Genomic DNA, 41204 nt, shown 5'->3' on the forward strand with positions numbered 1-41204 from the left:
TTCGCCGGGACGACGGTTAGTTTGCCGCCCTAACCCGCCGCTATCTCCGCCACGATCCTGCCCATGGTCACCTGCTCGCCCTCGGCGACGTCGATCGCCGCGACGACGCCGTCGATGCCGGCCTTGTGGACGTGCTCCATCTTCATCGCTTCCAGCGTCATCACCGGTTGACCGGCAGTGACGCGGTCGCCCGGCTTGACCAGGACGGCAACGACGCGGCCGTTCAGGGCAGCGCGGACTTTGCCGTCACCGCCATTGCTTGCGGCAGCCTTTGGCGCGGCTAGCGTGAGATCATTCACCGCGAGCGGGATGCCGCGATGCTGGAGGTAGAGCTGGTCGCCATCGCGCAGGAATTTGGCGCTGTCCATCACGCTGTCATGGCGAAAGCGGATCGCATCGGCATCGAGTTGCTCGATCTCAAATCGGTCCTGACGGCCGTCAGCAGCGACGGTGTAGCTGCCATCGCGAGCGCGGGTGACTTCGAGTTCGTGTATTTGGCCGGCGATCTCGATTTTCGTCGGCAGCGGGAAAGTTGCCGCAAGGCTCCGTCCACTTCGCCATGATGGCGCGCGCGGGTTCGTGACGTAGAGCAGCAAGCCCGCGAGTGCGACGCTGAATGCGCTGTCCGCGCGCGGCGCCAACAACTCGTCACGATGCGCCCCGATGAACGCCGTCGTCGCCTCGCCCTTGGCAAAGCCGGAATGACGCAGGCACGAGATCAGGAACGCCTGGTTCGTGGTCACGCCAAAGGCCGTGAGCTGCTCCAGGCCGACGATCAACCGCGCCCTCGCCTCCTCGCGCGTGGCGCCATGGCTGATCACCTTGGCGATCATGGAATCGTAGAACGGCGGGATCTCCGTGCCTGACTGCAGCGCATGCTCGATGCGGATACCGTCCGGCACCTGCCAGCGCGCCATGCGGCCGGACTGCGGCATGAAATCGTGTGCGGCATCTTCCGAGCAGAGTCGCACCTCGATGGCGTGGCCCGAGAACCGGATGTCCTGCTGCTTCACCGGTAGCGGCTCGCCGCGCGCAACGCGTAGCTGCAGCTCGACGAGATCGAGCCCGGTGATCGCCTCGGTCACGGGATGCTCGACCTGGAGCCGCGTGTTCATCTCCATGAAGTAGAAGTCGCCGCTCGCATCGAGCAGGAATTCCAGCGTGCCGGCGCCCTCATAGCGCAGCGCCTTCACGGCGGCGACGGCGACCTCGCCCATTTTCGCGCGCAGCTCCGGCGTGACCGCGGGCGACGGCGCCTCCTCGATCAGCTTCTGGTGCCGCCGCTGCACCGAGCAATCGCGCTCGCCGAGATGGATCGCGTTGCCGTGGCTGTCGCCGAACACCTGGATCTCGATATGACGCGGATTCTGGATGGCCCGTTCGAGGATGACCGTGGGATCGCCGAACGCGGCCTTCGCCTCCGACCTCGCGCTGCGCAGGGCATCGGGGAAAGATGCGGCGTCGGTGACAAGCCGCATGCCACGTCCACCGCCGCCGGCCACCGCTTTGATCATCACGGGGAAGCCGATCTTTTTGGCTTCCGCGAGCATGACCTCGTTGCCCTGCTCAGTGCCTTGATAGCCGGGCGCGACGGGCACGCCGGCCTTCTTCATGATGTCCTTGGCGGCCGCCTTGTTGCCCATCGCCTCGATCGCCTGCGGCGATGGGCCGATGAAGACGAGGCCGGCATCCTTGCAGCCTCTCGCAAACTCCTCGTTCTCGGCGAGAAAGCCGTAGCCGGGGTGAACCGCATCGGCGCCGCTTGCCCTGGCTGCGGCGATGATCGCGGGGATGTTGAGATAGGAGTGCGCCGGCAGCGCTTCGCCGATGCGCACGGCCTGATCCGCCCGCCGCACGTGGAGCGCATCACGATCAGCATCCGAATAGACCGCGACGACACCGAGGCCGAGCCGCCGCGCGCTGTGCATCACACGCAGTGCGATCTCGCCGCGGTTGGCAATCAGGACCTTGAAGAACGTCCGGTGCTGCAATGATCCGTTCCTCATGGGCGGGCCACCGAGAACTGCATGCGCTGGGGCGTCCGTGCGTCGCCCTCGCGGCAGATCGCGAGCACTTCGGACAGCACCGCGCGGGTGTCGCGCGGATCGATCACGCCGTCGTCGAGCACGCGCGCGCTGGTCGAGAACACGTCCATCTGGCCGTCGAACACGCCGATGATCTGCGCCTTCATGGCATCGAGCTTGTCCTTCTCGACCGGTTTGCCGCGGCGCGCCGCGGCGGCCTCCGTCACGATCGCCATGGTTTCCGCCGCCTGCTCGCCGCCCATCACGGCGGTCTTGGCGTTGGGCCAGGAGAAGCAGAAGCGCGGATGGAAGCCGCGGCCGCACATGCCGTAATTGCCGGCGCCGAACGAGGCACCGCAATAGATGGTGATCTGCGGGACCGTCGCCGAGGTCACCGCCTGGATCATCTTCGAGCCGTGCTTGATCATGCCGGCTTCCTCATAGGCCTTGCCGACCATGTAGCCGGTGGTGTTGTTCAGATAGAGCAACGGCGTGCGGGTCTGGCAGCAGGCCTGGATGAAATGCGTCGCCTTGTTGGCACCGGCGGGATCGAGCGGACCGTTATTGGTGATGATGCCGATCGCCTGGCCCTCGATGCGGGCATGGCCGCAGACGGTGGCGGGGCCGTAGTTCGGCGCCATCTCGGTGAAGTCGGAATCGTCGACGATGCGCGCAATCACCTGTTTCATGTCCACCGGGCGCTTGTGGTCCATCGGCATAATGCCGAGCAGTTCGTCCTGGTCGTAGCGCGGCGGCTTGAACTGCGCAGCTACCCTACCCGGCCGCTCCCATTGCAGCGCCGCCATGATCTCGCGCGCGATGCGCAGTGCGTCGCGATCGTCCTCGGCGAGGTAGTCGCCGAGACCGGACACCTGCGTATGCATCTCGGCACCGCCGAGCTCTTCCTCGGTCGCGATCTCACCGGTCGCGGCTTTCAGGAGTGGCGGCCCCGCAAGGAAAGCGCGCGTGCGGCCGCGGACCATGACGATGTAGTCGGAGAGACCAGTCTGATAGGCGCCGCCGGCGGTGGACGAGCCGTGCGTCACGGTGACCACGGGCAATCCCGCAGCCGAGAGCCGCGCGAGATTGCGAAAGATGTTGCCGCCGCGGACAAAATCCTCGACGCGGTAGCGCAACAGATTGGCGCCGGCGCTTTCGACGAGCTGGACGTAAGGCAGCTTGTTCTCCAGTGCCAACTCCTGCACCCGCAGCGTCTTGTCGAGACCGTAGGGTTGCAGTGCACCGGCATCGATACCGGAATCACTGGCGCTGACCATGCAGCGGACGCCCGAAACAAAGCCGATGCCGGCAATGACGCCGCCGCCGGGCACGCTCTTGGCCGGATCCGGCACGTCGAACATGTAGCCGGCGAGCGTCGACAGCTCAATGAAGGGCGCGCCGGGATCAAGCACCAGCGCGACGCGCTCGCGCGGCAGCAACTGGCCGCGCTTGTGGAAGCGGTCCTTTGCGGCCGCGGAGGCCGCGCGCGTGCGCTCTTCCAGTGTGCGCATGCGGTCGATCAGGCCAAGCATGCCATCGCGGTTGGCGTGGTAGGCGGCGCTGCCGGGCGAGATGGTGTTTTCGAGAATGGACATAAATCTATCCTACCCGTCATTGCGAGGAGCGAAGCGACGAAGCAATCCAGTCTGTTTCCGCGGATGCACTCTGGATTGCTTCGCTTCGCTCGCAACGACGGCTGGGGCTACGTTCAGCGATTCGTCCCAAAGATCCTCCGCGCCTCGGCGGGGCTTGCGATCTCGCGGCCGGCGCGGCGGGCGCAGGCGGCGACGGCTTCGATCAGCTGGCCGTTCGACGTCACCTTCTTGCCGTCGGCAAGATAGAAGGTGTCCTCGAGGCCGGTACGCAGGTGACCGCCGAGCTCGGCGCAGCGCTGATGCAGCGGCCAGATCTCTTCGCGGCCGATGGCGGTGACCTGAAAATTCGCTTCGGGCCGCTTCAGCTTGATCAGGATCGGCAGCAGCTCGGGATCAGCCGGCATGCCCGAGGCGACGCCCATCACGAAATTATATTCGAGCGGGCCCTTGTACATGCCGACCTGGTGATACATGCCGACGCAGCGGACGATGCCGACGTCGAAGCATTCGAACTCGGGGATGGTGCCGACCGCGTTCATGACGTCGAGATAGTCCTTCACCTTCTCGACCGCGTTGTCGAACATCATCGGCGGCCAGGCCCAGGTGTTGTCGGCCTTGACCTTCAGATAGTTCAGCGAGCCTGCATTGCAGGCCGCAATCTCCGGCCTCGTCTCACGGATGCAGTCGAGCGCGCCTGAGTAGTTCGGCCCTGAGACGCCCGAGGTGTGGTTGATGATCACGCCCGGACAGGCCTCGCGGATCGCCTGCTGGATCTCCTTGCTGACGCTGACCTCCCAGGACGGCAGATGCCCCTTGTTCGGCGCTTGCTGGCGCAGATGGATGTGCATGATGGACGCGCCGGCATCGAACGCCGCCTTGGCCTCGCGCGCCATCTCTTCGGGCGTCACAGGCACGTTGTGCTGCTTCGGATCGGTGAGCACGCCATTCAGCGCGCAGGTGATGACGGCCTTGTCGCTCATGCCTTGACGCTCATGACTTGGATGTCTCGCACGTTGAGAATTCAACGCTGGCGATCATGTGACGCGGGACATGCGGCTTCTTGCGCGGAGAAGCTAGCTAAGGACGAGCTATCGTAGGGTGGGCAAAGGCGCTTTGCGCCGTGCCCACCACATCTCGGTGCTTGGTGACGATGGTGGGCACGCTTCGCTTTGCCCACCCTACGAGAGCGGCGCTAACCCACCCTACGATGCCTCCGCGAGCCGCACCGTCTCGGTGCTGCGATAGATCGCAAGATCGCGCGAGCCGACGAAGATCGCTCGCGGCTTCAAGCCGTAGAAGCGGCGGATCGAATGGCTGAAGTGGGTGGAATCGGGATAGCCGATGTCCTGCGCGAGATGGGCGAGGTTGAGATCCTGGTTGGCGAAGTGCAGCAAATGCCGCGCGCGCTTCCAGGCGCGGAAGGAGCGGAACGAGATGCCGGTCTCTTCCTTGAACAAATGCAGGAAGCGCGAGGCCGACAATCCCGCCTCGGCCGCACAGGTATCGGCCGTGACCGGCTCGCCGGAGAAGCGCTCGATGCGCGCGACGGCACGCGTGACGCGCGGGTCGAGCACGCGGCGCGGCAGCGCCTCGCCAAAACACATTTCGTCGAACTCGGCGGTGGTGATGTCGCCGTATCGGCGCTGGCGCAGCAGCGCGTAGGCGGCGAGGATCTTGCGGGCATAGACAACACTGTCCGGTCCGGTCAGCCGCTGGGCCAAGGCCTCCAGCACGCCGTCCGGCATGCTCTCGGGTTCGAGTGTCACGCTGATTGCAGTGCGATAGTCGCTGGCGATGGAATGACGCTGGTTCGGCAGGGTGACAAACAGCTCGCCGGTGGCAAGGACATCGTCGATGGTCAGATGCAGATTGCCCTTCACCGCCACATAGACATGGCAGCAGCCGGGGGTCCGTTTGCGGGGGCGGCCGAGCAGGCCGGCATAGAACACCCGCTCCGGCGTGATCAGCATCAGATGGTCGGATTCGCGACCTTTATCTTCCATTGGGATCCTCCTCGCGCGGCTCTCTGGCCGCTGCGGACGGAGGTCACCTTAGCGGAAATTTGGGCGCTGTCACGGTGGGATAGCGCTGTCATGAGGCGCAAAGAGCGGGCGCCACGGGAGGGCAAAGAAAGACCCGGAACCCTTCGTCGTCCCGGCGGAGGCCGGGACCCATACCGCGAGGTCTATCGATGTAGGCGATATCCCGAACGACCAATCTTCGCAAAACATGTTTCTGGGAGTATGGGTCCCGGCCTTCGCCGGGACGACAACTACGCCCGCACCCTGGGCGCGACGTTTTGCTCGATCCCGGCCTTTTGCTCCGCAGCAACTGCGCGCTTGAAGCCATCGCGCTGCTGCAAGCGCGCCCAATAGACTGCGACATTTGGCCCAAAATCCTTGGCCAGCCCAATATTGTCGGCGAGGCGGAGCGCATAACCAATGACAATGTCAACGGCTGTGAAGCGGCCGGCGCACAAGGTTTCGGCATTTGCGGTGGCTGCCTCGACGGCGCGCAACCGTCCCAAGAACCATTTCGCATAGTCGCCGGCGACCTGCGGATTGCGGCGCTCCTCCGGCTCGAGCTGGGTGTATCGGAGCACCAGCGTCTGCGGGAAGGTTAACGTGGCGTCGCTGAAATACATCCAGTTCAGGAACGCGCCATAGTCGGGATCCTCGGGTCCCACCATCAGCGGGGTCGGACCATATTTGATGCCGAGGTAGTGGCAGATGCCAGAGGACTCCGTCATCCGCGTCTCGCCGTCGATCAGGAAGGGGATGGTGCCGAGCGGATTGATGCCGAGATAATCCTTGGCGAACACCCGCGGCGGGAACGGCAGCATCTTCAATTCGTAAGGTAGCCCCATCTCCTCCAGCATCCAGAGCGGACGGAACGAGCGCGCGGCGTCGCAGTGATAGAGCGTGATCATCAAGCACTTCCTTTACTGCCGGGCAGCGTGCCCATCATCTTGCACAGGACCATCAGCATGACTTCGTCGGCGCCGCCGCCGATCGAAGTCAGGCGGCTGTCGCGATAGGCGCGGCTGACCGGCGTTTCGTTGGTAAAGCCCATCCCGCCCCAATATTGCAAGCAGGCGTCGGTGAGCTCGCGGCCAAGCCGGCCGGCCTTCAGCTTGGCCATGGTCGCAAGCCGCGTCACGTCCTCGCCAGCGACCAGCTGTTCCCCCGCCCGATAGATCAGCGCGCGCAACAGCTCGACCTCGGTCTGCATCTCCGCCAGCTTGAAGTGCACGACCTGGTTGTCGAGGATCGACTTCCCGAATGCATTGCGATTGCGAGTGTATTCGATGGTCTGATCGATGATGTATTCATGCGCCTTCAGGCAGGCGGCCGCGCCCCAGAGCCGCTCCTCCTGGAACTGGATCATCTGGTAGGTAAAGCCCTTGCCCTCCTCGCCGATCCGGTTGCGCTTGGGCACGCGGACATTGTCGAAGAAGATCTGCGCGGTGTCTGACGAGCGCATGCCCATCTTGTCGAGTTTTCGCGCGACGGTGACGCCTTTGCTCTTCATGGGCACGCAGATCAGCGACTTGTTGCGGTGAACGGGACCCTCGCCGGTGTTGGCGAGCAGGCAGATCCAGTCCGCCTGGGTGCCGTTGGTGATCCACATCTTGCCGCCATTGATGACGTAATCGTCGCCGTCGGAGCGCGCATTGGTCTTGATCGAGGCGACGTCAGAGCCTGCGCCGGGTTCGGAGACGCCGATGCAGGCGACATAGTCGCCGGCGATCGACGGCGCCAGAAACTCGTGCCGCACCTCGTCCGAGCCGAATCGCGCCAGCGCCGGCGTCGCCATGTCGGTCTGCACGCCGATCGCCATCGGCACGCCGCCGCAGGTGATGGCGCCGAGCTCCTCCGCCATCATCAGCGCGTAGGAGTAATCGAGGCCCGAGCCGCCGAACTCCACGGGCTTGTTCAGGCCGAGGAAGCCGAGGTTGCCCATCTTCTTGAACAGCTCATGCGCCGGGAAGATGTCGGCCTTCTCCCATTCATCGACGTGAGGGTTGATCTCATTGGCGATGAATTTCTGTAAGGATCGGCGGATGTCGTCGTGGTCGGCTGTAAACAGCATCTCTTTCCCTTCGTCATTCCGGGGCATCGCGAAGCGATGAGCCCGGAATCCATTCCTCTCTGGTATTAGCTGCCCGATGGATTCTCAGGTGCGCAATTGCGCACCATAGCTCGCTCCGCTGCGCTTTGCGCCCCGGAATGGCAGCGTCAATCACAACCCCATCTGCCGGCTGGCCAAATCCTTCATGATCTCCTCGGTGCCGCCACCGATGGCGTTGACCTTGACCTCGCGGTAGATGCGCTCGGCCTTGATGCCGCGCATGAAGCCGGCGCCGCCGAAGATCTGCACGGCTTCCGAGGCGCAGAATGCCATGGTCTGCGTCGCCTGGTTCTTCATCATGCAGATTTCGGCGACCGGGCTTTCGCCCTGCTCGAGCCGCCAGGCCAGCATCTCCAGCATCGCTTGCGAAGCCGCGACCTTCTGCGCCATGTCGACGATCTTGTGGCGGATCACCTGATGCTGGGCCAGCGGTTTGCCAAAAGTCTTGCGCTCCCTGGCGTAGGCGATCGCCTCATCGAGACAGACGCGGGCGAAGGCGGTGCAGCTCGCGGCCATGCCCATGCGCTCGCTGTTGAAGTTCTGCATGATGATCTTGAAGCCCTGACCTTCCTCGCCGATCAGATTCTCGGCGGGCACGCGGCACGCGTCGAAATGCAAGGTTGCGGTATCTGAGGCCCACCAGCCCATCTTCTTCAGCTTCGTGCGCGACAGGCCGGGCGTGTTGCCTTCGATCAGGAGCAGGCTGACGCCGCCGGCGCCCTCACCGCCGGTACGCACTGCAACGGTCAGATAATCGGCACGCATCCCTGAGGTGATGAAGGTCTTCTCGCCGCTCACGACGTAGTGATCGCCGTCGCGCCGCGCTCGGGTGCGCAGGTTCGCGACATCGGAGCCGCCGCCCGGCTCGGTGATCGCGAGTGCGGAGATCTTCTCGCCTGATAGCACCTGCGGCAGCACGCGCGCCCTCACCTCGGGGCGGGCCGCCCGGGCGATCGGCGGCGAGCCGATGGTGTGGCTCATCAGGCTGGCACTGACACCGCCGGCGCCGGCCTGCGCGAGCTCCTGGCTCGCCACGATCTTCATGAACTGGTCGGCGGCGATGCCGCCATATTCCTCGGGGAATCCCAGCCCCAACAGCCCGATCTCGGCCGCCTTGCGATAGAGCGCGCGCGGGAATTCACCGGCCTCGTCCCACTCATGAGCGAAGGGCGTGATCTCCTTCTCGACGAAGCGGCGCATCATGTCGCGGAAGGCATCGTGCTCGGCGGTATAGAACGGGCTCTTCATGGCACTCTCGCCTCGTACGGATTCGTCTCGGCCACCATGGACGGAACTTTGTTGGTTTCACTTGCGCCAAGTGGCTGGCCGGACGGGCCACTCCGCGCGAAACCGCAGCGCCAGCAACTGAACGCAAGACGATTTTCGCTCCTCGCAGGCCAACTCCGGATCAAAAAGATGGTGCACAAACTCCGGCTGGTCCACCAAGGCCACGCCGGCCTGGTGCATGGCAATAAGTAATACAGCGGCGCAAGACCGCCGAGGGAGGGATTTTTGGCCGTTCGTTACTACGACTGGATCGCTCATCATGGCCGGCGCACGCCTGGCAAGGTTGCGGTCATCGACCTCGCCAGCGAGCGCCGCTTCACCTATTCGCAGCTCGATGCCCGCGTCTCGCGCCTCGCCTCATTCCTGCACCACACGCTCAACATCTCGCGCGGCGACCGAGTCGCGGTGCTGGCGCTGAACACGACCGATACGCTGGAGGTGCAGTTCGCCTGCGGCCGCCTCGGCGCCATCTTCGTGCCGCTGAACACCCGCCTCACCGTTCCCGAGCTGCAGTTCATCACCGGCGACTGCGCGCCGAAGGTGATGATCCACGATGCCGACTTGGCCGAGACGGCGCTGAGCGTGGCACAGCTTTGCGGTGTCGCGACCAGCCTGCTGCTCGGTCCCGGCGAATCCTATGAGGCCGGCATCGCGGCCGCAAAGCCGCTCGAGCGCGCCGAAGAAGTCACGCTCGATGACGTCTCGACCATCATGTACACGTCGGGCACGACGGGACATCCCAAGGGCGCGACCATTACCCATGGCATGACGTTCTGGAATTGCGTTAATCTCGGCGGCCCCGCCTGCATCGGGCCAGCCTCGGTGCTGCTCACCGTGCTGCCGCTGTTCCATACCGGTGGTCTCAATTGCTACACCAATCCGGTGCTGCATGCCGGCGGCACCGTGATGATCATGCGCGCCTTCGATCCCGGCACCGCGCTCGGCCTGATCAACGACCCCGCGCAGGGCCTCAACGTCTTCTTCGGCGTGCCGGCGATCTACCAGTTCATGGCGCAGCATCCGGCCTTCGCAACCACCGATCTCAGCCGGCTGATCGTCGGCGGTGTCGGCGGCGCGCCGATGCCGGTGCCGCTACTCAAAGTCTGGGAAGCGCGCGGCGTCGCGCTCCAGCAGGGCTATGGCATGACCGAGACCTCGCCGGCCGTGCTGGTGCTCGACCGCGAGGATGCGGCGCGCAAAGCCGGCTCCGCCGGCAAGCCGGTGCTGCACACCGAAGTCCGCATCGTGCGGCCCGACGGCAGCGATGCCGATGTCGGGGAGCTCGGCGAACTCTGGGTGAAGGGGCCGAACATCACGCCGGGCTACTGGAACAGGGCCGAGGCAAACAAGACCTCCTTTACCGACGGCTGGCTGCATACGGGCGATGCCACGCGCGTCGACGAAGAAGGTTTCTACTACATCGTCGACCGCTGGAAGGACATGTACATTTCCGGCGGCGAGAACGTCTATCCGGCCGAGGTCGAGAACGTCCTGCATCAGCTCGACGCCATCGCGGAAGCCGCCGTGATCGGCATTCCCGATCCGCAATGGGGCGAGGTGGGCCTGGCCATCGTCGCGGTCAAGCCGGGCCAGAAGCTGACCGAGGCCGATGTGTTCGCGCATTGTGCGGCCAACCTCGCGCGCTTCAAATGCCCGCGCCAGATCCGCTTCGTCGATGCGCTGCCGCGCAACGCCACCGGCAAGATCCACAAGCCGACCTTGCGCAAGGAGTTCTCGGTGGCTTCCGAAGTCGACAACAAAGTCGCCAGTGCCTGACCGAAGCGCCCTCGCGGGCGCTTTTTCTTTTCGAAGTGCCTGCTCCAATCCACAAGAAACCCCAAGGAAATTGCCATGAACAACAAGAAACTCGCCCTGCTCGCCGCGGCAACGGCGCTGACATTGCTCTCTGCACAAGGCGCCTACGCGCAAAAGAAATACGATACCGGCGCCAGCGACACCGAGATCAAGATCGGCAATGTCGAGGCCTATTCCGGTCCGGCTTCCGCCTACGGGATCATCGGCAAGACCGAGGAAGCCTATTTCAAGATGATCAACGACCAGGGCGGCATCAACGGCCGCAAGATCAACTGGATCTCCTATGACGACGGCTATTCGCCGCCCAAGACCGTGGAGCAGGTCCGCAAGCTGATCGAGAGCGATGAGGTGTTCCTGGTCTTCAACGCGCTGGGCACCCCGACCCAGACCGCTGTGCAGAAATATCACAACGCCAAGAAGGTGCCGCAGCTCTTCCTCGCCACCGGCGCCAGCAAATGGAACGACCCGAAGGGTTTTCCCTGGACCATGGGCTTCCAGCCGAGCTACCGGGTCGAGGCGCGGATCTTCGCCAAGTACATCTTGCAGGCGAAGCCCGATGCCAAAGTCGCGATCTTCTATGCCAATGACGATTTCGGCAAAGACTACGTCGCCGGCATCAAGGAGATCTTCGGCGAGAAAGCCTCTTCGCTGATCGTGGCGGAAGAGAGCTACGAGACCACCGAGCCGTCGATCGATTCCCACATCGTCAAGCTGAAGGGCACCGGCGCCAATGTCCTCGTCAACATCTCGACGCCGAAATTCGCGGCGCAGGCGATCAAGAAGATCGCCGAGCTCGAATGGAAGCCGATGCATGTGATGACCGACGTGTCGATCTCGATCGGTGCGGTGATGAAGCCCGCCGGCCTCGATGCTTCGGAAGGCGTGCTGTCGGCGACCTATTTGAAGGACGCGTCCGACCCGCAATGGAAGGACGACGAGGGCATGAAGAAGTTCATGGCCTTCATCGACAAGTACATGCCCGGCGCCAACGTCTCCGATACCAATCTCGTCTACGGCTACGCCGCCGCGCAGACCCTGGTCCAGGCGCTGAAGCAGTGCGGGGACGAGCTGACCCGGGAGAACGTGATGAAGCAGGCTGCCAGCCTGAAGGGCTTTGCGCCGGATACGCTGATCCCCGGCATCAAGATCAACACCGGCGCCAACGATTTCGCGCCGATCGAGCAGCTCAAGATGATCCGGTTCAAGGCCGGTCAGTGGGAACTGTTCGGCGATATCATCAGCGCCGAAACGGGCGGCTAGCCCGCATCAGCTCAACCTGCCCAAGCAAGATAGCGGCCCGAAGAGGCCGCTATCTTTTTGCGTGGATGAGATCAACGCGCGGCTATCCCGGCAGGAAGAGCGCAAAGGGCTCCTCCACCGTTCGGCGCAGATGCTTTCGATACAAGGCATGGCTGGCGTCATCGGGCCCGATCCTTCCCAGAGACGGCCTCGAGACGTTTTTGAGCGGCACGTAGGCGATTGGCGCCGCGATCGGCGTGAGCTGCGAGCCAGGGCCGGCGCGGAGCGTCGAGATGATGCCGTACATCTCACCGGCGACGGTCGGCCGCGACACCGTGATCACGCGATGCTGGCCGTGCTTGATGATGACGAGGTAGATGAAGCCGGATTGGTGGGGAACGGCGACCTCGCCGGTATGTTCATAGGCGGCATCGGTCCGATCGCCCTCACGAAAGACCAGCGAAGAGACTTTCGGCTCCCAGACGATCTCGGTGCGATAGGCGAAGATCGCGTCTTTGTCGCCGAACGACGGCCGCAGGGTAATGTAGACGTCCTCGAGCCAGGTCACCGCACGATGCGCATAGGAGCCTAGGCTGTCGGGCGCGACATCGTTTGCGGCCGGCGGCGTCACCACGACGGCACTTTTGCGCAAGGAGACACCTAGCGCCTGCTCCAGCCGGACCGTCGTCGCCAGCGTGAACGGCCGCCGGCCGCCGAGCACCTTCTCCAGCGTCGACAGGCTGAGCTTGGCCTGCTCGGCCAGCGCCTGGCGGGAGATCCGGCGTCTGGCGAGCTCCTCGCGAATGGTCTCGGCAATCTCGCGGCTCTGCTCGTCCGAAAGCTGCTTGTCGGTGAGTTTATCCTGTGTCTGCATCGTGGCCCCTGCTCGAGGACGGCCATTCTAGCAGGGCGGACAAACCAGCACAAAACCGCACATGGCCATCCCGGCGGCGGTGAGCCCGGGCCGGTCGCGGCGGAACATTGCCGATCATTCTGCTCGCGAAATCAGGCCCTCCCGGCGGATGCTGAGAGCCAGCAAACGTCCTTCGGGAGCAGGCCAAATGGACACCTACGGCACAGCCGACCACGACGATCACCCCATGTTGAACCGGCTGATCAAGCTCGGATTGTTTCTTCTCGCGCAGGGCATCGCGGTGATGCTGATGGCCTTCGTGGCCCTGCTCGTCAGCTTCGGGACGAGTTGGTCGGCAACGACGGAGCAAGCAAGCCTGCTCCAGCCCGGCGATGCCCGCTCCGGCACTCTGCTCCTGAAGCAGGACGGCGCGTACACCGAAGCAATCCGCCTCGGCATCGACATCGACGTCACGGTGTCCGGTCCGACGCTGCGCGGACGGGTCACCCAGGTCTTCCGCAACCCGACCAAGGACTGGGTCGAGGCAACCTATGTTTATCCGTTAGCGACCGACGGCGCCGTGGATACGCTGAAGATGGTGGTCGGCGAGCGTGTCATCGTCGGCGACATCAAGGAGCGGCAGAAAGCTCGCGTGATCTACGAAGAGGCGCGCCGCGGCGGTCAGAAGGCCGCGCTCACCGAGCAGGAACGACCGAACATCTTCACCAACTCGGTTGCCAATATCGGTCCCGGCGAAACCGTGCTGGTGCAGATCGAGTATCAGGAGCCGGTGCATCAATCCGGCAACGAATATTCGCTGCGCCTGCCGTTGGTGGTCGGACCGCGCTACAATCCGGCGCCGATCGTGCAGAGCGTCGACTTCCGCAACGACGGCTCGGGCTGGGGCGCGATCCATTCGGACCCGGTTGCGGACCGTGACCGTATCTCGCCTCCCGTGCTGGATCCTGCCAAAAATGCGCCGGTCAATCCGACCAGCATCACGGTGCGCCTGAAGGCCGGCTTTGCGCTCGGCGAGGTCAAGAGCCACCACCACAACGTCAAGGTCGAGAGTCCGGACGACGCGACGCGCGTCGTCACGCTCACCGAGGGTGCCGTACCGGCCGATCGCGATTTCGAGCTGACCTGGAAGCCGGCCGCAGCGAAGGCGCCATCGGTCGGCCTGTTCCGAGAGCATGTCGGCGATTCCGATTACCTGCTCGCCTTCGTCACCCCGCCCAGCGCCGAACAGGCGATGCAGAAGCCGCTGCCGCGCGAGGTCGTGTTCGTGATCGACAATTCGGGATCGATGGGCGGCACGTCGATCGTCCAGGCCAAGGCGAGCCTGACTTATGCGCTTTCTCGTCTCCAGCCGTCCGACCGTTTCAACGTGATCCGCTTCGACGACACCATGGACGTGCTGTTTCCGGCTTCCATACCGGCGGATGCCGCGCATGTCGGTGAAGCCACCTCCTTCGTCAGCGCCCTGCAGGCGCGCGGCGGCACCGAGATGGTTCCGGCGATGCGCGCGGCGCTGACCGACAAGCTCGCCGACACCAGCATGGTTCGCCAGGTCATATTCCTGACCGACGGCGCGATCGGCAATGAGCAACAATTGTTCGAAACCATCACGGCGATGCGCGGGCGCTCGCGCGTGTTCATGGTCGGCATCGGGTCCGCGCCCAACACCTATCTGATGACCCGCGCTTCCGAACTCGGCCGCGGCGCCTTCACCCATATCGGCTCCGTCGAGCAGGTGGAGGAGCGCATGCGCGGCCTGTTCGCCAAGCTGGAAAATCCGGCCGTGACCGGCCTCAGTGCAAAATTCTCGGAGGCCAAGGCGGACGTCACCCCGGCGATCATTCCCGACGTCTATCGCGACGAGCCCTTGGTGCTGGCGGCAAAACTCGACAAGCTCGCGGGCTCGCTCGAGATCAAGGGCCGCGTCGGCGATCGCCCGTGGTCAGTGACGCTGCCGCTGCAGAATGCCGCCGAAGGCAAGGGCCTGTCAAAACTCTGGGCCAGGCGCAAGATCGGCGATGCTGAAGTTGCGCGCACCCTGCGCGAGATGACGCCAGAAGAATCAGACAAGGCGATCCTGGCGCTGGCGCTCGACCATCAGATCGTCACGCGGCTGACCAGCCTGGTCGCGGTCGACAAGACGCCGAGCCGCCCCGAAGGCGAGCCGCTCAAGCTCAGCGAATTGCCGATCAACCTGCCGGCCGGCTGGGATTTCGAGAAAGTCTTTGGCGAACGACAGCAATTGCCGAAACAGTTGCACGAACGCCATGCAGATGCGCGCAATCAGCCGGCGGCGAGGCGGCCGACGCCTGCTGCGCCCGACACGATCCGTCTGCCCAAGACCGCAAGCTCGGCCGAGCTGAAGATGATCGCAGGTCTGATCCTGATCGTGCTCGCCCTGATCCTGTTCGTGTTCAACCGGCGTCAGCCCTTGCTCACTGACGCCGCTTGAGAGAGGAGCCCCCCGAACTCCTCTGCTTCAGCGCGCGCGGTCGCCCGTCCCGTATCCAACGGCCGCGCGCGCTTTTTTTCTGTCATTGCGAGCGCAGCGAAGCAATCCAGACTGCGTCCGCCGCAACACACTGGATTGCTTCGCTGCGCTCGCGACGATTGTGGACAAAATGCCCCGCCTCATATCTCCCGTGGTTTTGGCGCTGATCGGCGCCATCCTGTTCGGCGATGGCGCCTACATTCATGCCAAGGCCTGGCTCGCGCAGGTGCTGTTGGAGCGTGCATTCGACCGAAGCGTCGCGACGGGAGAGCTGGTCAAGCCATGGTCATGGGCCGACACCTGGCCGGTTGCGCGGATCGAAGTGAAGCGGATCGGCGCCAGCGCGATCGTGCTGGAGGGCTCGAGCGGTCAGGCGCTCGCTTTCGGACCCGGCCATGTCGAGCGGACGGCCGATGCCGGCGAACGCGGCGTTGCCGTCTATGCCGCCCATCGCGACACGCATTTCCGCTTCTTACGGAATGTTGCCATCGGAGACGTCATTGAGATCACCCGTCGCGACGGCAGGCATTTTCGCTATCGCGCGGACTCTTCGGCCGTTGTCGGTTTCGACGCATCGGGCATCGATCCCGCGACACAGGATTTCGAGCTCGTGCTCGCGACCTGCTGGCCGTTCGACGCCGTTACGTCCGGCCCCGAGCGTTATGTCCTGCATGGCGTCCTGATTGGAGCTGATGAATGACGGCGATGCATCGCTCATTCCATCACGCGGCATACCATGTGGTTGCTACTGCGAAGAACTCGCCATAGAACAGAGTGACGCGCCACCAAGAAGAACAACAGGTGAGGTCACGCCATGGAAGCTCGCGTATCTGCTGCATCCCTCTCTCCGCGCCCATGGTCTCCGTCACATGACGCCAGCGACGTGGTCAAGGGCATCCATGCCATGCTGCACCCGCGCAACATCGTGCTGGTGGGCGCGACCGACAAGCCCGGCAATTATGCCGAGCGCATCTGGAACAATCTGATCAAGTACGGCTACGAGGGCGGACTCTATCCCGTCAACGCCAGGCGCGACACCATCTGGGGCGTCCCCTGCTACAAGGACTTTGCCAGCCTCCCCGAAAGGCCCGATCACGTCCTGGTGCTGGTGCCGGCACGCTCTGCGGTGCAGGTGATCCGCGATGCCGCTGCGGCCGGCGCACGTTCGGCCACCATCGTCACCTCGGGCTTCAGCGAATTGCAGGATGAGGAGAGCCAGAAGCTCGCCGCCGAATTGCAGGCCGCCGTGCGCGAGACCGGGCTTGCGGTCACGGGGCCGAACTGTCTCGGCAATCTGAGCGCCGGCGAAAAACTCTTCACCAACATCGACGACCGTGTCGTCACCATGGAGCAGGGGGCGGTGGCGATTGCCGGACAATCCGGCGCCATCGTGATGGCAATCCGCCAGGCGCTGGAAGATCGGGGCGTCGGCGTCGGCTACATGGTGACGACCGGCAACGAGACCGGGCTGGAGACGCCGGATCTGATGCGCTATTTCGCCGAGGACCCGAGCATCAAGGTGATCGTCGTCTATCTCGAAGGCGTGCGCAACACCAAAGCCTTCCGCGAAGCCTGCAAGGCGGCGCGCGCCGCGAGCAAGCCCGTGATCGCGCTCAAGCTCGGCTCGTCCGAGGGCGGCCGCGCTGCGGCGATGGCGCATACCGGCGCGCTCGCCGGATCGATCGAGACGTTCGACGCCGTTGCAACGCGCGAAGGCGTCATTCGGGTCGGTGGGCTTGACGAACTGATCGAGAGCACCGAGTGCTTCGTCCACGCCGTGGCACCCAGAGGCGACCGGCTCGCCGCAGTTACGCTCTCCGGCGGCAAACGCGGCATGCTGATCGACGCTTTCTATGCCGCGGGCCTGAACTTCGCACCGCTGAGCCCGCATGTCAGCTCGGAGCTGGCAAAGATGCTCGGCCCCGGATCGATCGTCGGCAATCCGCTCGACGCAGGCTTTGCCGCCGTGGTGGATCCCTCGGTCTATATGAAGTCGATCAAGCTGATGATCGACGATCCCGATATCGACGTCGTCATCATCGATGCCGAGCTGCCGAAGGCGCCGCATGAGCTGCGCGAGCGCAATTTGCGCATCGTCAACGAGATGGCGAGCAGGGCCGCAAAGCCCGTGATCTATATCAGCGCGATGTCGATCGGCTTCACCGAATTCACCAAGGCCCTGCGCAAGTCGCTGCCGCATCTGGCAGTCATGCAGGGCATGGACCGCGCGGTGACCGCGATCAAGTCGCTGCTCGACTATGCGAAGCTGCGCAAGGAAGTGCCGGACATCGCCTCACGCTCGAAGCCGGCCGCACGTGCCGTGCTGGAGAAGACGCTGAAGTCGGCGAACGGCGCGGCGCTCGACGAGGTTGCCTCCAAGAAGCTCCTGAAGGCATATGGCATCCCGATCTCGAAGGAGGCAATCGCGCAGACGGCGGCGGAAGCCGCGAAGATCGCCAAGCAGATCGGTTTCCCGGTTGTCGCGAAAGTCGTCAGCGCCGAGATCCTGCACAAATCCGACATCGGCGGCGTGGTGCTGAACCTCACCAGTGCCGCCGAGGTGAAGAAGGCGTTCGCCGACATCACCGCGCGGGTGGCGAAGCTGAAGGGCAAGCCGAGGCTCGACGGCATCCTGATCGCGCAACAGGTCAAGGCCGAGCTCGAGCTCGTGGTCGGCGCCTCGCTCGATGCCGAGATGGGACCGGTCGTGCTGTTCGGCACCGGCGGCATCGATATCGAGCTGATGAAGGACGTCGCGCTCGCCGGCGCGCCGCTTGATGAGGCCGAGGCGCGGCTGCTGATCGGCCGCACCAAGGCCGGGATCAAGATGCGTGGCTATCGCGGCAAGCCGGCACTGCACGAGACCTCCGCGTTGAAGGCGCTCGTCGGCCTCTCCAGCCTGATCGCAGATGCCGGCGACCGGATCGCCTCGATCGACATCAACCCGTTTCTGATCAACACCAAGACAGGCGTGGCCGTCGATGCCCTCATTGTCCTGAATAACGCTGCGGCAAAGCGCGCGGCCGGGCACTGACGGTCCGTAGGACGGATTGGCGCAGCGTGATCAGCCATTGTTCGCGATAGACGCGCAAAGCAGTGGCGGGTTACGCTTCGCTAACCCGCCCTACCTAACATGCGACCGAAGCCATCCCGGCTTCTTCCAACTTCCCCGCTTTGGCCGTAAAATCGCCCTGCATGGCACGCGCGAGCAATCTTGTGATCGGAACGGCGACGCTGGCGGTGATCGCCGTGGCGTTCGGCGGCCTGCTCGGCGTGCAGAAATGGCGCACCATCCAAAGCCGCAGCCAGTTGCGCGTGGTGTTCGAGGGCGGCTCCGCCAGCGGACTGCGTCGCGGCGGGCCGGTCAATTTCGACGGTGTGCCTGCGGGCCAGATCCTGTCGATCAAGCTGGACAGTCCCCGCAGGATCGTGGCGCTCGTGATGCTCGACAACACCGTACCGATCCGCAAGGACACCGTCGCTGGCATCGAGTTCCAGGGTCTGACTGGCGTTGCCGCGATCTCGCTGATCGGGGGCGCCCCCTCCGCGCCGCCGGTGCCGCTGGACTCGGACGGCATTCCCATACTGACCGCCGATCTCAGCGACGCCGAGTCCATCGTGGAGACTCTGCACAGTGTCGACCGTACGATCGTGAGCAACGCCCCTGCGATCAAGGAGGGCCTGCGCACATTCGAGAACCATACTGCCGATCTCAGGAGCAAGGGCGGCGAAATCGACTCGGTCATGGCCAAGGTCGACAGCGCCTTCGCGGGCTTCGACAAGGCGGTCACGAAGATCGAGGGTGTGGTGCCCGGCTTCGTCAATGGCAAGGCCGACGAGCTGTTCGAGAAGATACAGGGGCTGCACGAGCTCGCCGACACCATGAAGAAGAAATCGGCGGGGTACCTCGAGGACATCCGCCGCTCGCTGCTCGATATCAGCGAGACCGCCAACAAGATGGCGGGAACGCCCGTGGCGCCGCGACCGCCGCGCAGACCAGAGCAGCAGCGGTGATGCTTACCCTCCCCTGGAGGGGGAGGACTAGCGCATATGATCTCTTGGAGCAGCCTGAGCAAGCGCCTCGTCCTTCGAGACGACCGCTCCGCGGTCTCCTCCGGATGAGGCTAATTAGTATCGGACCCGTTGAAACCTGCTGCCGCACACTCCGCCCTCATCCTGAGGAGCCCGGCAAAGCCGGCGTCTCGAAGGATGGGCCGCAGGGAATCCTCTGCCCATATGCGATAGCCCTCCCCCGGAGGGTGGCAGAACCTACCACGCGTAACGGACGATGCCCTTGCCGGCGTAGGAGCGGGTGACGTTCGAGAACTCGCCCTCGAAGGTCGCCGACGCGGACCAACCGTTCATCCAGTTCATCTGTACCGACGCCGTGGTCAGCGCGGAATCGCGCGCCTGTGCGGCGCCGTTCACGACAAACGCGGTTCCCGGCAGCGTCTGGAACATCGCGCCGATGGTGCGATCCGGATTGTAATCATGCGCCCAGGCGACGCGGCCGCGCAGGGTCATCAAACCGCCGGCTGCGGCAAACGATTTGTCCGCGCGCAGGCCGAGCTCGGTGCGGGTGCTGGTCACGTCCTTGGTGGCATAGTTGAGAGCGAAGACGTTGCTGCCGACCACAGCGAACTCTGAATAGCTCGGAAGGCTGAACATGGTGGCCTGGAGCGCAGCATAAGGCGTGAGGCCGATCCATGACATCGCGTGGCGATAGCCACCCTCGATGCGGCCCGAAAACGCGTTGGCATTGAACTGGGCGCGCAACTGGTCGACCCCGGCGGCGGTGACGACGCGATTGGTGGTGACATCCTGCCAGCCATAGGCCAGCGCAGCCGTGATATAGGCCGGTCCGGAGGTGTGACGAACAAAAGCACCGGCCTGGAACAGATCGGAGCGGCCCCAGCCGAGGCCGTTGACGCCGAAGCTGGTGCCGCCGCCGGCAAGCGCGAATCCGGCGACGGTCGACGGCGAGAAACGGTAGTCGAGACCGACGGCCGTGCCGTAGACGCTGCTAGTGGTGTTGTTCGAGCCGAGGCCGGCGTTGCCATCGGTGGTCTGCGAGCCGCCGTAGCCGGCCGCCCACACGTCCCAGCGCTGCTCGAAAGTCGCGACCGGTGCCTTGCGGTAGATCGACGCGAACGCGTCGTGCGCGCTCTTGTCATTTGCGCTCGCGTCATCGGCATATGGCGTCGCACCTGGAGTGCCGCTGCGTCCCGAGCCGTAGACATCGGTCAGCAGACCGAGGAACAGGTTCATCGCGTTGAATGTCGTCTGCTGCGATCCCGTCGCCGGCTCGCCGGAGGCCTGCGTCAAGCCATTGGGGCGGAGACCCGCGAATTCGGCTTGCAGGAAGCCATTGCTGTTGAAGAAATTCTGAAGCGTCGTGGCGACGTTCTTCTGGTTGACGTTGAGAGCGTACTTCGCGCCATAGTCCAGTGTGAAATTGAGATAGACGACGCCAGCGGGACCGACCGTCGTTGTGCCAATCAGGCCGCCGGGAGCGGCGACCCCGGCAAAGTTGCCGGTGGCACCGCCGGAGAACTGCATGATCTTATACTGCGGCACTACAGTGCTGCCGGCATGCAGCGAGACGCCAACGGTGCCATTCAGGGTGACGTTGCCGAGAACATTGGCAAAGCTCGCACTGGCTCCGCTGCCGGTCTGCACGAGGTAAACCGCACCGGACTGGAAAGCGAGGTCACCCAGAACCAGCATGCGCGAGCCCGGGCCACCATCACCAGGCGCATAGATGCCACCGGCAGCGATGGTGGTGTTGCCGACGATTCCTGCGCCGAACAGCGCACCGCCCGCATTCACTGTCGTCAGGCTCGATTGGGAGATATCGCCATCGACCCGCAGGATGCCGCCATTCACCGTGGTGGTCCCGGTGTAGGTATTCGTGCCGGAGAGGATCAGCGTTCCGCTGCCGACCTTCTCCAGCGAACCCGGGCCGGCGGGACCGCAACCACAAGGATCGAAATCGCCGATGACACCGCTGACCTCGGTCGAGCGGTTGTTGCCTCCGACGACGAGGGTGTTGCCGCCGCCGATGTAGTAAAAGCCGCTGCCTTCGATCGAACCAGCCGTGATGCGGCCGTCGCTGTTCGGGCCAACGCTGACCCCGAAATCGACAATGCCTGTCCCGCTGGTGATGAAGCGCGCGTTGCCACCGGTGGAGTTGTCGAAGAACTCGGTCTTGCCGCCGTCCTTGGTGATGATGGTGGCATTGCCGGCCGTGGTGAACGCGCTGAAATTGATCCGGCCGCCGGACTCGTTGGTGATCGTCGCGTTCCCCGCGGTCGCGGTGTCGGACCCGCTCAGCGTACCAAACACGGTTCCGCTGAGATCATTGTTCACGATGGTGGCCGAGCCGGCCGAGGACTGCTCGAGGAACGCCGCGCCGCCGCCATTCTGGTTGGTGATGCTGGCCGTGCCTGCACTGGTCCGGGCAAAGAAGCCGGTCAGGCCGCCATCATTGACGATGGTCGCCCGCCCAGCCGTCGCGGTGTCGGTCCCGCCCCCTGCCGGATCGCCGAAATACACTTGGCCGCTGTTGGTGATTGCCATCGAGCTGGCGGAGGTCGCGTTGAGGAACATCGTCAGGCCCGAGAAGTCGTTCACGAGCGATGTGACACTCGACATGTCGGCGTTGACGATTCTGAAGAGGCCCTCATTGGTGACGGCGCCGACAATGCTGGCCGTATGGGTCGCGTCGCCAAGCTGCAACGAGCCGCAGTTGCAGATGAAAGTGCCGCCGGTATAGGTGTTGGCGCCGAGCAACGCCAGGAAGCCGGGCCCCTGCACGGAGATGCCGCCGCTGCCAGTGATGCGAGACGCGATCGCGGCCGAGGGATCGCCGGTGCCGGTGACGTCGTTGGTGAAGAACGTAGTGCCGCCAGGGGCCAGCCTGAGGTCGCCACCCTTAATCGTATAGATCGAACCGTCGGCGGTGAGGTCGAAGACCACTTGGCTCGTGAGCTGCACGCTGCCTGGCGTGACCGTCACCATGCCGCCTGTTGCCGGCGTTGAGGGACCGCCGCTGCCGAATACGGTGCCAGACGATGACGACGGATCGTAAGCGGTGCTGATCGAACCGGAGGAGTCCGTCCAGTTGGTGGTGGTCGTGTCCCAGACGCCGCCGCCGCCCTTGACGGCACCGTTCGGCGTGGTCTGCGATCCGTTGAAGAATTGCTGGGCGCCGGTGGGGCTCGTCGCGACAGCCGCGGCCAAGGCAAGGCTCATCCAGAACACCGTGCGAATGGCCGTGGTACTCCGCCGCGAGCAACCCTGCCCACTCGATGGCAACCAAGCCCCCACGCTCTTCCCCTCAGCCGCGGCGCTCCCCAGCGGCGCCGCGTGGAACTTAGGCCATGAGGATGGCCGGTAGAACTACGGGGCATCGAGAATCCGCCAACGGGACCGCAACTTGGGCCGATTCAACAGTCCATGTGGCAACCGCGCCACGGTCTTGCCGGGCGCTATTCCCATTCCGCGCATGCGCAGACATGTCAGAACGTCGACGCCTATGGATGGCCATTCACATCAATGGCTGATCATCCAGGCATCAATCTCCGCTCACCTGTTCTGCCGCCAATGGCTAGTAGTTGGACGCCGCAGCTTCATTCGGGATGCCGTCGATCGGGCACTCCTCGGTCCCCGGCGTCGAGCGTGTCATCGCCTCGACCATGTCGCGCGTGCCTTCGGGATCGGCGATCCAGTTCTTGTAGAAATCATAGGGGCAGGCCGCGACGCCGCGCGGGCTGTCACCGGAATTGATCATGCCGGTGTAGCCGCGGTGGACCAGCTTATAGAGGTGGTTCTGCGATTGACCGTTGCGGCGTGCATCGCGGATCAGATGTTTCGAGAGCTGGGCATACTGGATGCCGTACTCCTCCTCGCCGCACTCGCCGAGTGTACGCCCGTCGAAGCCGATGATCGCGGAGTGACCAAAATAGGAATAGACGCCGTCGAAGCCGGCCGCGTTGGCGACCGCGACATAGACATTGTTGGCCCAGGCCATCGCCTTGGAGATCATGACCTGCTGCTCCTTGGCCGGATACATGTAGCCCTGGCAACGCACGATCAGTTCGGCGCCCTTCATGGCGCAGTCGCGCCAGATCTCCGGATAGTTGCCGTCATCGCAGATGATCAGGCTGACCTTCAGGCCCTTAGGTCCGTCGGAGACATAGGTGCAATTGCCGGGATACCAGCCCTCGATCGGCACCCACGGCATGATCTTGCGATATTTCTGCACGATCTCGCCCTCGTCGTTCATCAGGATCAAGGTGTTGTAGGGCGCCTTGTGCGGATGCTCCTCGTGGCGCTCGCCGGTCAGTGAGAACACGCCCCACACCCTGGCCTTGCGGCAGGCCGCGGCGAAGATCGCGGTTTCTTCACCGGGTACCACGGAGGCAGTCTCGTACATCTCCTTGGAGTCGTACATGATGCCCTGGGTGGAGTATTCGGGGAAGATCACGAGGTCCATGCCGGGCAGACCGAGCTTCATGCCGACGATCATGTCGGCGATCTTGCGGGCATTGTCGAGCACCTCGGCCTTGGTGTGCAGGCGGGGCATCTTGTAGTTGACGACTGCAACGCCGACGGTGTCGTTGCTGCTGGAAATGTCACCGTGAAGCATTTGAATTGCTCCTTTACCCTGTTTGAGATTGGCGCGTGAGTTAGTGGCTGATCATCCAGGGCCGTGCGGTGGGAAAGCCCTTGGCGCCGCTCTTCGTCTTGGTCATCAGACGCGCGGGCTTTTTCTTGTCTGACGTGGTCTTGCCCGTGGAGCAGCAGCCGCAGCCGGGACCGTGCGCAGCCTTGTATTGCGCCAGCGTCTGCGGCGCATGCGCGCTGCGCTCGTTGACGACATGCGCCTTGCGCTTCTCCGCCGGCATGCAGAAGAAATTCGGCGCGGTCAGGATCACGCGCGGCGCCGGCGCCTCGCAATGCGGACAGTTTTGCGGATCGTCGCATTCCGCCATCGGCCTGAGGTCCTTGAACGGACCGCAATCGTCACAGAGATATTCATAGACCGGCATTGCATCATCCCCACGCTGTTGCCTGTAAGAGAACTCCGGCGGCGGATGCGGGGCGGCAAAGCCGCGCCGTCCCGCATCTCGTCGCGCAGGGACTACTTATCCGGCGATATCGGCATCTGGATATCGCCTGTGATATGCTTGATGGGACCTGCAGCCGACGGCATCACGTCGAAGTCGAAGATCTCCGTCGGCAGCCACAGCGTGGCGCAGGCGTTGGGCACGTCGACCACGCCGGAGATGTGGCCCTGGCACGGCGCGGTGCCGAGGATCGAGTAGGCCTGCGCGCCGGAATAGCCGAACTTCTTCAGGTACTCGATCGCGTTGAGGCAGGCCTGGCGATAGGCGATGTGGACATCGAGATAATGCTGCTTGCCGGCTTCATCGACCGAGATGCCCTCGAAGATCAGATAGTCCTTGTAGTTCGGCGTGATCGGCGACGGCTTGAAGATCGGGTTCTTGATGCCGTATTTCGCCATGCCGTCCTTGATCACCTCAACCTTCAAATGCAGCCAGCCGGCCATCTCGATGGCGCCGCAGAAGGTGATTTCGCCGTCACCCTGGCTGAAATGCAGATCGCCCATCGAGAGACCGGCGCCGGGCACGTAGACCGGGAAGTAGATCTTCGAGCCGCGCGAGAGATCCTTGATGTCGCAATTGCCGCCGTGCTCGCGCGGCGGCACCGTGCGCGCGCCTTCGGCACCGATCTTGGCCTTCACGTCGCCCTTGGCGCGGCCGCCATGAGCGGTCGGCGCGAATGGCGGATTGGCAAGGCCCGGCACTCGGGTCGGGTTGGTCGAGATCAGCTCGGCCTCGCGCTTGTTCCACATATCCAGCATCTTCGGATCGGGCAGACAGCCGATCAGGCCGGGATGGATCAGACCTGCGAAATTCACACCGGGCACATGGCGCGACGAGGTGTAGAGGCCCTTGATGTCCCAGATCGACTTCTGCGCCAGCGGAAAATGGTCGGTGAGGAAGCCGCCGCCATTCTGCTTGGAGAAGAAGCCGTTGAAGCCCCACATGCTCTCCTTGAGCGGACCGACATCGAGCAGGTCGACGACCAGGAGATCGCCGGGTTCGGCGCCTTTGACGCCGATCGGACCGGAGAGGAAGTGCACGATCGACAGATCGATGTCGCGCACGTCGTCCGCGGAATCGTTGTTCTTGATGAAGCCGCCGGTCCAGTCATAGGTCTCGATGATGAAATCGTCGCCGGGATTGACCCAGGCCACGATCGGGATGTCGGGGTGCCAGCGGTTGTGCACCATATCGTTTTCATAGGCCGACTTGGTGAGATCGACCTTGATCAGTGTCTCTGGCATCGAGATGCTCCCCTTTTACACGGTTGGTTAGACAGACAGATATTTCGAGACCTGCGCGGCATCGACGGCCTCGCGCGGGTCGTCGCGAACGATCTCGCCGTTCTCGATCACCAGCACGCGGTCGGCGATATCGAGCGCGAAGCTCAGGACCTGCTCGGACACGACGATCGAGAGCCCCTTCTCGTCGCGGATCCGCTTGAGGGTGCGTGCCATGTCCTTGATGATCGACGGCTGGATGCCTTCGGTGGGCTCATCCAGCAGCAGCACCTTCGGCTTGGTCGCGAGCGCGCGGGCGATCGCGAGCTGCTGCTGCTGGCCGCCGGAGAGATTGCCGCCGCGGCGGCCTTTCATCTCCAGAAGCACCGGAAAGAGTTCATAGATGTCGCCGGGCACCTCCGCGCCGCCGGAGACGACGAGCCCGGTCTCGATGTTCTCCTTCACCGTCATGGTGGAGAAGATCATGCGGCCCTGCGGCACATAGGCGAGGCCCTTGGCGACGCGCTCGTAGCTCTTGAGGCTACCGAGCTCGGCACCGTCCATGGTCACCGAGCCGCTTTTCGCCGGCAAGATGCCCATCAGCGACTTCATCAGCGTGGTCTTGCCCATGCCGTTGCGGCCCATGATTGCCACGATCTCGTTGGGCGCGACCTTGACGTTGAGCCCATGCAGCACCTCGCTCTGGCCGTAGGCGACGTGAAGATCTGAAATAGCCAGCATCGTTAGCTCCTAGACTCGGGGCTTCTTCACCTCTCCCCACCGGGGAGAGGTCGGCGCGTAGCGCCGGGTGAGGGGGTGCAGGCCCCACGAGAGAGCGAAGCCCCTCACCCGAATTGCTCTTGACGATGCTGCGCATCGCAAAGCGCAATTCGACCTCTCCCTCCGGGAGAGGTGGACCTCCGCCATGGCGATAGCTTTCGTCATCTCAGTGCCCCAGATAGACTTCGACGACCTTGGGATCGTTCTTCACCTTCTCCATGGTGCCCTCCGAGAGGATCTGGCCCTGGTGCAGCACGGTGACCTTGTGCGCGATGTCCTCGACGAACTTCATGTCGTGCTCGATCACCAGCACCGAGCGGTTCTTGATGATGCGGTTGAGCAGCTCGGCAGTCTTGGCGCGCTCGGATACGCTCATGCCGGCGACGGGTTCGTCCAGCATCAGGAGGTCAGGGTCCTGGATCAGCAGCATGCCGATCTCGAGCCATTGCTTCTGGCCATGGCTGAGCTCGTCGGCATAGGTGTCGAGCTTGTCCTTGAGGAAGATCATCTCCGCGACCTCCTCGACCCGGTCCTTGACCGGCTGGTCACGCTGAAAGGTCAGCGAGCCGAACACCGTGCGACCGCGTGGAAACGAGATCTCGAGATTCTCAAAGACGGTGAGATCCTCGAACACCGACGGCGTCTGGAATTTGCGGCCGACGCCGGTCTGCACGATCTCGTTTTCCTTCATCTTCGTGAGCTCCTTGCCACGAAACTGAATCGAGCCCGAGGTCGCCTTGGTCTTGCCGCAGATCAGATCGAGCACCGTGGTCTTGCCGGCGCCGTTGGGACCGATGATGACGCGGATCTCGTTCTCCTCGACGTAGAAGGAGAGATCATTGACCGCCTTGAACCCGTCGAACGAGACGGTCAATCCGGAGACCGCGAGCAGGAATTCTTTGGGCTGATGTCCCACGAGCATGATGGCCTCCTCACTCTGCCGGTGCGCCGTCGGCGACCGAGTTGTCGTTCCAGCCCGACTTCGACTTGCGCGAGACGAACAGCCGATCGAGGCGCGGCTGCACGTAGTCGGCCCAGAGCCCGGACAGACCGTTCGGGAAGGCGAGCACGACGGCGATGAACAACGCACCGAGGCCGAACAGCCAGAGTTGCGGGAAGGATTCCGACAGGCTGGTCTTGGCGAAATTCACCAGGATCGCCCCCCATATCGCGCCGAAGATCGACATCCGCCCGCCGACCGCGGTGTAGATCACCATCTCGATCGACGGCACGATGCCGACAAAAGAAGGCGACATGAAACCGACATTGAGCGCGAACATGGCGCCGCCGATCGCGGCGAAGACCGCGGCCATGCAGAAGGCAAAGATCTTGAAGTTGGCGACGCTGTAGCCGGAGAAGCGGACGCGGTCCTCCTGCTCGCGCATCGCGACCAGGATGCGGCCGAGCTTGGTCAGGCGGATGAACTGCGCGATGCCGATGCAGGCGAACAGCAGCACCACCTCGACGAAGTACAGGATGATCTTGGCGTGGTCGGGCCGGATGTCCCAGCCCTTGAGTGTGCGCAGATCGGTCATGCCGTTGATGCCGCCCGTATAACCCTGCTGCCCGACGATCAGGATGGTCAGGATGGCGGCGACGGCCTGGGTGATGATCGCGAAATAGGTGCCGCCGACGCGACGCTTGAACATGGCGGTGCCGATGATCAGAGCGAAGAGACCGGGGACCAGGATGATGGCGAGGATGGTGAAGGTGAGGCTGTGAAATGGCTGCCAGAACAGCGGCAGTGACGTGATCTGATTCCAGTCCATGAAGTCAGGGATGCCAGGCGTCGACTGGATTTTCGTGTTCTCGACGCTGGACGCCTCGAGCTTGAGGAACATCGCCATGCAATAGCCGCCGAGGCCGAAGAACACGCCCTGTCCCAGGCTTAAGATGCCGCCATAGCCCCAGCACAGCACGAGGCCGAGCGCGACGAAGGCGTAGGTCAGGTATTTCGCGACCAGATTGAGGCGGAACACGTCCAGCGAGAGCGGCAGGATCACGAACAGCATTGCGGCCAGAACGATGAAGCCCATGAGTTCGGATCGATTGAAGAAGCGTGAGTTGATGATCATGACTTGCCTGCTTCTCGTTACTTGCGGACTTTGAGGGCGAAGAGACCCTGCGGTCGCAGCATCAGGATGCCGACGACAGCAAGCAGCGTGAGCACCTTGGCCATCGATCCCGACATGAAGAATTCGAGCGTCGATTGCGTCTGCGAGATCGAGAAGGCCGAGGCGATGGTGCCGAGCAGGCTGGCGGCGCCGCCGAACACGACGACGAGGAAGGTGTCCACGATGTAGAGCTGGCCCGACGTCGGCCCGGTCGAGCCGATCATTGTGAAGGCGCTGCCGGCGACACCAGCAATGCCGCAACCAAGCCCGAACGTGTAGCGGTCGACCTTCTCGGTGTTGATGCCGACCGCGCCGGCCATGATGCGGTTCTGCACCACGGCACGGACCTGGCGGCCCCAGCGCGACATATAGAGAACGTAGGCCACAGCGATGGTGATCAGCACGGTGAGACACATCACAAAGACGCCGTTGATCGGCACCTCGATGCTATCAGTCACGTGCAGCGACCCGAGCATCCATTGCGGCAGCTCGACGCCGACCTCGCGGGCGCCGAACACGGAGCGATAGGCCTGCTGCAGCATCAGGCTGAGGCCCCAGGTCGCGAGCAATGTATCGAGCGGACGCTTGTAGAGATGCCGGATCAGAACCCATTCCACCAGCATTCCCAGCGCACCGGACGCGACAAAAGCCAGGATCATCGCGAGGAAGAAGTAGCCGCTGAACAGGCTTGGCAAATAGGCCTGGAAGAAGCTTGAGGTCATCCAGGTGACGTAGGCCCCCAAGATCATGAACTCGCCGTGGGCCATGTTGATGACGCCCATCTGGCCGAAGATGATCGCCAGTCCCAAAGCCATCAGGACGTAGACCGAGAACAGGATCAGTCCCGCAAAGCCCTGCATGACGAAGATGGAGCCAAGGTCACCAAGCGAGTAGTCGCCGAACATCGATGTCCTCCGTCGGGGAAAGGGTCCCGCGTCGCGAGCAGATTCGCGACGCGGGGGTCTTGGGCATGGACTTGCGATCCACGCCAGGGAGAGGCTTGATCTAGAGGGGAGCGCGAGCGACGCCGCGGCTCTTACTGGTAGCCCTTCGGGAACGGATCCGGCTCGACGAGATCGGCGGTCTCGTAGATCAGCTCGAACTGGCCATCGAGCTTGGCGCGTCCCACCCGGGTCTTCGACCAGAGGTGATGGTTTTCGTGGATGCGCACATAGCCTTCCGGCGCGCCCTTGAACTCGACGCCGGGCGAGGCCGCCGCAATCTTGTCGACGTCGAAGGAGCCGGCCTTCTCGACCGTCAGCTTCCACAGCCACGGGCCGAGATAGGCAGCCTGGGTGACGTCTCCGATCACGGTCTTCTCGCCCCACGCCTTCTTGAACGCCGGCACGAACGCCTTGTTGTTCGGATTGTCGAGCGACTGGAAGTACTTCATGCAAGCATAGGCGCCCGCAATGTTCTCGCCACCGATGCCGTCGATCTCGTCCTCGGTCACCGAGATCGTGAGCAGCGGCTGCTTGGCGAGATCGATGCCGGCGGCCTTGAGCTGCTTGTAGAACGCGACGTTCGAGCCGCCGACAACGTCGGTGAAGATCACGTCGGGCTTGGTCAGCTTGATCTTGTTGATGACCGAGTTGAACTGGGTGCTGCCGAGCGCATAGTACTCTTCGCCGACGACCTTGCCCTTTAGCACGTTCTCGACATGCTTGCGCGCGATCTTGTTCGAGGTGCGCGGCCAGATGTAGTCGGAGCCGATGAAGAAGAACGACTTCGCGCCCTTCTCCTTGGCGATCCAGTTCAGGCCGGCGAGAATCTGCTGGGTCGCCTCCTGGCCGGTGTAGATGACATTCTTGGACTGCTCGAGGCCCTCGTAGAAGGTCGGGTAGTAGAGCATGCCGTTATACTGCTCGACGACCGGCAACACCGCCTTGCGCGAGGCCGAGGTCCAGCAGCCCATGATCGCCGCGACCTTGTCGTTGACCAGCAGCTTCTTGGCCTTTTCGGCGAAGGTCGGCCAGTCCGAGGCGCCGTCCTCCTGGATGAACTTGATCTTGCGCCCGAGCACGCCGCCGGCGGCATTGATCTGCTCGATGGCGAGCTTCTCGGCTTCGATCGAGCCGGTCTCGGAGATGGCCATGGTGCCGGTCGCCGAGTGCAGGATGCCGACCGTCACCTCGGTGTCGGTGACCGCGAGGCCTGTGGTGTTGACCGCCGAGGTCGCCGGAGCCTGCGCAAACGATGCCCGTGGCAGCATCGTGATAACAGGCACGGCCGCCATTCCCATCAACAGTTTACGCCGGAGCGGCGACAACAAGCCCTTGTTTGCTTCGTCTGACATGAGCACCCCACTTTTGTTCGATGACACGCGTTGGTGCCGGTGAGGATGGCTCGAATTTGTGCAGCTCAAGCATACGCAAGATCGCGTATACTGCACCGCAAAATGCCGACGTAGGCTTTTGGTACGGAAATTGCGAGGGGCTCCGGGTCCGTATCGGGAGTGGGGTAAAGCGTGGCAGGGCGGCAGCGAATAGACCGCGTCAGGCGCCAGTACAACCAATGGGTCGCCAACCAGACGCTGGAAGACTATGCGCTGCGCTTCACTGCGAAGAGCGCCCGCCGCTGGTCCGCCGCTCGCGTCGCCAACACGGCGCTCGGCGCGATCTCCTTTCTGGCGCTGGAAGCGATCGGCGGCACCATCACGCTGAACTACGGCGTCACCAACGCCAGCGCCGCGATCCTCGTCGTCTCCGCCATCATCTTCTTCTGCGGCGTGCCGATTGCCTATTACGCGGCCAAATGCGGCATCGACATTGACCTGCTCACACGCGGCGCCGGCTTCGGCTATATCGGCTCGACCATCACCTCGCTGATCTACGCCTCTTTCACCTTCATCTTCTTCGCCATCGAAGCGGTGATCCTGGCCACCGCGCTCGAGATGTGCTTCGGCATTCCGCGCCCGATCGGCTACCTCATCAGCGCGGTCGCGATCATCCCGCTCGTCACCTACGGCATCACCCTGATCAGTCGTTTCCAGCTCTGGACGCAGCCGATCTGGGTCATCCTGCACGTCCTGCCCTTTGCCGCGATCGCCTGGGCCAATCCGTATTCGTTCACGGAGTGGCGCAAGTTCGCCGGCGAGCATGGCGACGCAAACGGACATTTCGACCTGTTGCTGTTCGGTGTCGCATCCTCCGTGGTGTTTTCACTGGTGGCGCAGATTGGCGAGCAGGTCGACTTCCTCCGGTTTCTGCCGCGCGACCGCCGCACGTCGCGCACCTCATGGTGGATCGCCCTGCTGATCGCGGGGCCCGGCTGGATCATCTTCGGCGCGCTGAAATTGCTGCTGGGCTCGTTTCTCGCCTTCTTTACGTTGAGCCATGGCCTCTCCAGCGAGCTGGCAGCCGAGCCAGCGCACATGTATCTCGAAGCATTTCGATACGTGCTGTCGCAGCCGGACATGGCGCTGGCGCTCACCGGCACGTTCGTGATCCTGTCGCAGATCAAGATCAACGTCACCAATGCCTATGCCGGCTCGATTGCCTGGTCGAACTTCTTCTCGCGATTGACGCACAGCCATCCGGGCCGCGTGGTATGGCTGGTGTTCAACGTCATGGTGGCGCTGCTCTTGATGGAGATTGGCGTCTACAAGGCGCTGGAGCAGACGCTGGCGCTCTACTCGAACGTTGCGATCGCCTGGGTCGGCGCGCTGGTCGCCGATCTCGTCGTCAACAAGCCGCTCGGCCTGCGCCCGCCGCAGATGGAGTTCAAGCGCGCCCATCTCTACGACATCAACCCGGTCGGCGTCGGCGCCATGACGATCGCGACCATCGTCTCGATCGCGGCATTCTATGGCCTGTTCGGCCCTGTCATGAAGGCGCTCGCCGCGTTCGTCGCATTGGCCGTCGCCTTCGTCACCGCGCCCGTCATCGCCTGGCTCACCGACGGAAAATACTACATCGCGCGCAAGCCCAAAAAGAGCTGGGCCAATATCGAGGCGATCCAGTGCTGTATCTGCGAGCACAGTTTCGAGCCGGAAGACATCACCTCCTGCCCGGCCTACGCCGGCCCGATCTGCTCGCTGTGCTGCTCGCTCGATGCCCGCTGCCACGATCTCTGCAAGCCGCACGCGCGCGCTCAGGTGCAATTCTCCGACGCGCTCAGCAGGATCTTGCCGCAGCCGATCTATCAGCGCATCAATTCGCAGTTCGGCCATTATATCGGCGTGTTCGTGGTCTCCGCGGGTCTGGTCGCACTGGTGCTGGGGCTGATCTATCTCCAGACCTCGGCGACCGTATATGGCGAGAACATGCTCGTCTCCAACGTGCTCTGGAAGGTGTTCTTCTCGCTCAGCATCATCATCGGCGTCGTCGCCTGGCTGTTCGTGCTGGCACAGCAGAGCCGCCGGGCCGCGGAAGCTGAAACGAAACGGCAGACCGCGCTGCTGATCCAGGAGATCGACGCGCACAAGCGTACCGACGCCGAGCTCCAGCGCGCCAAGGAAGTCGCCGAATCCGCCAACCTTGCCAAGAGCCGCTATGTCGTCGGGCTGAGCCACGAGCTGCGCTCGCCGCTGAACGCCATCAGCGGTTACGCCCAGCTCCTGGAGCAGGACGCAACGCTCGCGACCAAGCCGCGCGACCAGGTCCGCGTCGTCCGCCGCAGTGCCGATCACCTCTCCGGCCTGATCGACGGCATCCTGGATATCTCCAAGATCGAGGCGGGGCGGCTGTATTTGTCGCGCGACGAGGTCCGCCTCAGCGAATTCCTCGACCAGCTCGTCGGCATGTTCCGCCTTCAAGCCGCCGCCAAAGGCATCGACTTCGTGTTCAGGAGGCCCGCCTCGCTTCCGCTCGTCGTCTATGCCGACGAGAAGCGGCTGCGCCAGGTGCTGATCAATTTGCTCTCCAATGCGATCAAGTTCACCCAGGCCGGCAGCGTGCAGTTTGTCGTGCACTATCGCAGCCCCGTCGCCGAGTTCGAGGTGATTGATACCGGTCCCGGCATCCAGAGCGACGATCTCGAGCGCATCTTCGCGCCCTTCGAGCGCGGCGCGCTCGGTGTCTCGCAGCCGCAGACCGGAACTGGCCTAGGCCTCACCATTAGTCGGCTGCTCGCCGGCGTCATGGGCGGCGACATCAAGGTCATGAGCACGGTCGGCGCCGGTAGCACGTTCAAGGTCAAGATCCTGCTGTCGGAGGTGACCAATCCTCGGCGTATCGCGCCGGTGGAGGCGCCGGTCTCGGGCTATCACGGCGCGCGCAAGACTATCCTCATCACCGACGACGACCCCGTGCATCGCGACCTCCTGCGCGAGGTGCTGACACCGCTCGGTTTCATCCTGCTCAGTGCCCCCGACGGCCCGGGGTGCCTGGCGCTGGCGCAGCATTGCCGGCCTGATCTGTTCCTGCTCGACATCTCCATGCCGGCCATGGACGGCTGGGCGGTGGCCGAGGCCCTGCGCGCGAGCGGCCATCACCAGGCGCGCATCCTGATGGTGTCGGCGAGTGCGTTGGAGGCCCACGGCACGCCGCTGGCGCAGCCCTTCCACGATGGCTATCTGATGAAGCCGATCGACATCCCGCGGCTGCTGGAGACGATTCGCCAGCTCCTCAAGATCGAATGGCAATACGGCTCGGACGAGGTCGTGGCACCGTTCTGGCGGCCTGAGAGCGGATCAAAACCGCCGGTGCGGCACATCGAGGCGCTGATCGGTCTCGGCCAGATCGGCTACGTCAAGGGCATCCAGCTGAAGCTGGACGAGATCGGCAGCGAGCATCCCGAGCATGCCGACTTCGTTGCGGAAATGCGGTCGCTGGTCGACCGCTTCGATCTCGACCAGTACATGGCCACATTGAAGGCGTTGCATGCGCATGAGCATTGAGTCGAGGAAGCGCGATGTCGCGCTCGTTGTCGATGACTCCCCGGAAACGCTGCGGCTGCTCACCGATGCGCTCGATGGCGCCGGGATGACGGTGATGGTGGCGCTCGACGGCGCGGCCGCGATGCGTATCGTCGACCAGATCACGCCCGACATCGTGCTGCTCGACGCCGTGATGCCCGGCATCGACGGATTCGAGACCTGCCGCCGCCTCAAGCGCGATGCTGGCCTTGCCAATGTGCCCGTGATCTTCATGACGGGGCTCGTCGAAACCGAGCACATCGTTCAGGGCCTCGAGGCCGGCGGCGTCGATTACGTGACAAAACCGATCGTGATCGAGGAGATGCTGGCGCGCATCCGCGTGCATCTCGGCAATGCCCGCCTGACCCAGAGCGCGCGCGCCGCACTCGACGTCTCCGGCCGCTTCCTGTTCGCGGTCAATCGCCAGGGCAACGTGCTCTGGGCAACGCCGCAGGCGCAGAAGCTGCTATCGGACCATCACGGCGCACAGGCCGACGACTTCGTCCTGCCGCCATCGCTGCTGCAATGGCTGGAGCAGGCCAGGAGCAAGGGCAGCTCGAAATCTCAGGCGGCCTCTTTGCCCGACAATCCGCAACTCCGGTTCCATTACATGGGCGAAACCGCGCCGAACGAGTTCCTGCTGCGGCTATCCAAGGAGTCCGGCACCACGCCGCCGCCCGAATTCACCAGCGAGCTCGGCCTCACCACACGTGAAGGCGAGGTGCTGGCCTGGCTCAGCAAGGGCAAGACCAACCGCGACATCGCGCAGATTTTGGGATTGAGCCCGCGCACGGTCGACAAGCATCTGGAGCAGATCTACGCCAAACTCGGCGTGGAGAACCGGACGGCCGCGGCGGCGATTGCGACAAATGCGACGCGGCGGAACTCGTGAGCGTACCGCGGATGAGTTGCGACGCCGCCTATCTAGCAAAAAGTGTCGTCCCGGCCTAGTGCGCATTGCGCACGGGGGGCCGGGACCCATAACCACAGGGAGTGGTTTGGCGAAGATTTGTTGTTGTGGGACTACCACCAATCACGATCGATAGATTCCGCGGTATGGGTCCCGGCCCCCCGTGCGCAATGCGCACTAGGCCGGGACGACGGCGGAGTTTAGGGCGCGATCGCCGTCGTCCCTCACCTGCGCACTAACGACTCACCCATACAAAAACGCGGCATCATCCAGATCCGTCTTCGGAATCTCGTCCTTCTCGGTCCAGTAATCCTGACTGTGCTGCCATTCCGGCTTGTCGCCGCGCTTCGGCAACAGGTCCATGTTACGCATCATGTAGCCGGGGTTGAAGTTTTCCGGATCGATCCAGGGCAGGATCGGCATGTTGTGGTCTTGGCGCAAGCTCACCTCGACCTTCTTGGCGCCCTTGGCCTTCATATGGCCGAGCAGCCGGCAGACGAAGTCGGCGACGAGATCGACGCGCAGGGTCCAGCTCGCGCGGAAATAGCCGAACACCCAGACCATGTTCGGCACGCCCGTGAACATCATGCCGCGATAGGTGACGGTGTCGCCGAAGGCGAGCGGCTTGCCGTCGATCTCGAAGGCGATGTCGCCGAGGGCGGCGAGATTGAAACCGGTCGCGGTGACGATGATATCGGCCTCCAACAGCTTGCCGGATTTGAGCTGGATGCCGTTCTCGACGAAGCACTCGATCTCGTCGGTGACGACGGAGGCCTTGCCGCTTGCAATCCCCTTGAACAGATCGGCATCCGGCACGAAGGCGATGCGCTGCCGCCACGGCCGGTACTTTGGCGTGAAATGCGTCTCGACGTCGTAGTCGGGACCGAGGACCGCGCTGATCTGGCCGATCAGCTCCTTCTTGACCTGCTCGGGCTTGGACACGCAGAGCTTTGTGAACGCATCCTGCTCGAACAGGATCTTGCGCCGCACGATCTCGTGGATCCACTCCTCGTCGACCTGCAGCCGGCGCAGCTCCTCCGCGATCTCGATGGCGTTGCGGCCGAGCCGGAAATAGGTCGGTGAACGCTGGAGCATGGTGACATGCGCGCACTCGTCGGCGATGTTCGGAACAAGTGTTGCCGCGGTCGCGCCCGAGCCGATCACGACCACCTTCTTGTCCTTGAGATCGATGTCGTCAGGCCAGGTCTGCGGGTGGACGATGCGGCCCTTGAAACGGTTCCTCCCCTTCCATTCCGGCGTGTAACCTTCCGAATGGCGGTAATAGCCCTGGCACATCCAGAGGAAGTTGGCTGTGAAGGTTTTCGGCTCGCCGGTATCGGTCGTCACCGCCTCGATGGTCCAGAGATTCTGCTCGCTCGACCAGCTCGCGGAATTGATCTTGTGCTTGTAGCGAATGTGCTTCGCGAGATCGTTGTCCTCGATCACCTCGTTCATGTAAGCGAGGATCTCTTCGGCGGTCGCGATCGGCGGTCCGACCCAGGGCTTGAAGCTGTAGCCGAAGGTGTGGAGGTCGCTGTCCGAGCGGATGCCGGGATAGCGATGCGTGTTCCAGGTGCCGCCGAACGTCGCCTGCGTTTCGAGGATGACGTAGCTCGTACCCGGCAGCTGCTTTTCGATATGATAGGCGCTGCCGATGCCGGAGATGCCGGCGCCGACGATCAGTACGTCGAAATGTTCGGAAGCTTGCTTGGTGGCGGTGTGACCGCGAACAGCGACATTCATTGTTACTTATTGCCTTGCTTTGTTTTTGTGGCCGGCCTTGATCGGACGGCGCGTTTCCTCCGCGACAGGCAGTGTCGCCCATCGCGCTTCCGCTTCAAGATGACATAGATCAGGTCGCGGTCAAATCACAGTGCCGCACCCCAGCTCCGTGCGGTCTGCAAGATCCAATCGCGGTAGAGCGTGAGCGGCGTGACGCCGGTCAACCCGCCGCAACCGTCGGCGCCGTTTGGCCCTGTCGACCAGCTGACGACGCCGACGAGCACGGCGCCATTCGGCTTGTCCTCGAACACAGGGCCGCCGGAATCACCGGTACAAGCGCCGATTCCGTCGCGAACACCGTTGGTTACGGGATCGACCAGCCGGATCTGGAGCGTCCCGGGCTGGCCGGTGGCGATAAGCGCAGCGACACGCGTGATGCCGCCGCTCTTGCCATCGCCGCGAACTGTGACGCCGATGCCGGCGATGGTAAAACGGCTGCCGACGCGGATCGGAATATTCGGTGCACCGACTGGCACCGTCGATTTTCCCTTGGGTGGAATTTCCAGTTGCAACAGTGCCACGTCGGCGGTCGCCCGATGCGCCTGCATCGCCTGCATGTTGAAGTTCGGATGGATCGCGACAGAACGGACGTTCAGCAATTGCGGCTGGCCGTCGGCGCCGCGATCGACGATCTTGTAATCCGCGCCGGGCTGCACGCAGTGAGCGACGGTGAGCACGAGTTTTGGTGCGATCAGGCTACCGGTGCAGAAATTGCCGCGCGAGCCGACGATCGTGACAATGGCGCGCGCGACACCATCCGCCTGCGGCGTGCCGCCGCCGACGATCGCGTGAGCAGGCGTGGCGAGCAGCAGAGCGGACGTGATGAATGTCGCAATTGTTTTCATGGGAACGTCTTGGCAGTAGGTTCGTCAGGGGCGGAGTTTGCTTCAGGCTGGCCCTTGCCGATAGCGCGTGCTAGCCGTCTTGTCAGCTATCTTGGCACTGAATTGACGAGGGCGGGACCTTGACGATCGAAGCTGTGATCTTTGATTTTGGCGGCGTGTTGACGAGCTCACCGTTCGAGGCGTTCGCCCGGTTCGAGACCGAACGCGGCCTGCCCATCGACATCATCCGGCGCACCAACGCCGCCAACCATCTGGAAAATGCCTGGGCCAAGTTTGAACGCGCCGAGGTGGATATCGACACGTTCGATCATTTGTTCGCCGAGGAATCACGTGCGCTCGGCGCGGAGGTGCGCGGCCGCGACGTGCTGCCGCTGCTCCAGGGCGATCTGCGTCCTGAGATGGTCGAGGCGTTGAAGCGCATCACGGCGCAATTCAAGACCGGCTGCATCACCAATAACCTTCCGGCCAACGCCATCGGCAGCATGACGGGACGTTCCCTCTACATCGCCGAGGTGATGGTGCTGTTCGATCACGTCATCGAGTCCGCCAAAATCGGCCTGCGCAAGCCGGATCCACGCATCTACCGGCTGATGGTCGAGACGCTGAAGGTCGATGCGAAGAATTGCGTCTATCTCGATGATCTCGGCGTCAACCTCAAACCCGCGCGCGAGATGGGCATGACCACGATCAAGGTGACGAGTGGGGCGCAGGCGATCGCGGAGCTCGAGGCCGCGACGGGGCTGAAGCTGAGTTAAGCTGCTCATAACAGGGACGCGTCGCCTCAACAAACTCGTCATTGCGAGCGCAGCGAAGCAATCCAGACTGCCTCCGCGGAGGGATTCTGGATTGCTTCGCTTCGCTCGCAATGACGGTGTTGAGCGAGCCCGCCTGGCGAACTGACTATTCCGCCGCGGAGGCGATCCGCTCGGGAAAGGCGGCCGCGAGCGAGGCGCGGTCGGGCTTCAGCACGCCGCGCTCGGTGATGAGGCCGGTCACGAGCCGCGCCGGCGTCACATCGAACGCATAGTTCGCGACGGGCGAACCCTCCGGCACGATACGCACCGTCTCCAGCCGGCCGTCGGCGGTGCGACCGGTCACGTCGGCGACCTCCACGCCGCTGCGCTGCTCGATCGGGATGTCGCGGATTCCATCATGAACGGCGAAGTCGATCGTCGGCGACGGCAGCGCAACGTAGAATGGCACACCATTATCATGCGCGGCGAGCGCCTTCAGATAGGTGCCGATCTTGTTGCAGACATCGCCATTGGCGGCGACGCGGTCGGTGCCGACAATGGCGAGATCGACCATGCCGTGCTGCATCAGATGGCCGCCGGTATTGTCGGGGATCACCGTGTGCGGCACGCCATGATGGCCGAGCTCCCAGGCCGTGAGCGAAGCGCCCTGGTTGCGCGGACGGGTCTCGTCGACCCAGACATGGACCTTGATGCCGCGCTCATGCGCGAGATAGATCGGCGCCGTCGCCGTGCCCCAGTCGACCGTCGCAAGCCAGCCGGCGTTGCAATGAGTCAGGACATTGACCACCTCGCCGGGCTTCTTTGCTGCCATCGCCTCGATCAGCTTCAGGCCATTGCCGGCGATGCCGCGGTTGATCTCGACGTCCTGTTCGACGATCTCGTCGGCACGCGCGTAGGCCGCCTCCGCCCGTTCGACCGGATCGATCGGCGCCAGCGCCGCACGCATCTCGTCCAGCGCCCATTTCAGATTGATCGCGGTCGGCCGCGCCACGACGAGCGTCTCATAGGCACGCTTCAGGCCGGCGTCGGAGGCGTCCTCGCGCATCGCGAGCGCCATGCCGTAAGCCGCGGTGGCGCCGATCAGCGGCGCGCCGCGCACCAGCATGTCGCGGATGGCGACTGCCGCGTCTTCGCATGACGTCAGCTTCGCAATGACGAACTCATGCGGCAGCCGGCGCTGGTCGATCGCGCCGACCGACCAGCCGTCACGCTCGCGCCAGATGCTGCGAAAATGCTTGCCGTCGACCTTCATGGCATTCTGCCTTTCGTCTCAACCACGCAGGATGCGCCCTGCCACCGCATCGAGCTTCTTCAAAAGCTCGGGATCACGCGCCTCGGGCGCCGTGATCAGCGCGGTGTCGAGCGTACGATCCGAACCGATCGGACACGGCTCGTGCTCGCGCGGAAAATCCTTCGCCAGCCGCACCACAAGCGCTTTCGCCTTGTCGGCATTCGAGTTCAGCACACGGATGATGTCCTGGACTGTGACCGCATCATGGTCGGGATGCCAGCAATCGAAATCCGTCACCATCGCGACCGTGGCGTAACAAATCTCCGCTTCGCGCGCGAGCTTGGCCTCGGGCATGTTGGTCATGCCGATCACGGAGTAGCCCAGCGTTTTGTACGTCATGCTTTCCGCATAGGTCGAGAATTGCGGCCCTTCCATGCAGACATAGGTACCGGTACGCGCGATTGCGATGCCCTCAGCCTCGGCGGCTGCAGCCAAGTGAATACGCAGCCGCGGCGAGACCGGATGCGCCATCGACACATGCGCGACGCAGCCTCGGCCGAAGAACGAGCTCTCGCGCTTGTGGGTGCGATCGACGAACTGATCGATGAGAACGAAGGTGCCGGGCGGCAGTTCCTCCCTAAAGGAGCCGCAGGCTGACAGCGAGATCAGGTCGGTGACGCCGGCCCGCTTCAAAACGTCGATATTGGCACGGTAGTTGATGTCGGAGGGCGACAGCCGATGGCCCTTGTCGTGCCGCGGCAGGAACACGACCGGCAGGCCCGCCATAGTGCCGCGCCGCACGGGCGCGGACGGCTCGCCCCAGGGGCTCTCGATCACCTCTTCGCGCGCACCCTCCAGGCCCGGCAGATCATAGATGCCGGAGCCGCCGATGATGCCCAATACCGCCTGCGTCATGCCCGCTCCATCCCGTCCGCGCTGTGCGACATGGTGAAGCTATGCCAGTTTTGCGGCGGTTTTGGAACGGGGGTGGGGGGAGGGACTGTGAGGAGCGCGCCTCACACTCGAAGTCGTCCCGGCGAAGGCCGGGACCCATAACCCCAGGGAGTAGTTTGGCGAAGACTCGTCGTTCGGTACAACGACCGTTCGCAACCGATAGATCACGCGG

At 63.6% G+C, this 41204-nt stretch carries 30 protein-coding genes; 9 read left to right on the forward strand and 21 right to left on the reverse strand.

The features are described 5' to 3' along the window. Positions 1–29 precede the first annotated feature (29 nt). The 7 genes from CWO91_RS25600 to CWO91_RS25630 all read right to left on the reverse strand — a co-directional run bounded on the left by CWO91_RS25600 (position 30) and on the right by CWO91_RS25630 (position 8998). Positions 30–2006, reverse strand: coding sequence for an acetyl/propionyl/methylcrotonyl-CoA carboxylase subunit alpha (locus CWO91_RS25600; RefSeq protein ID WP_130217379.1), 1977 nt, complete (start codon positions 2004–2006; stop codon positions 30–32). After that, entirely contained in the window at positions 2003–3619 is a 1617-nt protein-coding gene (locus CWO91_RS25605) for an acyl-CoA carboxylase subunit beta (RefSeq protein WP_130217381.1), read from the reverse strand. Before CWO91_RS25605 ends, CWO91_RS25600 begins: the two co-directional genes overlap by 4 nt. Positions 3620–3732: 113 nt before the next feature. Beyond that, positions 3733–4599, reverse strand: coding sequence for a 3-keto-5-aminohexanoate cleavage protein (locus CWO91_RS25610; protein ID WP_130217383.1), 867 nt, complete (start codon positions 4597–4599; stop codon positions 3733–3735). Positions 4600–4821: 222 nt separating this feature from the next. Further along, entirely contained in the window at positions 4822–5622 is an 801-nt protein-coding gene (locus CWO91_RS25615) for an AraC family transcriptional regulator (protein WP_130217385.1), read from the reverse strand. Between the two features lie 269 nt (positions 5623–5891). Then, a complete protein-coding gene (locus CWO91_RS25620) occupies positions 5892–6548 on the reverse strand; it encodes a glutathione S-transferase family protein (RefSeq protein ID WP_130217387.1) in 657 nt (218 codons plus the stop codon). Continuing rightward, positions 6548–7711, reverse strand: coding sequence for an acyl-CoA dehydrogenase family protein (locus tag CWO91_RS25625; RefSeq protein WP_130217389.1), 1164 nt, complete (start codon positions 7709–7711; stop codon positions 6548–6550). The genes CWO91_RS25620 and CWO91_RS25625 overlap by 1 nt, the downstream gene beginning before the upstream one ends. Positions 7712–7861: 150 nt before the next feature. Then, entirely contained in the window at positions 7862–8998 is a 1137-nt protein-coding gene (locus CWO91_RS25630) for an acyl-CoA dehydrogenase family protein (protein WP_130217391.1), read from the reverse strand. A gap of 264 nt (positions 8999–9262) precedes the next feature. Between CWO91_RS25630 and CWO91_RS25635 the strand changes: the two genes are divergently transcribed. Together CWO91_RS25635 and CWO91_RS25640 are read left to right on the forward strand one after the other, a co-directional pair. Continuing rightward, on the forward strand, positions 9263–10813 hold the full coding sequence (locus CWO91_RS25635; protein WP_130217393.1) for an acyl-CoA synthetase: 1551 nt from the start codon (positions 9263–9265) through the stop codon (positions 10811–10813). 75 nt (positions 10814–10888) lie between these two features. Next, on the forward strand, positions 10889–12112 hold the full coding sequence (locus CWO91_RS25640; protein WP_130217395.1) for an ABC transporter substrate-binding protein: 1224 nt from the start codon (positions 10889–10891) through the stop codon (positions 12110–12112). Between the two features lie 82 nt (positions 12113–12194). Here CWO91_RS25640 and CWO91_RS25645 read toward each other — a convergent pair whose 3' ends face one another. After that, complete coding sequence (locus tag CWO91_RS25645) at positions 12195–12965, reverse strand: helix-turn-helix transcriptional regulator (RefSeq protein ID WP_130217397.1); 771 nt, start codon at positions 12963–12965, stop codon at positions 12195–12197. 187 nt (positions 12966–13152) lie between these two features. Between CWO91_RS25645 and CWO91_RS25650 the strand changes: the two genes are divergently transcribed. The 4 genes from CWO91_RS25650 (at position 13153) to CWO91_RS25665 (ending at position 19467) form a co-directional block, all read left to right on the forward strand. Further along, positions 13153–15414, forward strand: a complete 2262-nt coding sequence (locus tag CWO91_RS25650) for a marine proteobacterial sortase target protein (RefSeq protein ID WP_130217399.1) — start codon at positions 13153–13155, stop codon at positions 15412–15414. A 169-nt stretch (positions 15415–15583) separates the two neighbouring features. Continuing rightward, complete coding sequence (locus tag CWO91_RS25655; RefSeq protein ID WP_130217401.1) at positions 15584–16153, forward strand: class GN sortase; 570 nt, start codon at positions 15584–15586, stop codon at positions 16151–16153. A 114-nt stretch (positions 16154–16267) separates the two neighbouring features. Further along, on the forward strand, positions 16268–18487 hold the full coding sequence (locus CWO91_RS25660) for an acetate--CoA ligase family protein (protein ID WP_130217403.1): 2220 nt from the start codon (positions 16268–16270) through the stop codon (positions 18485–18487). A gap of 161 nt (positions 18488–18648) precedes the next feature. Further along, positions 18649–19467, forward strand: a complete 819-nt coding sequence (locus CWO91_RS25665; protein ID WP_130217404.1) for an MlaD family protein — start codon at positions 18649–18651, stop codon at positions 19465–19467. 255 nt (positions 19468–19722) lie between these two features. On the opposite strand, the gene CWO91_RS25670 is transcribed toward CWO91_RS25665, so the two are convergent. The 9 genes from CWO91_RS25670 to urtA all read right to left on the reverse strand — a co-directional run bounded on the left by CWO91_RS25670 (position 19723) and on the right by urtA (position 30994). Beyond that, the gene (locus tag CWO91_RS25670; protein ID WP_130217405.1) at positions 19723–22707 is read right to left on the reverse strand and encodes an autotransporter outer membrane beta-barrel domain-containing protein; all 2985 of its coding nucleotides are present in this window, start codon (positions 22705–22707) and stop codon (positions 19723–19725) included. 355 nt (positions 22708–23062) lie between these two features. Next, positions 23063–24103 (reverse strand): aliphatic amidase, encoded by a 1041-nt coding sequence (locus tag CWO91_RS25675; protein WP_130217406.1) that lies wholly within the window; start codon positions 24101–24103, stop codon positions 23063–23065. A gap of 40 nt (positions 24104–24143) precedes the next feature. Beyond that, on the reverse strand, positions 24144–24506 hold the full coding sequence (locus CWO91_RS25680; protein WP_130217407.1) for an FmdB family zinc ribbon protein: 363 nt from the start codon (positions 24504–24506) through the stop codon (positions 24144–24146). A gap of 92 nt (positions 24507–24598) precedes the next feature. Continuing rightward, entirely contained in the window at positions 24599–25828 is a 1230-nt protein-coding gene (gene fmdA / locus CWO91_RS25685) for a formamidase (RefSeq protein WP_128943390.1), read from the reverse strand. Positions 25829–25855: 27 nt separating this feature from the next. Beyond that, positions 25856–26545: an urea ABC transporter ATP-binding subunit UrtE gene (urtE, locus tag CWO91_RS25690; protein WP_130217408.1), complete on the reverse strand. Its 690-nt coding sequence runs from the start codon at positions 26543–26545 to the stop codon at positions 25856–25858. Between the two features lie 205 nt (positions 26546–26750). Then, complete coding sequence (gene urtD / locus CWO91_RS25695; protein WP_130217409.1) at positions 26751–27506, reverse strand: urea ABC transporter ATP-binding protein UrtD; 756 nt, start codon at positions 27504–27506, stop codon at positions 26751–26753. Positions 27507–27516: 10 nt separating this feature from the next. Further along, on the reverse strand, positions 27517–28659 hold the full coding sequence (gene urtC, locus CWO91_RS25700; protein ID WP_165405701.1) for an urea ABC transporter permease subunit UrtC: 1143 nt from the start codon (positions 28657–28659) through the stop codon (positions 27517–27519). A gap of 17 nt (positions 28660–28676) precedes the next feature. Continuing rightward, entirely contained in the window at positions 28677–29603 is a 927-nt protein-coding gene (urtB, locus tag CWO91_RS25705; RefSeq protein WP_091887114.1) for an urea ABC transporter permease subunit UrtB, read from the reverse strand. Positions 29604–29734: 131 nt separating this feature from the next. Then, positions 29735–30994 carry an urea ABC transporter substrate-binding protein gene (gene urtA / locus CWO91_RS25710; protein ID WP_128930796.1) on the reverse strand — a complete coding sequence of 420 codons (1260 nt, stop codon included), beginning with the start codon at positions 30992–30994 and terminating at the stop codon, positions 29735–29737. 171 nt (positions 30995–31165) lie between these two features. Here urtA and CWO91_RS25715 point away from each other — a divergent pair, with 171 nt between their 5' ends. Together CWO91_RS25715 and CWO91_RS25720 are read left to right on the forward strand one after the other, a co-directional pair. Continuing rightward, positions 31166–34537 (forward strand): hybrid sensor histidine kinase/response regulator, encoded by a 3372-nt coding sequence (locus tag CWO91_RS25715; RefSeq protein WP_130217410.1) that lies wholly within the window; start codon positions 31166–31168, stop codon positions 34535–34537. Further along, positions 34521–35447: a response regulator gene (locus CWO91_RS25720; RefSeq protein ID WP_165405702.1), complete on the forward strand. Its 927-nt coding sequence runs from the start codon at positions 34521–34523 to the stop codon at positions 35445–35447. Before CWO91_RS25715 ends, CWO91_RS25720 begins: the two co-directional genes overlap by 17 nt. Before the next feature lie 261 nt (positions 35448–35708). Here the strand turns inward: CWO91_RS25720 and CWO91_RS25725 are convergent, their stop codons facing one another. Together CWO91_RS25725 and CWO91_RS25730 are read right to left on the reverse strand one after the other, a co-directional pair. Then, positions 35709–37208, reverse strand: a complete 1500-nt coding sequence (locus tag CWO91_RS25725) for a flavin-containing monooxygenase (RefSeq protein ID WP_130217411.1) — start codon at positions 37206–37208, stop codon at positions 35709–35711. A gap of 125 nt (positions 37209–37333) precedes the next feature. Beyond that, on the reverse strand, positions 37334–38092 hold the full coding sequence (locus CWO91_RS25730) for a S1 family peptidase (RefSeq protein ID WP_130217413.1): 759 nt from the start codon (positions 38090–38092) through the stop codon (positions 37334–37336). A gap of 119 nt (positions 38093–38211) precedes the next feature. Here CWO91_RS25730 and CWO91_RS25735 point away from each other — a divergent pair, with 119 nt between their 5' ends. Next, positions 38212–38847, forward strand: a complete 636-nt coding sequence (locus CWO91_RS25735) for an HAD-IA family hydrolase (protein ID WP_165405703.1) — start codon at positions 38212–38214, stop codon at positions 38845–38847. A 145-nt stretch (positions 38848–38992) separates the two neighbouring features. On the opposite strand, the gene mtnA is transcribed toward CWO91_RS25735, so the two are convergent. Both mtnA and CWO91_RS25745 read right to left on the reverse strand, forming a co-directional pair. Further along, positions 38993–40099, reverse strand: a complete 1107-nt coding sequence (mtnA, locus tag CWO91_RS25740; RefSeq protein WP_130217415.1) for an S-methyl-5-thioribose-1-phosphate isomerase — start codon at positions 40097–40099, stop codon at positions 38993–38995. Between the two features lie 18 nt (positions 40100–40117). After that, positions 40118–40993 carry an S-methyl-5'-thioadenosine phosphorylase gene (locus CWO91_RS25745; RefSeq protein WP_130217417.1) on the reverse strand — a complete coding sequence of 292 codons (876 nt, stop codon included), beginning with the start codon at positions 40991–40993 and terminating at the stop codon, positions 40118–40120. Positions 40994–41204: the final 211 nt, after the last annotated feature.

This window comes from Bradyrhizobium genosp. SA-3 (genome assembly GCF_004212635.1).
GTDB lineage: Bacteria > Pseudomonadota > Alphaproteobacteria > Rhizobiales > Xanthobacteraceae > Bradyrhizobium.

What these genes read in the sequence shown, in the direction of transcription:
- CWO91_RS25600 (WP_130217379.1), bottom strand. Translation starts at nt 2,006, where the DNA reads ATGAGGAACGGATCATTGCAGCACCGGACGTTCTTCAAGGTCCTGATT.
- CWO91_RS25605 (WP_130217381.1), bottom strand. Translation starts at nt 3,619, where the DNA reads ATGTCCATTCTCGAAAACACCATCTCGCCCGGCAGCGCCGCCTACCAC.
- CWO91_RS25610 (WP_130217383.1), bottom strand. Translation starts at nt 4,599, where the DNA reads ATGAGCGACAAGGCCGTCATCACCTGCGCGCTGAATGGCGTGCTCACC.
- CWO91_RS25615 (WP_130217385.1), bottom strand. Translation starts at nt 5,622, where the DNA reads ATGGAAGATAAAGGTCGCGAATCCGACCATCTGATGCTGATCACGCCG.
- CWO91_RS25620 (WP_130217387.1), bottom strand. Translation starts at nt 6,548, where the DNA reads ATGATCACGCTCTATCACTGCGACGCCGCGCGCTCGTTCCGTCCGCTC.
- CWO91_RS25625 (WP_130217389.1), bottom strand. Translation starts at nt 7,711, where the DNA reads ATGCTGTTTACAGCCGACCACGACGACATCCGCCGATCCTTACAGAAA.
- CWO91_RS25630 (WP_130217391.1), bottom strand. Translation starts at nt 8,998, where the DNA reads ATGAAGAGCCCGTTCTATACCGCCGAGCACGATGCCTTCCGCGACATG.
- CWO91_RS25640 (WP_130217395.1), top strand. Translation starts at nt 10,889, where the DNA reads ATGAACAACAAGAAACTCGCCCTGCTCGCCGCGGCAACGGCGCTGACA.
- CWO91_RS25645 (WP_130217397.1), bottom strand. Translation starts at nt 12,965, where the DNA reads ATGCAGACACAGGATAAACTCACCGACAAGCAGCTTTCGGACGAGCAG.
- CWO91_RS25650 (WP_130217399.1), top strand. Translation starts at nt 13,153, where the DNA reads ATGGACACCTACGGCACAGCCGACCACGACGATCACCCCATGTTGAAC.
- CWO91_RS25655 (WP_130217401.1), top strand. Translation starts at nt 15,584, where the DNA reads ATGCCCCGCCTCATATCTCCCGTGGTTTTGGCGCTGATCGGCGCCATC.
- CWO91_RS25660 (WP_130217403.1), top strand. Translation starts at nt 16,268, where the DNA reads ATGGAAGCTCGCGTATCTGCTGCATCCCTCTCTCCGCGCCCATGGTCT.
- CWO91_RS25665 (WP_130217404.1), top strand. Translation starts at nt 18,649, where the DNA reads ATGGCACGCGCGAGCAATCTTGTGATCGGAACGGCGACGCTGGCGGTG.
- CWO91_RS25670 (WP_130217405.1), bottom strand. Translation starts at nt 22,707, where the DNA reads ATGAGCCTTGCCTTGGCCGCGGCTGTCGCGACGAGCCCCACCGGCGCC.
- CWO91_RS25675 (WP_130217406.1), bottom strand. Translation starts at nt 24,103, where the DNA reads ATGCTTCACGGTGACATTTCCAGCAGCAACGACACCGTCGGCGTTGCA.
- CWO91_RS25680 (WP_130217407.1), bottom strand. Translation starts at nt 24,506, where the DNA reads ATGCCGGTCTATGAATATCTCTGTGACGATTGCGGTCCGTTCAAGGAC.
- fmdA (WP_128943390.1), bottom strand. Translation starts at nt 25,828, where the DNA reads ATGCCAGAGACACTGATCAAGGTCGATCTCACCAAGTCGGCCTATGAA.
- urtE (WP_130217408.1), bottom strand. Translation starts at nt 26,545, where the DNA reads ATGCTGGCTATTTCAGATCTTCACGTCGCCTACGGCCAGAGCGAGGTG.
- urtD (WP_130217409.1), bottom strand. Translation starts at nt 27,506, where the DNA reads ATGCTCGTGGGACATCAGCCCAAAGAATTCCTGCTCGCGGTCTCCGGA.
- urtC (WP_165405701.1), bottom strand. Translation starts at nt 28,659, where the DNA reads ATGATCATCAACTCACGCTTCTTCAATCGATCCGAACTCATGGGCTTC.
- urtB (WP_091887114.1), bottom strand. Translation starts at nt 29,603, where the DNA reads ATGTTCGGCGACTACTCGCTTGGTGACCTTGGCTCCATCTTCGTCATG.
- urtA (WP_128930796.1), bottom strand. Translation starts at nt 30,994, where the DNA reads ATGTCAGACGAAGCAAACAAGGGCTTGTTGTCGCCGCTCCGGCGTAAA.
- CWO91_RS25720 (WP_165405702.1), top strand. Translation starts at nt 34,521, where the DNA reads ATGCGCATGAGCATTGAGTCGAGGAAGCGCGATGTCGCGCTCGTTGTC.
- CWO91_RS25725 (WP_130217411.1), bottom strand. Translation starts at nt 37,208, where the DNA reads ATGAATGTCGCTGTTCGCGGTCACACCGCCACCAAGCAAGCTTCCGAA.
- CWO91_RS25730 (WP_130217413.1), bottom strand. Translation starts at nt 38,092, where the DNA reads ATGAAAACAATTGCGACATTCATCACGTCCGCTCTGCTGCTCGCCACG.
- mtnA (WP_130217415.1), bottom strand. Translation starts at nt 40,099, where the DNA reads ATGAAGGTCGACGGCAAGCATTTTCGCAGCATCTGGCGCGAGCGTGAC.
- CWO91_RS25745 (WP_130217417.1), bottom strand. Translation starts at nt 40,993, where the DNA reads ATGACGCAGGCGGTATTGGGCATCATCGGCGGCTCCGGCATCTATGAT.